Annotated in this window: 59 protein-coding genes, 3 tRNA genes and 1 pseudogene (1 of these 63 cut by a window edge); 20 read left to right on the top strand and 43 right to left on the bottom strand. The window is 43.9% G+C overall.

The window, feature by feature from the left end; translation table 11 throughout:
- The 4 genes from prmC to OSCI_RS19110 all read right to left on the bottom strand — a co-directional run.
- Positions 1-599, bottom strand: the 5' portion of a protein-coding gene (prmC, locus tag OSCI_RS19130) for a peptide chain release factor N(5)-glutamine methyltransferase (protein WP_007356744.1). The gene continues 337 nt to the left of window position 1, outside the view; the window shows 599 of its 936 coding nt (coding positions 1-599); the start codon lies at positions 597-599; its stop codon lies off the left edge, out of view.
- Between the two features lie 97 nt (positions 600-696).
- Positions 697-1,521, bottom strand: coding sequence for a Tic22 family protein (locus OSCI_RS19125; RefSeq protein ID WP_007356743.1), 825 nt, complete (start codon positions 1,519-1,521; stop codon positions 697-699).
- A gap of 637 nt (positions 1,522-2,158) precedes the next feature.
- Positions 2,159-2,232: transfer RNA gene (locus OSCI_RS19115), tRNA-Pro, on the bottom strand.
- Positions 2,233-2,464: 232 nt separating this feature from the next.
- The gene (locus OSCI_RS19110; RefSeq protein ID WP_007356742.1) at positions 2,465-3,016 is read right to left on the bottom strand and encodes a GNAT family N-acetyltransferase; all 552 of its coding nucleotides are present in this window, start codon (positions 3,014-3,016) and stop codon (positions 2,465-2,467) included.
- 72 nt (positions 3,017-3,088) lie between these two features.
- Between OSCI_RS19110 and OSCI_RS19105 the strand changes: the two genes are divergently transcribed.
- Complete coding sequence (locus OSCI_RS19105) at positions 3,089-3,814, top strand: hypothetical protein (RefSeq protein WP_007356741.1); 726 nt, start codon at positions 3,089-3,091, stop codon at positions 3,812-3,814.
- A gap of 67 nt (positions 3,815-3,881) precedes the next feature.
- Positions 3,882-4,535 (top strand): Uma2 family endonuclease, encoded by a 654-nt coding sequence (locus OSCI_RS19100; RefSeq protein ID WP_007356740.1) that lies wholly within the window; start codon positions 3,882-3,884, stop codon positions 4,533-4,535.
- An 88-nt stretch (positions 4,536-4,623) separates the two neighbouring features.
- Here the strand turns inward: OSCI_RS19100 and OSCI_RS19095 are convergent, their stop codons facing one another.
- From OSCI_RS19095 to OSCI_RS19085, 3 genes are all read right to left on the bottom strand, one after another.
- Positions 4,624-5,334, bottom strand: coding sequence for an MORN repeat-containing protein (locus OSCI_RS19095; RefSeq protein ID WP_019487355.1), 711 nt, complete (start codon positions 5,332-5,334; stop codon positions 4,624-4,626).
- Between the two features lie 112 nt (positions 5,335-5,446).
- The gene (locus OSCI_RS19090) at positions 5,447-6,187 is read right to left on the bottom strand and encodes an MORN repeat-containing protein (RefSeq protein WP_007356738.1); all 741 of its coding nucleotides are present in this window, start codon (positions 6,185-6,187) and stop codon (positions 5,447-5,449) included.
- Between the two features lie 104 nt (positions 6,188-6,291).
- Positions 6,292-7,497: a hypothetical protein gene (locus tag OSCI_RS19085; RefSeq protein ID WP_007356736.1), complete on the bottom strand. Its 1,206-nt coding sequence runs from the start codon at positions 7,495-7,497 to the stop codon at positions 6,292-6,294.
- Positions 7,498-7,825: 328 nt separating this feature from the next.
- On the opposite strand from OSCI_RS19085, the gene gpmI reads away from it, so the two are divergent.
- The 3 genes from gpmI (at position 7,826) to OSCI_RS19070 (ending at position 10,836) form a co-directional block, all read left to right on the top strand.
- Positions 7,826-9,424, top strand: a complete 1,599-nt coding sequence (gpmI, locus tag OSCI_RS19080; RefSeq protein ID WP_007356734.1) for a 2,3-bisphosphoglycerate-independent phosphoglycerate mutase — start codon at positions 7,826-7,828, stop codon at positions 9,422-9,424.
- A gap of 179 nt (positions 9,425-9,603) precedes the next feature.
- Positions 9,604-9,840, top strand: coding sequence for a preprotein translocase subunit SecG (gene secG / locus OSCI_RS19075; protein WP_007356733.1), 237 nt, complete (start codon positions 9,604-9,606; stop codon positions 9,838-9,840).
- Positions 9,841-10,110: 270 nt separating this feature from the next.
- A complete protein-coding gene (locus OSCI_RS19070; protein WP_007356732.1) occupies positions 10,111-10,836 on the top strand; it encodes a matrixin family metalloprotease in 726 nt (241 codons plus the stop codon).
- A gap of 225 nt (positions 10,837-11,061) precedes the next feature.
- Here OSCI_RS19070 and OSCI_RS19065 read toward each other — a convergent pair whose 3' ends face one another.
- The 9 genes from OSCI_RS19065 to OSCI_RS19030 form a co-directional block, all read right to left on the bottom strand.
- A complete protein-coding gene (locus OSCI_RS19065; protein ID WP_007356731.1) occupies positions 11,062-11,643 on the bottom strand; it encodes a hypothetical protein in 582 nt (193 codons plus the stop codon).
- Positions 11,644-11,715: 72 nt separating this feature from the next.
- Entirely contained in the window at positions 11,716-12,078 is a 363-nt protein-coding gene (locus tag OSCI_RS19060; protein ID WP_007356730.1) for a YtxH domain-containing protein, read from the bottom strand.
- Between the two features lie 178 nt (positions 12,079-12,256).
- Complete coding sequence (locus tag OSCI_RS19055; protein WP_007356729.1) at positions 12,257-12,562, bottom strand: hypothetical protein; 306 nt, start codon at positions 12,560-12,562, stop codon at positions 12,257-12,259.
- A gap of 33 nt (positions 12,563-12,595) precedes the next feature.
- Positions 12,596-12,940, bottom strand: coding sequence for a hypothetical protein (locus OSCI_RS19050; RefSeq protein WP_019487354.1), 345 nt, complete (start codon positions 12,938-12,940; stop codon positions 12,596-12,598).
- Positions 12,941-13,160: 220 nt separating this feature from the next.
- Positions 13,161-13,352 (bottom strand): hypothetical protein, encoded by a 192-nt coding sequence (locus OSCI_RS19045; protein ID WP_007356727.1) that lies wholly within the window; start codon positions 13,350-13,352, stop codon positions 13,161-13,163.
- Positions 13,353-13,377: 25 nt separating this feature from the next.
- The gene (locus OSCI_RS31625; protein ID WP_234708777.1) at positions 13,378-13,548 is read right to left on the bottom strand and encodes an addiction module antitoxin; all 171 of its coding nucleotides are present in this window, start codon (positions 13,546-13,548) and stop codon (positions 13,378-13,380) included.
- A gap of 192 nt (positions 13,549-13,740) precedes the next feature.
- Positions 13,741-14,088 carry a hypothetical protein gene (locus OSCI_RS19035; protein WP_007356725.1) on the bottom strand — a complete coding sequence of 116 codons (348 nt, stop codon included), beginning with the start codon at positions 14,086-14,088 and terminating at the stop codon, positions 13,741-13,743.
- 16 nt (positions 14,089-14,104) lie between these two features.
- Positions 14,105-14,263 carry a hypothetical protein gene (locus tag OSCI_RS30845; protein WP_007356724.1) on the bottom strand — a complete coding sequence of 53 codons (159 nt, stop codon included), beginning with the start codon at positions 14,261-14,263 and terminating at the stop codon, positions 14,105-14,107.
- Between the two features lie 152 nt (positions 14,264-14,415).
- Positions 14,416-14,988 (bottom strand): hypothetical protein, encoded by a 573-nt coding sequence (locus tag OSCI_RS19030; RefSeq protein ID WP_019487353.1) that lies wholly within the window; start codon positions 14,986-14,988, stop codon positions 14,416-14,418.
- 190 nt (positions 14,989-15,178) lie between these two features.
- On the opposite strand from OSCI_RS19030, the gene OSCI_RS19025 reads away from it, so the two are divergent.
- Positions 15,179-15,652: a hypothetical protein gene (locus tag OSCI_RS19025; RefSeq protein ID WP_007356722.1), complete on the top strand. Its 474-nt coding sequence runs from the start codon at positions 15,179-15,181 to the stop codon at positions 15,650-15,652.
- 272 nt (positions 15,653-15,924) lie between these two features.
- Here the strand turns inward: OSCI_RS19025 and OSCI_RS19020 are convergent, their stop codons facing one another.
- The 7 genes from OSCI_RS19020 to OSCI_RS18990 form a co-directional block, all read right to left on the bottom strand.
- Entirely contained in the window at positions 15,925-16,146 is a 222-nt protein-coding gene (locus OSCI_RS19020) for a hypothetical protein (protein WP_007356721.1), read from the bottom strand.
- Positions 16,146-16,601, bottom strand: coding sequence for a Panacea domain-containing protein (locus tag OSCI_RS19015; RefSeq protein ID WP_007356720.1), 456 nt, complete (start codon positions 16,599-16,601; stop codon positions 16,146-16,148). Before OSCI_RS19015 ends, OSCI_RS19020 begins: the two co-directional genes overlap by 1 nt.
- A gap of 22 nt (positions 16,602-16,623) precedes the next feature.
- Positions 16,624-16,878: a DUF4926 domain-containing protein gene (locus OSCI_RS19010; RefSeq protein WP_007356719.1), complete on the bottom strand. Its 255-nt coding sequence runs from the start codon at positions 16,876-16,878 to the stop codon at positions 16,624-16,626.
- Between the two features lie 130 nt (positions 16,879-17,008).
- The gene (gene bchB, locus OSCI_RS19005) at positions 17,009-18,535 is read right to left on the bottom strand and encodes a ferredoxin:protochlorophyllide reductase (ATP-dependent) subunit B (RefSeq protein ID WP_007356718.1); all 1,527 of its coding nucleotides are present in this window, start codon (positions 18,533-18,535) and stop codon (positions 17,009-17,011) included.
- A gap of 416 nt (positions 18,536-18,951) precedes the next feature.
- Complete coding sequence (locus tag OSCI_RS19000) at positions 18,952-20,619, bottom strand: hypothetical protein (protein ID WP_007356717.1); 1,668 nt, start codon at positions 20,617-20,619, stop codon at positions 18,952-18,954.
- Positions 20,620-20,727: 108 nt separating this feature from the next.
- A complete protein-coding gene (rph, locus tag OSCI_RS18995; RefSeq protein ID WP_007356716.1) occupies positions 20,728-21,459 on the bottom strand; it encodes a ribonuclease PH in 732 nt (243 codons plus the stop codon).
- A gap of 416 nt (positions 21,460-21,875) precedes the next feature.
- On the bottom strand, positions 21,876-22,433 hold the full coding sequence (locus OSCI_RS18990) for an adenylate kinase (RefSeq protein ID WP_007356715.1): 558 nt from the start codon (positions 22,431-22,433) through the stop codon (positions 21,876-21,878).
- A gap of 237 nt (positions 22,434-22,670) precedes the next feature.
- Between OSCI_RS18990 and OSCI_RS18985 the strand changes: the two genes are divergently transcribed.
- The gene (locus tag OSCI_RS18985) at positions 22,671-23,207 is read left to right on the top strand and encodes a P-loop NTPase family protein (protein ID WP_007356714.1); all 537 of its coding nucleotides are present in this window, start codon (positions 22,671-22,673) and stop codon (positions 23,205-23,207) included.
- 355 nt (positions 23,208-23,562) lie between these two features.
- Here the strand turns inward: OSCI_RS18985 and OSCI_RS18980 are convergent, their stop codons facing one another.
- From OSCI_RS18980 to OSCI_RS18955, 6 genes are all read right to left on the bottom strand, one after another.
- Positions 23,563-25,587: an NACHT domain-containing protein gene (locus OSCI_RS18980; protein WP_007356712.1), complete on the bottom strand. Its 2,025-nt coding sequence runs from the start codon at positions 25,585-25,587 to the stop codon at positions 23,563-23,565.
- Positions 25,588-25,951: 364 nt separating this feature from the next.
- On the bottom strand, positions 25,952-26,179 hold the full coding sequence (locus OSCI_RS18975; RefSeq protein WP_007356711.1) for a hypothetical protein: 228 nt from the start codon (positions 26,177-26,179) through the stop codon (positions 25,952-25,954).
- Positions 26,145-26,738 carry a deoxycytidylate deaminase gene (locus OSCI_RS18970; protein WP_007356710.1) on the bottom strand — a complete coding sequence of 198 codons (594 nt, stop codon included), beginning with the start codon at positions 26,736-26,738 and terminating at the stop codon, positions 26,145-26,147. The genes OSCI_RS18975 and OSCI_RS18970 overlap by 35 nt, the downstream gene beginning before the upstream one ends.
- A gap of 38 nt (positions 26,739-26,776) precedes the next feature.
- Positions 26,777-27,211 (bottom strand): dUTP diphosphatase, encoded by a 435-nt coding sequence (gene dut, locus OSCI_RS18965; protein ID WP_026103740.1) that lies wholly within the window; start codon positions 27,209-27,211, stop codon positions 26,777-26,779.
- 117 nt (positions 27,212-27,328) lie between these two features.
- Positions 27,329-28,051 carry an FAD-dependent thymidylate synthase gene (gene thyX / locus OSCI_RS18960; protein ID WP_007356708.1) on the bottom strand — a complete coding sequence of 241 codons (723 nt, stop codon included), beginning with the start codon at positions 28,049-28,051 and terminating at the stop codon, positions 27,329-27,331.
- A gap of 110 nt (positions 28,052-28,161) precedes the next feature.
- Positions 28,162-28,740, bottom strand: coding sequence for a Uma2 family endonuclease (locus OSCI_RS18955; protein WP_007356707.1), 579 nt, complete (start codon positions 28,738-28,740; stop codon positions 28,162-28,164).
- A 72-nt stretch (positions 28,741-28,812) separates the two neighbouring features.
- On the opposite strand from OSCI_RS18955, the gene OSCI_RS18950 reads away from it, so the two are divergent.
- Complete coding sequence (locus tag OSCI_RS18950; protein WP_007356706.1) at positions 28,813-29,379, top strand: HD domain-containing protein; 567 nt, start codon at positions 28,813-28,815, stop codon at positions 29,377-29,379.
- A gap of 31 nt (positions 29,380-29,410) precedes the next feature.
- Complete coding sequence (locus OSCI_RS18945; RefSeq protein WP_007356705.1) at positions 29,411-30,553, top strand: ABC transporter ATP-binding protein; 1,143 nt, start codon at positions 29,411-29,413, stop codon at positions 30,551-30,553.
- Positions 30,554-30,600: 47 nt separating this feature from the next.
- Here the strand turns inward: OSCI_RS18945 and OSCI_RS18940 are convergent, their stop codons facing one another.
- Positions 30,601-32,247 carry a type IV pilin-like G/H family protein gene (locus OSCI_RS18940; RefSeq protein ID WP_007356704.1) on the bottom strand — a complete coding sequence of 549 codons (1,647 nt, stop codon included), beginning with the start codon at positions 32,245-32,247 and terminating at the stop codon, positions 30,601-30,603.
- Between the two features lie 103 nt (positions 32,248-32,350).
- Positions 32,351-33,413 (bottom strand): annotated as a pseudogene (gene mtnA, locus OSCI_RS18935) (S-methyl-5-thioribose-1-phosphate isomerase).
- Positions 33,414-33,948: 535 nt separating this feature from the next.
- On the opposite strand from mtnA, the gene OSCI_RS18930 reads away from it, so the two are divergent.
- Entirely contained in the window at positions 33,949-38,655 is a 4,707-nt protein-coding gene (locus tag OSCI_RS18930; RefSeq protein ID WP_007356701.1) for a DUF4347 domain-containing protein, read from the top strand.
- Positions 38,656-38,910: 255 nt separating this feature from the next.
- On the opposite strand, the gene OSCI_RS18925 is transcribed toward OSCI_RS18930, so the two are convergent.
- From OSCI_RS18925 to OSCI_RS18895, 7 genes are all read right to left on the bottom strand, one after another.
- The gene (locus OSCI_RS18925) at positions 38,911-39,213 is read right to left on the bottom strand and encodes a hypothetical protein (protein WP_007356700.1); all 303 of its coding nucleotides are present in this window, start codon (positions 39,211-39,213) and stop codon (positions 38,911-38,913) included.
- Complete coding sequence (locus OSCI_RS18920) at positions 39,210-39,527, bottom strand: hypothetical protein (RefSeq protein WP_007356699.1); 318 nt, start codon at positions 39,525-39,527, stop codon at positions 39,210-39,212. Before OSCI_RS18920 ends, OSCI_RS18925 begins: the two co-directional genes overlap by 4 nt.
- Positions 39,528-39,607: 80 nt before the next feature.
- Positions 39,608-39,976: a hypothetical protein gene (locus tag OSCI_RS18915; RefSeq protein ID WP_007356698.1), complete on the bottom strand. Its 369-nt coding sequence runs from the start codon at positions 39,974-39,976 to the stop codon at positions 39,608-39,610.
- A complete protein-coding gene (locus OSCI_RS18910) occupies positions 39,973-40,290 on the bottom strand; it encodes a hypothetical protein (RefSeq protein WP_007356697.1) in 318 nt (105 codons plus the stop codon). The genes OSCI_RS18915 and OSCI_RS18910 overlap by 4 nt, the downstream gene beginning before the upstream one ends.
- 91 nt (positions 40,291-40,381) lie before the next feature.
- Positions 40,382-42,289 carry a 1-deoxy-D-xylulose-5-phosphate synthase gene (dxs, locus tag OSCI_RS18905; RefSeq protein WP_007356696.1) on the bottom strand — a complete coding sequence of 636 codons (1,908 nt, stop codon included), beginning with the start codon at positions 42,287-42,289 and terminating at the stop codon, positions 40,382-40,384.
- Between the two features lie 483 nt (positions 42,290-42,772).
- Positions 42,773-43,684 carry a glycosyltransferase family 2 protein gene (locus tag OSCI_RS18900; RefSeq protein ID WP_007356694.1) on the bottom strand — a complete coding sequence of 304 codons (912 nt, stop codon included), beginning with the start codon at positions 43,682-43,684 and terminating at the stop codon, positions 42,773-42,775.
- An 82-nt stretch (positions 43,685-43,766) separates the two neighbouring features.
- Positions 43,767-44,597, bottom strand: a complete 831-nt coding sequence (locus tag OSCI_RS18895) for an HpsJ family protein (protein WP_007356693.1) — start codon at positions 44,595-44,597, stop codon at positions 43,767-43,769.
- A 493-nt stretch (positions 44,598-45,090) separates the two neighbouring features.
- Between OSCI_RS18895 and OSCI_RS18885 the strand changes: the two genes are divergently transcribed.
- On the top strand, positions 45,091-45,597 hold the full coding sequence (locus tag OSCI_RS18885; RefSeq protein ID WP_007356692.1) for an adenylyltransferase/cytidyltransferase family protein: 507 nt from the start codon (positions 45,091-45,093) through the stop codon (positions 45,595-45,597).
- A gap of 144 nt (positions 45,598-45,741) precedes the next feature.
- Here the strand turns inward: OSCI_RS18885 and OSCI_RS18880 are convergent, their stop codons facing one another.
- Positions 45,742-45,945: a hypothetical protein gene (locus OSCI_RS18880; protein ID WP_026103629.1), complete on the bottom strand. Its 204-nt coding sequence runs from the start codon at positions 45,943-45,945 to the stop codon at positions 45,742-45,744.
- A gap of 49 nt (positions 45,946-45,994) precedes the next feature.
- On the opposite strand from OSCI_RS18880, the gene OSCI_RS30175 reads away from it, so the two are divergent.
- A complete protein-coding gene (locus tag OSCI_RS30175) occupies positions 45,995-46,195 on the top strand; it encodes a hypothetical protein (protein WP_148288822.1) in 201 nt (66 codons plus the stop codon).
- 127 nt (positions 46,196-46,322) lie between these two features.
- On the opposite strand, the gene OSCI_RS18875 is transcribed toward OSCI_RS30175, so the two are convergent.
- Positions 46,323-46,403, bottom strand: a tRNA-Leu gene (locus OSCI_RS18875).
- Between the two features lie 257 nt (positions 46,404-46,660).
- Between OSCI_RS18875 and accC the strand changes: the two genes are divergently transcribed.
- A complete protein-coding gene (accC, locus tag OSCI_RS18870) occupies positions 46,661-48,016 on the top strand; it encodes an acetyl-CoA carboxylase biotin carboxylase subunit (RefSeq protein ID WP_007356689.1) in 1,356 nt (451 codons plus the stop codon).
- Between the two features lie 46 nt (positions 48,017-48,062).
- On the opposite strand, the gene OSCI_RS18865 is transcribed toward accC, so the two are convergent.
- Positions 48,063-48,344, bottom strand: a complete 282-nt coding sequence (locus tag OSCI_RS18865; protein WP_026103630.1) for a YggT family protein — start codon at positions 48,342-48,344, stop codon at positions 48,063-48,065.
- A gap of 206 nt (positions 48,345-48,550) precedes the next feature.
- Between OSCI_RS18865 and psbX the strand changes: the two genes are divergently transcribed.
- From psbX to OSCI_RS18840, 5 genes are all read left to right on the top strand, one after another.
- Complete coding sequence (gene psbX / locus OSCI_RS18860) at positions 48,551-48,670, top strand: photosystem II reaction center X protein (protein WP_026103631.1); 120 nt, start codon at positions 48,551-48,553, stop codon at positions 48,668-48,670.
- Positions 48,671-48,972: 302 nt separating this feature from the next.
- Entirely contained in the window at positions 48,973-49,761 is a 789-nt protein-coding gene (locus tag OSCI_RS18855; protein ID WP_007356686.1) for a Ycf66 family protein, read from the top strand.
- Between the two features lie 349 nt (positions 49,762-50,110).
- Positions 50,111-51,235 carry a redoxin domain-containing protein gene (locus OSCI_RS18850; RefSeq protein WP_007356684.1) on the top strand — a complete coding sequence of 375 codons (1,125 nt, stop codon included), beginning with the start codon at positions 50,111-50,113 and terminating at the stop codon, positions 51,233-51,235.
- A gap of 387 nt (positions 51,236-51,622) precedes the next feature.
- Positions 51,623-53,089, top strand: coding sequence for a trypsin-like peptidase domain-containing protein (locus OSCI_RS18845; RefSeq protein WP_007356683.1), 1,467 nt, complete (start codon positions 51,623-51,625; stop codon positions 53,087-53,089).
- Positions 53,090-53,138: 49 nt separating this feature from the next.
- A complete protein-coding gene (locus OSCI_RS18840) occupies positions 53,139-53,813 on the top strand; it encodes a PPC domain-containing protein (RefSeq protein ID WP_007356682.1) in 675 nt (224 codons plus the stop codon).
- Between the two features lie 279 nt (positions 53,814-54,092).
- On the opposite strand, the gene OSCI_RS18835 is transcribed toward OSCI_RS18840, so the two are convergent.
- Together OSCI_RS18835 and OSCI_RS18830 are read right to left on the bottom strand one after the other, a co-directional pair.
- Complete coding sequence (locus tag OSCI_RS18835) at positions 54,093-54,281, bottom strand: chlorophyll a/b-binding protein (RefSeq protein ID WP_007356681.1); 189 nt, start codon at positions 54,279-54,281, stop codon at positions 54,093-54,095.
- Positions 54,282-54,340: 59 nt separating this feature from the next.
- The gene (locus OSCI_RS18830) at positions 54,341-55,348 is read right to left on the bottom strand and encodes a succinate dehydrogenase/fumarate reductase iron-sulfur subunit (RefSeq protein WP_007356679.1); all 1,008 of its coding nucleotides are present in this window, start codon (positions 55,346-55,348) and stop codon (positions 54,341-54,343) included.
- Between the two features lie 430 nt (positions 55,349-55,778).
- On the opposite strand from OSCI_RS18830, the gene radC reads away from it, so the two are divergent.
- Together radC and OSCI_RS18820 are read left to right on the top strand one after the other, a co-directional pair.
- Positions 55,779-56,510 (top strand): RadC family protein, encoded by a 732-nt coding sequence (gene radC / locus OSCI_RS18825; RefSeq protein WP_007356678.1) that lies wholly within the window; start codon positions 55,779-55,781, stop codon positions 56,508-56,510.
- A gap of 63 nt (positions 56,511-56,573) precedes the next feature.
- Positions 56,574-56,645, top strand: a tRNA-Val gene (locus tag OSCI_RS18820).
- Positions 56,646-56,674 lie beyond the last annotated feature (29 nt).

Genomic DNA, 56,674 nt, shown 5'->3' with positions numbered 1-56,674 from the left:
ATTGCGCTTTCTAAAGGTTCCCACCACGAACCTTGATAAAATTGAATGCGATCGCTTAAACCCAAATTATCTGCATTTTGCCTAGCAACAGCGATCGCATCCGAGCTATAATCCACAGCATGAATCAAAGTATTTGTCAAGCTTTCTGCTAAACCCAGCGCGATCGCACCGCTACCAGTTCCCAAATCTACCCAATGGGATTTTGCATTTAAACTTTCTATCTGCGATCGATGTTTAGCTGCTTCCACCGCTAAATCAATTATCAATTCTGTCTCTGGACGCGGAATCAATACCGCAGGCGTTACTTTTAGAGAAAAATGCCGCCAATAGGCAGTTCCAGTTAAATATTGTACAGGCATCTGTTCGCTGACTCGGCGGTGCCATAAATCCTTAAGGTCAGTAAAAGGTAACTTCAGAGTAACTTCGGGCGAATTTTTGAAGGATTCTAGGCGGAGACTTAAGCGATCGATCCCTGCTAACTCTTGCAGCCACCACTCAAGTTCGGTTAGAGAAATGTTAGATGCGATCGCCTCAGCTTTCGCCTGATTTAACCACTCCCAAAGTTCTAACCCTGATACAACCATATAATAATCCGTCATTTAATAAAATGATAAAATCGCCGCCAAAGATGGCGGCGTTACAGATATTTTTGCGTAAGTCCTGACCAATTAACAGTTAACAGTTAACAGTTAACTATTAGCGACGAGGTTGACTTGGGACTGGAGCAGAAGGTCTTGCTCCTGGTTGTGCTGGTTGCAGTTGGTTTCCACCTGATGGTTGCAGAGTTCGCACGTATTCCAGCGACTCTCTCGGTGGTACTAAAATAATTTGGCTCAAAAATGGATCGTTGTCAGTCCGCATTGCTTCCAAAACAGCTTCTAAATTCACAACCTCGATCTTGAGCGAGGAAGCAATATTTGGTTGTTGTTGCTTAAAGCGCTCCAACATCCCCTGTAATTCCTCTTTATTGAAAAACAAAGGAATAACTTGCTCTTGACCCCGTTGAATTGTCAAATATCCATTTTCTGGGCCGCCTCTAGCTAAGAAAAGAGGGACACCGCTAAATTCATTTACCTGTTGGCCGCCTTGGCGCAATAGGGTTTTAGCAGACTCCACTTGGGTAGTGGTAGGAACATAGGCAAATTGTACTTCCTCTGCCTTACCCTTGTTAGCTTGGCTTAACTGGTAAATTTCCCCCAGAGATACTGGTACTACCTTCACTGATGCTGCTAATTGAGGATTTCTAGTTTTTAGGCGATCGACAAAAGCTTGAGCATCCCGTTGACTGATAAAAACTCCAGCTACAGAGGTATTGCTGCCGCTTTGACCTTCTTTGGGAACGGAAGCGATCAGGGGCGCACCTTGCGCGTCAGTAATCGTAAATACTGGCACTGGGCGTAACTTTTCCAAAACCTGGGGATCGGGCAGTGCCAGTGCCGACATATTGCGTGTGAGGGCAGGGGCGAGCAAAGTGCTTCCTAAAATCCCCAACACTGCGCCCAAACGAACTAATGATTTCATAAAACCTCACGGGACTTTGGAAACCAAGGGTTAGAAACCCTTATAGAAAAATGGACTCGGCATTTTTAAATGCGGCCAAGATTGGCGCTAGAATATACCTTGCCAAAAGAAATAGAGTTAAACAAAGACTCTTGCCTTTATCTATGATAAGTAGTCGCAGACTGATACTTTTAATTCAGACTTTCCTAGACAATCTAAGAAAAGCTAAATATAGCAATCCTATTGCAAGGATTGGTGGTATCCCACAAAGCTATAACCTTGCGGCAATAGCGCTTTTTAATGTCTTAGACACCCGCAAACATTGAGGACTACTCCAGAATAGGCACGCCTGTATTTGCTGGTAGCTTAAAAAGCTTTCACGGTTGGCAACTTTCGTAGTTGCGAGTTATTTTGTCCTTTTAGCCGAACCATTGGTTTCTGACTACACCCAGATTATACCAAAACGACTGGAATGCAAGGAAAGCCTTGAAAAATAGGTTTCAAAAGCCGAGTCATTGTTCACACATTTTCGCGCATTTTTTGGGAAAGTCGCGAAAATGTAGTCCTAGCATTTGCTCTTTTGGTTTGTTTCCGGTAATTTCCGGTCACAATCTAAAAGGCTGAGACTGACTCATTATGTAGTTATACGGCTTCTAAATCGGGATGACAGGATTTGAACCTGCGACATCCTGCTCCCAAAGCAGGCGCGCTACCAAGCTGCGCTACATCCCGTTGTTGTCATTTTTTATTCTATGGCCATTAGCTCATAGAATGATGCAATTGTCAAGCTTTTTTTGATTTTAGCTTAACTACGCACCTTGAGAAACAAAACTTTTGATTGAGTTGTTCCCAAACACCAACATTTTTTTGATGGCATTGCCAATATATCATACTTTGGTGGTTTTGGGCAAATTCAATTTTGGCTTAATTTCGCAAAAAAATGACATCTTGGCAGCTTTGAGGGCTAGTCTGGATACCAAAACATTCCTTTGATCCCCTCTGGATCGGACAGGAACCCCAAGTTTCGGTAGAAATCTACCACATGAGGGTCAGCAAATAGGGTAATGTTGCTGATATCTTCGCTGCGGAGTTTTTTAATGATGTACTGCATCAGCGCCTTACCTAAGCCCGATCCCTGGAATTCTGGATGAACCACTACATCCCAGAGTGTGGCATTAAAAGCATGGTCTGATGTGGCTCTGGCAAAACCGATCAACCGCCGCTGGGCTCCTCGCATTTCCCACATGGAAACGACTAGGAAACTGTGTTGAATGGCTTTTTTGACTTTACGCAGGGGGCGGCGAGACCACCCAACTGCATTACAGAGTTCTTCGAGCTCGTAGAGGTCTATGTCGCGATCGGTACTAAACAAGATGCGACTATTGCCAGTAGTGGGTTTGCGAAAGGGCGGGGATAGCAAATCGCTTGCCCCAAAAGCAAAATCTTCCTCAAATTCCGCTGTCTGGGGCGTAGAGGCAGAGTCAGAACCGCTAAATAAGTTTTTCCAAAAACCCATGCAGGCGTGGTTAAGGTAGTAGAAGTTGAATGACCTTAATAGCTAGTATATCTCCCGTACCTCCCCTCAATTATGGCTCCGGGTTTAAAACCATCTACATTGGAACTGCTCAAGCGCTTTAATCGGGCGTTTCCCCAATTTTATGAGCAATTTGTCAGCAGTGAGATTCAATTACAAAACCTGAAGCTAGCCTACCAGTTATACAAAACGAGGCAAGCTGTGATTGAAATTAGACCGGAGGGTAGTAAAAGTGCTCTGCATTTTGCTTACCGTAACCAGTCTTTCCTGCTGAGCGATATTTTTGGCGTGCTGGCGGCCTACGGGCTGACGATTCACAGCCTCAGTCTCTATGGACAAATTTACCCACCGATGTTGGTGTTTATCAAGTTGGTGGTGTCACGCGGGGGTAAGGTTCTGACGGATAAAACCGCAGAAAATGTCTGTAGGGCCGTTCGGGAGGCCCTAGCGGGGCATTTTGAAGTGGAAGAAATGCTCGCTGTGGAATTTAATCTGGATGCGGGTTTGGAGGATGTGGCGACTGAGTTCTATGTCGATCCTGTTTTCCATTTACCTGCTTTGCTGATTGAGGCGGATAACCAGCCTGGACTTTTCTATAAGGTAATGTATGCCATTTGGCAAGAGGATTTGTTGGTGGTGAATGCTAATTTGCTGGTTTGGCGGGGGCGTACTCGCTTGATTTTGTATTTGTTGGGGCCGAATGAGAGTTTGATTCCTGAGTATCTGGGGCAGAAAATTGCTGAGGGGGTGAGGCAGAGGTTGCTGGGCGAGCGTTTTTAAGTATAGCAACCGCCTTGGCGGTTAGGGAGTGTTAAAATCAATAAAAACTTAACTAATTTTACCTCAGATGGTAACAACTACCTTGACTCCTCCGCTACGAAGTAATGAGGAAAAATTAATTACTTTGACAGGCATTAAATGGCTAACATTTAAAGCGATAATGTCTGATGTCGGCGATGGTAGAGCCTGGAGAATTGCTTATGCCGAAGGAGTTTTAGAAATCAGAATGCCATTGCCTAAACATGAAAGACCTAAAGTTATGCTCGAACTCTTTATTGGAGCTTTAGCAGATGAGTTAGAAATTGAAGCTATGAGTCTCGGTGCGTTGACTCTTGAACGGGAGGATTTAGCTCGTGCTATTGAACCAGATACTTGTTTTTACATTCAAAATGAATCTTTAGTTAGAGATAAAGATGAAATTGATTTACCCGCAGATCCTGCACCGGATTTAGTAGTAGAATCAGACTACACGAGTTCTTCTTTGAATAAGTTCTCGATTTATGCTTCTCTGGGGGTTCCTGAAATCTGGAGATATCGAAATCAAAGTCTTCAAGTATATCAATTGGTTGATGGAAGCTATGAAGAGAGGGAGAATAGTCTGGCTTTTCCGTTTTTGCCGATCGCAGAAATTCCGGGTTTGATAGAACAAAGTAAAACTATCGGACAAAGGGCGGCGGTGCGTTTGTTTCGGGAAAGGGTTAGGGAAGTTTTGGCGGAGTGAGTCAGTCCTACGGCAAGCAACGCTATGCCGATTAAAAATTAAAAATTAGAACTTAATCTAATTTTCAATTTTCAATTTTTAATTGTTTTTACTGTTCAATGCGTTGACCATCGCGGAAAATTCCCGGAAAGCGCTTGCCGTTGGCATCTACGATCGTCCCTTTGCCGTGAGGTAATCCTTTCCGCAACTCTCCTTCATAGCGGATGCCGTTGGCAAAGGTACAAATTCCTCTAGCATCGAGTTCGTCACTATAAAACTGACCTTGGCAGCGGGTGCCGTCCGGGCGGGTGAATGTCCCATTACCTAAAGGGTGTCCGCCCACAAATTCTCCCTGAAAGCGATCGCCATTGGCGAAGATAAATTGCCCGCGACCACTCGGCGTACCGATTCTTCGTTCTATATCGAAAGGGCCGATGTAGCGATCGCCATTCGTGAAAATTGCCGTACCAAATCTGATTTTGCCATCTTGGAATACTCCCTCAATTCGAGCATCATTCAAGAAAATGAAAACTCCTCTGCCATTTGGTAGACCCTTGCGAAACTGACCTTCATAGCGATTGCGATCGTCATATACATATACTCCCGTACCATTGGGCAAACCGTTAAGGAAATTTCCGATATAGCTGTCGCCATTGTTGTAGTCACATTTCACTCTGCCTGTGGGGATATTGGGTATGCAGCGACCTGAAGTAGCTTCTGCTTGGGCCAGTGATGGCAACGGCTGTATAAGATAGCTAGTAGTTCCAATAACTGATGCAACTAATAACCCGATTCCTAGTTTTTGAGATTGGAAAATCATTGGTAGAGTGTCTCCTATCCACTTGTAGCTATAATTGTCTTGTATCCTTTTTCTGCTGTCTTGTATCATTAAAATTCTTCCTTTTTACCCCATAAAACTTTCCAATTCTCGCTCATTCCGCTAGCTTGCCTTGGCGGAAAACGCCCGGAAAGCGCCTCCCCTTAGTATCGATGATTGTGCCAAAGCCATGAGGTACACCTCCGCGCAATTCACCTTCATAACGGGCACCGCTGGGGAAAGTGCAGTTAGCTTTAGCATCAAGAGCTTGATTTAAGAACTGTCCAGTGCAGCGCGTGCCATCTGTCCGCGTTAATACCCCTCTACCAAAAGGGGAACCCGCAAAGAATTGTCCTACGTAGCGATCGCCGTTAGCATAAATAAATTCTCCTTGCCCACCAGGTTGACTGCTAATAACGTTAGTTTCTACATTCCTAACTACCTGAAAATTTCCGATGTAGCGATCGCCATTAGGAAATATCACCGTCCCCTGTTTCATCGTGCCATTTTGAAACACTCCGTCATAGCGAGCGTCGTCTTTAAATATAAATAATCCTCGACCATGAGGTACGCCATTACGGAACATTCCGTCATAGCGATCGCCATTGGCATAAACATAGATTCCTCTACCCTGCGGCTGGCCATTGACAAAATCCCCTTCATAGTTATCGCCCCCCTCGTAATTGCATTTCACTTTCCCGGTAGGGGGACTACCTTCGCAGTAGGGCGGACGTTTTCCATCTCCTTTTGGCTCTTGGGCTAATAATGAAAGCGAGTCGATCGGATTAGCGAGGCATCCCATACAAGCAGCAGCAAATATTATAGTTCGAGCCAACTGTCGAATTGAACCAAGCATGGAAACATTTCCTCCGATTGTACTTCTTAATACACTTAAAAAATCGCGTTCAATAGAGATAGTTAGATAGCGATCAACTTTAGCTTGTTGATTTTCTAATCTCTTTACCGCTGCGTTAAACGATTGCTAGTTCCTGGTTTTCTAACAATTGTATTATTCAAATTGGGATCGGACTTAACTGGTTTTTCTCCTACTACTTTGGCAATTTCAACACCGCTTTGTTCCAAAAATACGACCGGATCTTGTCCTGGCTTAATATCAACCCGCTTGACTAAGACCTGCCCATTACCAAGCCTCTGCCCTACTTTGACATATCGGCTGGTTGCCTCGGTCGGAACTTTTACAATCACTTGTATTTCGTTACCAACTTTTACTACACCACTAACTTCTATCCCGCTAGCGATGCCTGTATCAGGCGGTGGAGGAATCGCCGGTCCTGGTCGTTGGCGCGGGGGATTGGGATCTACCCATTGCGGGGGGCGTTTATCTACTGGCAATTCCGGCAAATCTGGTACTCCTAAAGGTTTGGCAGCTACTGGTATAGGAGGAAGAGGCCCACCTGTTCCTAAACCGGGAGCTCGACGAATACCTAATGGTGGAGGATTTAGCTCCGGTAGTTGTGGAACAGTTGAAGTTCCAGCGCTGCTGCCTTTCGGCAGGGAAGAAAGTCCTCGTGAACTGCTGCCTAATAATGGAGAGGGAGCTTGTCTTGGAACCGTCGGTAGCGAGATAAGCTCCCTTCCAAGAGCTTTCTCTTGAGGTTTGTTTGAAGACAGTGGTAGAACCGGAGGTATGGCTTTAGGTAGAACTGGAGGGGGACCGATTAAGACTGGCAGCGTGGGGAGTGAGGCAACTTGACGATCTGGTAGTTTGGGGAGGGAACTACCCGTTGAGGCTCCATTAACTCCTTGAGTAGGTACAGGAAGATTTTGAACTGTTTGAGGAGGAAGTACGGAAAAAGGGTCTGTTTGTAAAGGAGCTTGTGAAATTGAAGGGCTGGGAAGCTGTGACCGGTTGTTGTTACCAGCGCCAGATAGAGCTTGTCTGGCTCGTTCGTCTGGATTTGTGGACTGTATCAAGCCTATAGCGGCTGTTGTCCCAGTTGACTTTGGTGTTACCAGAGGCGAGGCAAAAGTCGGGCTAGGGGTAGCGCTGGGCGAACCCGTTGCCCCAGCAACTGGAGAGGGCGAAGCACCGCTAGGAGCGGGGCTGGGGGTCGGGCTGGCTTGATTGTTGCCAGAGTCGGAGCCACATCCGCCTGTCCAAAGGGCTAGCAAACTTATAGCTACAAGAAATGAAAATTTACGCATAGTCAGTCACCCAAATGCCTGTTCTTAAGATAGCTAAATTTAATCGCATTCGCATTCTAATTGATACTCTGGCGCTAACTGCAACCCATATTAAAGTAAGATTACGATAAAATTTGCTTTTATTAAGGGTTAGCGAATCCAGTTCAATAAAAAAATTGTGGTTCCTACGGCTGGCTACGCCTGCCTATCGAACTCTTGTTTGTCAGGAAAATATGGGCTATTTGCAGGTTAGTAATCCTAAAGACGATTGCGAGGGCGGCAAAGTTGCTCAAGTTGGCCTGAATGGTATGATGTCTGAGGAATGACGATCGCGAAAGGGTAACTCGGCATGGGACAAACGTCTGTATCTCCTGTTGCGCTAATAATTTTAGACGGTTGGGGCTATCGTGAAGAGACTGACGGAAATGCGATCGCCGCCGCTAAGACTCCAGTAATGGATAGTTTGTGGGCCGCTTATCCGAGAACTCTGATCCGCACGGCGGGCAGGGCTGTGGGGTTGCCGGAAGGTCAAATGGGTAACTCTGAGGTGGGCCATTTGAATATTGGCGCTGGCCGGGTAGTTCCTCAAGAGTTGGTGCGGATTTCGGATGCAGTTGAAGACGGCAGTTTGCTTAGCAATCCGGCTTTGGTGAAGGTTTGCTCGGATGTGCGCGATCGCAACTCTAAGTTACACCTCATCGGTCTTTGTTCGGAGGGCGGTGTTCACTCCCATCTCGACCATATTTTCGGGTTGATAGATTTGGCAAAGGCTCAAGGTATTTCCGATCTCTGCATTCATGCGATCGCAGATGGCCGCGATACTAATCCGAAAGAGGGAATTGAAGCTCTAGGAAAGATTGAAAGTTATATCAATCAAGTCGGTGTAGGCCGGATTGTGACGGTCAGCGGTCGCTACTATGGGATGGATCGCGATAAGCGCTGGGATCGAGTTAAGCTGGCTTACGATGTGATGGTAGGGGTTGGGCCTGGTGATGGGCGTTCGGCTGTGGAGTTATTGAGGACTTCCTATTCTGAAGGGGTGACGGATGAGTTTGTGATTCCCACTCGAATCGCGCCGGGGGCAGTAGAATCTGGAGATGGGATAATTTTCTTCAATTTCCGCCCAGACAGGGCTAGAGAACTCACACAGGCTTTGGTAGATCCTAATTTTACAGGGTTTGAAAGACAGCAAATTCAACCCCTAACTTTGGCGACGTTCACGCAGTATGACCCTAAGTTGCCGGTGTTGGTAGCTTTTGAACCGCAGAATTTGAATAATATTTTAGGCGGTGCGATCGCGGCTCGTGGTTTGAAGCAGTTTCGGGCGGCGGAAACTGAAAAGTATGCTCACGTAACTTATTTTTTTAATGGGGGTTTAGAGGAGCCTTTTGAAGGGGAGGATCGGGAGTTGGTACAAAGTCCGATGGTACCAACTTATGACCTCGCACCGGAAATGTCTGCCTATGAGCTAACTGATGTGGCGATCGCAGCGATCGAAAAGCAGATTTATTCGCTAATGGTGATTAACTATGCTAACCCGGACATGGTAGGTCATACGGGAATTATGGAAGCAACTGTGACTGCGATCGAAACTGTAGATAAATGTTTGGGCCGCCTGTTGGAAAGTATCAATAAAGCTGGCGGTACAGCGATTATTATTGCCGATCATGGTAACGCTGAGTTGATGTGGGATGAAAACGGCAATCCCTGGACAGCTCACACAACTAACCCAGTACCCTTTATCCTTGTAGAAGGGGAAAAGTTAAAAATTCCCGCACACGCAACTGATGTTCCTCTGAGGGCTGACGGCTGTTTAGCTGACATTGCGCCGACAATTCTGGAGATTTTGAAATTACCTCAACCCCCAGAAATGACAGGTAAATCGATGGTTGAAGCCGCCGATTTTGAAGTCCGAGCCAATCGTACTCCCGTGCGAGTACGGTTGTAGGAATCTTAACAGTTAACAGTTAACAGTTATAGCAACCGCTTTGTCAGTTAGGAAAATCGCTCATAGCCCAAACCATTGACTCTCTTTCCCTCTTCCCCTAGCCCCTAGCCCCTAGCCCCTAGCCCCTAACCGCCCTGGCGGTTGCCATAACAGTCATCAATTACCAATTACCAATTACCATGACTATTGTTCAAGTTTTACAAATTATCTGGTCTTTATCTGCTGTCGGAATTATCGTTTTTGTGCTGTTGCATAGTCCTAAAGGCGATGGCATTGGAGGAATTGGGGGACAAGCTCAATTGTTTACCAGTACCAAGAGCGCAGAAACAGCTATCAACCGGATTACCTGGGGTTTATCTATTGTTTTTCTGGGTTTAACACTGATTTTGAGTGCTGGTTGGTTAGCTCCAAAGTAGGTATCCTCTTTATTATTCGGGGTTGATGGTTCGGCGATTGAAATCGCTACTACACGAACGAAGTCCGCCTTCGCGGACTAGGAGATAAAGGGAGTATTTAAGCTAGATTTAGTATCTTCTTTTTCTTAATAGTCCGCGAAGGCGGACTTTGTTTGTATAGCCGCGATTTCAATCGCCCGTCTTTTTCTTAATAGTCCGCGAAGGCGGACTTTGTTCGTGTAGCCGCGATTTAAATCGCCCGTCTACTTAATTAGTTATGCTAGTTTGTTTATGTTGACTTATTTAAAACATCAGTTTTTGACCGTTTCAGTTGTAGCTTTTTGTACTTTTATTATAATAATTATTAGTCAGCTTCAAAGTGATGCTGCTAGCCTGAATACTCTAAACGATCGGCTCCCTTCACCACAAATTCATCCTTTACCTGCAACGCTAACTAATTGGAAAGATTCAACAGATAGCAGCGATTATTTTAACGAAGTTAAGACCTTAGAATTTGGTTATTTGGTGTGGTCGCAGTTTCCAATTAAGGTATATGTAGAGCAGGTTACTGATAACAATAGCTCTCAATCATGGAGTAAAACTGTGTTGAATGCTGTACTAGAATGGGGAGTCTATTTGCCGTTGGAAGTGGTAGATAAATTAGAAAAAGCTGATATTAGGATTTTACACGAGTCTCCACCTCTACGACAGGGACAATTACGGGCGCGCTCGGGTGAAACTCGCTATGAGTTATATGTTAGTAAACAGGGGGAGAGAGGTATTTTATCTCATCGTTGTACTATCTGGTTAAATCCGAGTCAAACAGGGAAATATATCGCTGCTGTGGCGCGTCATGAGTTCGGTCATGGGTTGGGAATTTGGGGCCATAGTCCTGTCGATACTGATGTCATGTATTTTGCTCAGGTGAGAACCCCCCCGCCAATTTCTGTGAGAGATATTAATACTTTGAAGCGGGTTTATGAGCAGCCAACTCGTCTGGGATGGCCGGAGATATAGCAACCGCTTTCAGGGGCTAAGGGCTAGGGGCTAGGGACTAGGGGAAGAAGGGGAAGAAAGGGAAGAATGGGAAGAAGGGGAAGAAAGGGAAGAATGGAATAGAATCTGAATTCAGAACTTCCTAACCCCATTGGCGGTTGCTATAATTAAAAATTACAAATTAAAAATTACAAACAATTACAAATTAAACAATTACAAATTTAAGAACAGAGTATATAATCCCTATTACTCCAATTCTTCAGGACTAGGTTCTAGGTGAGAAGCCTTGTTGGGGCGCGGGCGGGGGGATTCGCCCTGAATTTCACGGCTGTTGTAGGTATTTAAGGCTTCCCGGCTGGAGGTATATTCTTCTAAGTAGTTGTCATCTAGAGTGGAATTGCCAAGAGAGAGGGGATTTCTTTGGCTGGGGGAGAGGCGTTCTAATCGGCGATCGCTAGTTGCTGGCTTGCGAGTTAATGTTTTCCAAGCAACTTGGATACCAGTCAAGACATTGCGAGTGGTAATTTGTACTTTTTGGGCTTGCTTTTTGGCACTGCCAATGCTTTGATCGACTTGCTTGACAACTTCTCCTGCACTTTGAACGCCTTCGCTAACATCCTCTGTGAGTTCGCTGATTTCGATCCCAGTTAAGCGGATGGCTTCTAGGGTGGGGGGAAATTCGCGAGAGAGGGTGTCGGCTAATTTTTCCACGCTGCGGGCGGCTCGCCCTAGTGCTTGTACGGCGGGTAGGAGAGCTATTAAGACAGCAGTAAGGCTGACTGCAACTAAGAAAATGGACAGTGCTAGCCAAAACACGGGGTCAGTCACGGGAACTCACCTACAGCAAAAGGATAGGAGGGAATGTTGGGGTGGAGATGGCGACAGCGGAGAATTCGGCTGTTAGAGGAAGCGTTTGGCCGGATCGCGGGGGGGAAGGCGAGATTCGCGGTTGTTGTCAGCTTCTACTTGGGATAGGGTTTGGCGATCGCCACGAGAGGCTTCGATACCGGCGGCGATCGCTTCTTTGAGTCTTGCTAAGGTTTCTTCCCAGTTTCGCAGTGCGGATTCTGAGAGGCGATCGGCTTGGATTTGGACGCTGGTGGATAAATCTTCTGCTAACTCCGGGAGTGCATCGGCAGATTTTTTCAATAGTTGGCGTGTTTGTTTGCCCGATCGCGGAGCGATGAGTAAACCGATGGCGGTACCAATGGCGGAGCCGACTACCAGCCCACCTACAAATAATCCAGGACGTTTATTTGACATTTCTATAATTCTTACTCATATATCAATTTTAGGGGGGAAAGCCAATTCGCAACGACTTGTGAGAGGAAAAATATGCCCTGGGTGCTATTTCTTAAGATATGGTGAGATTGCCCAGTGGCTTTGTTGGCGGGGGCTTAGGCGAAAATCTTAGCGCGATTTACTTACTTTTTAACGAAGTTTACCTGAAACGGACAGAGCGTCGCCGCCAAAGTCTACCTCCCAAAGTCAGTAATCCCAAAATTTGCTGGAGTTGTTGGATTTGTGCTTCTAGTTGTCGGTACTGCTTTCGGAGTTGGCGAGAACTTTTCTCGCCTTTGGCTAGAAAATCGGGTGTTCGGGTGAGGAAGTTATAGGTGTTCTTCTCCATTATGGTGACTGTCCTTTCGACGCGATCGAGCACTTGTTTCATTTGCCATGCTTTCCAAGCGATGTAAAAGCAGAGGAGGGATATTAGTAGGTTGATAACTAAAACGGCCGTTAGCATTGCTCTCCTGTGGTAACTCACCTCTTTTTCAGTTTATACCAATACTTCTAATTCGCTGGGATGGGATAGGAGTTTACCGAGGCGATCGCTAAAGTAAAGCACTTCATAATGTGGTGATAATTCTTGGCGTAATTGCTTCCACAAACTGATGCCTTCTGCTTCAAAAGCTTCTGATTTTTCTGGAGTTAAATCAGGAGAGTTACCTGGATCGTCCCAGTTTAATCTAGCATCATAAGCTTGAGCCCAGTTATACAAGCGATTAATTGTTTCTGGATGTAGAGCAAATTGAGCAGGATCGATATCGCCTACTTCATCAGGTTCATTCCACCACAAGGGATCGCAACCATAATCTGCCATTAGTCTAATTTTTTTTGACATAAATGTTTAACCTCACCAGTAATTATCTAACTTTAGTTCTTGGATTTGCACCGACAATATATCCGTTACTTCCGACTGTGACTGATAGATATTTAGTTTCACCTTTAAAAGTAAATTGATAAATAGGTCTAGGTCTAGCGTTAGTAGTTCCTTGCTGACCGACTATTGTTCCTTCTGTTAATGCTAATATTACTGCATCTATAATATCATGGCGCTCAATTCAGATATTAGCAAACTGCTCGGCTTTTTCCAAAATATGCTCTAACCCTCGTTGCTTATCTCCGGTTTCCAAAAAAACAATTTTGCCATCTGCTTGTCTAGCAATCCGAATAATATGCTCTGGGGTATGTTTGATACCAGCTTCCTGAAGTTCGGCAATTAAAGCGGACTTTTCTGATTCATTGGTTGTCATTAACTGTCATGCTTCGTAGTGATATCTAGCTTTCTGCTGTGTCAACTCCTAACTCCTGACGCAGTTCATTTACGTTTTGAGGTTTAAAAGTTCTAGTTTTGGTTTGTTGAAGTTCCGTTAACAAGCGAACAGCGTTAGCTGGCGATCGCAGTAAGTGTACTGTTTCCATCAAGCTGTCTAACTCGTCAGCAGCAATTAAGGCGACATTTTCACCATCGGGTCGTTGAATGATGACTACATCGCGATCGCTACTACTTTCTCACAGAGTTGAGTTAGTTTAGCACTCGCCTCACTCAAGGTTATTTGAGTCTCCATTGGTTTAATTCTCTGTTAGATTTCGTTTGATTATAGCATGACTGAAGGAATGGGGCGATCGCTCTTTTTTGGTTTATACCAATACCTCTAATTCACTAGGATGTGAAAAGAGTTTACCGAGGCGATCGCTAAAGTAAAGCACTTCATAATGAGGGGATAATTCTTGGCGTAATTGCTTCCACAAACTGATGCCTTCTGCTTCAAAAGTATCCTCAGCTTCTTTACTAGGGAAACCTGGTGAGTTAGCAGGATCATTCCTATTCAGAGTTGCATCATTGGCATCTGCCCATTTTTCTAAACGGCTAATAGTTTCTGGACTTAGCGGCAATGTTCCGGGGTCAATATTACCCACTCTACCATCGCCTGACCACCACAATGGGTCGCAAGCATAATCTGCCATTAGTTTAATCTTAATTGCCATAGCTAGTCTCCTCAAATTATGGTGAAGATGGATTTGCACCGACTATATAGCCATTAAAGATAATTCTACCGTCTAGTCTTTTGGCAATTCGCACAATTTTCTCAGGAGTGTGCTTAATGCCAGCTTCTTCAAGTTCTGCAATTAAGGCTGAGTTATCTGATTCATTATTTGGCATTTATGTCAAGAAATTACCTGAGAGGTTTAGATATTATTTTACCGTGTTTGAGGAGTGCGATCGCTCCTCACCCTGTCAGGCAAATACTTCTAATTCGCTGGGATGGGTGAAGAGTTGGTGAAAGCGATCGCTCTTGTTCACTATTTTTACGGCTATTTTCCATTCTGAATTACCCGATGCACTTCTGCTAACGGCAGTTCTAAAGATTCTGCAATTTGTTCGACTGTCAAACCCAGTTTTACCAATTTTGGAACTGCTTCTAACTTAGCTTTGCGTTCGGCTTCTTCTAAAAGTTTTTGATAATTTGGATATTCTTTGACATCATTATCACTTTTATGGTCTGATTCCGATCGTTCTGACGAAAGTGATTCAGATTCTTGTGCGGGATTGGTACAAAAATTAATATGCCCAATTTGTACAGGACTTCCCATACTTGAGAAGTTTGCTACTCCCCATCTTTCTACCGTAGCGCGAAAGTTTGATTTGTTAAGGTCTTCTCCCAGTACACTTGAGAGTAACTGCCATAGCTCATAGCTAGCATCTCTCACATGACCCTGACTACAGTGATATTCTTCCGCAATTTGTGCGTATTTCCGATTATTCAAGACTCCCTTGAGGATTGCTACTTGCAGGGTATCGAGGTGTTTGCCAGTCTTGGCAAACACTAGCTCATCAATAGAGTTTAATACATCTTGGTTATCCATCAATATATCTGAATACAACATTATTTTAGTATAACCCGTTTTTTTCCGACTTTATCCGCTTTTTTCCGACTTGTCAAAGCAGCGATCAGTTGACATTATAAGTAGTATCAAGTTAGTTAAATTACTTACCAAATTATCGATGGGTGTATTTGGAGCGTCAGCCATAATACAGAATTGATATAGCCAACAGCTATTACTTCACTTTGTCAATATGAACAAGTTAATTACATTAGTTTTCCTCTCGTCTGTTCTCCTCCTTGCTACAACTGAAAGCACTTTCTATAAAGGTGTTAACGCTCAGTCATTCCAACGTAATCGCCCAGATTTAAACGGTCTGCTAATTAGAAATCCGGGTAATAGTAGGATTTTCTGGGTTGATCGTGGTCAGCTCCGCCATATCGCAGGTCTGAGTATATATCAAAGATTGTTTGTACCCAAACATCGAGATTATTTAGAAACCGATGTCATTGAACCCGGACCATCTATAACAAATGATAACAGACTTGTCCGTTGTGGAGAAAACGGACATCCTTTGAAAAACCGTATATACCTTTTAGACCAGGGTACAAAAAGGCACGTCACATCTCCAACTGTTATGGATAAGAATAACTTTAACTGGAAAGGGGTTAGCACTATTGATTGTCCGGTTCTAGCTACGATAAAAGACGGAGAGCCTATCCGGTAGAGTAGTCAAAAAGAAGCAAGGGTTACAGACTTCATAACTGGTTATAGTCCCAATCATTCTGGACAAACGCTATGGTTTCGATCGAACCACACAATATAGTAAATCGAACCTACGCGAAAACCAAAAATCCGCTTTCTTTCATCAACTCGCATTTCTGAAAGTTTCACATCCTCGCTGACACTTTCAGGTAGTTTTGGATGATTAGTAATTAGCTTGTATCCGCAACCTACAGAACCACCGCGTTGTTTCGAGCCTTGGCTTTTTATTTGTGCCTATGTATATCTCTCAATTTTTTTAAGTCCATGAATCAAATCATCAATTTCTGATGATTGCCAATCTGATAAAAGCCAACGGTTTTCATCAGTATGCTCAAACCTAAAGCTGGGGTGTTGTTCGTCTGCATTCTGGGAACCTGTTGGATGAGTTAAAGCCGATTCAGGGATTCGGCGTGAGGAACTTGCGGTTGAAGACTTTTTAATCCGAGATTTTCCCACTACGCCTCCAAAAAAGAGGCGTAATAAGTTTTCATATCCTCATGGGAAATAACTTTTGATGATTTTTGGGCAGGCTCTAAACCTTTACGAGCATTAATCCAAGGTTCTTCTGAGTGGGTCAAATCCTCAAGTCGTTTAGCACTCAATTCGCCATAAGCATTCCAAACTTCTTCGAGAACTTCTATTTCATCGTCCTCAAATTCGGGCAATTCTTCTTCCGGTTCGGGAATAGCTCCATATCGATAATCTTTATAGGTGTCCCAAACTTCATATATCGCAGGCCCATGAACCCAAGCTTGAATATCTTCATAAAAAAGTGGTTGATCTCGCAATACCAAACTCCAAGCTTGTGCGTAATAAACAAGCTTTTGAAGTTTCAGAGGCGAGATTGTATCCCCAGCATCTCGATCGACGCGGTACAAGAAATAACGAGCGACATCTAAAGCGCTTTTCATAGTTACTTACTTCTTTTTTTAACTAAGCAGCAATATGATTTGGTATCTGTTGAGTGTCACCCCAGATTTCGGGTAAAGCTGTCACCCAGGAAATCGGAACAGAAATTACATCTAATGTTTCCCCATTTTTAAATATTTCCAGAGTGTATCCTGCATCGGGCTGATTTTTGGTAGGATTTAGGTGGTCTAGGATAACGCCTTTGTCTCCCTTTGTGACGGGGGTATTAGGAACGTCTTGATTAAGTTCTACCCATTGAAATAATGCTAAAGTTGTCATTGTTTAATCCTCCTGTGATTTGTCGGGATAGAGAGTTATAAATTTAACTAAGTGAAATTAAAGTATGAGTTTGCTTTTAGCTGGCAATTAGTTTAGTAAGGTGGGCATACACCCACCCTACTATTATAATTTACGCACCAACCGCTTCCTTCGCCGCGTACAACACCTCAGCATTAATTAGAGCAATACCGCGATCGCGTGCAAACTTCTCAGTATTCCGCTTCACCTTACCCCGCACAAAACCAGGGATTTTATTCAACTCAGCTTGTCCATCCTTCGTCCAATTCATATCAGAATCAGCCGAAATTCCTTTAGTAATAACTTCCTTAGTATCGTGGCCACCGAAGATTTCTAACAGATGATCTTCCATGCCCAAAGTAAAGGAATTATACACCAAATCCACACACTGATTAGTTCCCTCATAACCCAAAAATGGCTTATAACCAATCGGGAAATTTTGAATGTGAATCGGTGCAGCAATTACCCCGCAAGGAATATCTAACCGCTTACCAACGTGCCGTTCCATTTGCGTACCGAAAATAGCAGAAGGTTCCACACGCGCGATCGCATCTCCAATAGCGCCGTGATCTTCGGAGATAATCACCTCATCGCAATACTCGCTTACCTGTTCCCGGAACCAGTCAGCATCATATTTGCAATAAGTACCCGCCCAAACCACATGAATACCCATTTCACGAGCCAGAATCTTAGTCATCGCCGCCGCGTGGGTATTATCACCAAACACCACAGCCTTTTTGCCAGTCAAATTCTGGCAGTCGATCGAGCGAGAAAACCAAGCAGCTTGAGAGACAAAACGAGTTTGTTGGTCGATGAAGTCTTCGTAATTAACATCACCACCTTGAGCATTAAGCACTTGCTGAATCTTGCGGATACAACGAGCAGTTTCTACCACACCCATCGGCGTGATATCTACATAAGGCGTTCCAAACTCTTTCTCCAAATACATCGCCGTCGTTAGCCCTAATTCGCGATAAGGAACTAGGTTAAACCAAGCACGAGGCAAATTTTTCAAATTGTGAACCGAAGCGCCTTCCGGGATGACTTCATTAACTTCTATGCCCAAATCTGCCATCAACCGCTTCAGCTCGGTACAGTCATGTTGGTTATGGAAACCCAGGGTAGAAATGCCGATAATGTTAACAGAGGGTTTCTCCGTTTTTCCTTCTGGCAAGTTCCCTTTTTTCCGAGCTTTGTTGATATAAAACTCTACAATTTGATGCAGAGTGCGATCGCCAGCTTGCAGTTCGTTAACTCGATAGTGGTTGACATCCGCCAGCATCACGTCGCCTTTGGCATCCAACTGAGCGCGTTGTACAAAATTTTCGAGGTCTTCTTGCAAAATGCTGGAAGTGCAAGTCGGGGTAAGAACGATTAAATCAGGGTGCTCTTCTTGATCTTTGCGGGTAATGTTGTCCACAACTCGCTCTTGGGAGCCCCGCGCCAGAACGTGGCGATCGACAATACTGGTCGTTACGGGTGTAAAGTCCCGCTCCCGCTCTAACATGGAGCGCATGACGTTGAAATAGTCATCACCGAGCGGCGCGTGCATGATGGCGTGGACATTCTTGAAGGAACTAGCAATGCGGAGAGTGCCGATGTGAGCGGGGCCTGCATACATCCAATAAGCCAATTTCATACAGTGTTCTCCCTTGTGATAATTCAAAATTGCCCATTATTGGGCGATGATTGCTGATTTGTGAACTCGTTTCTGATTTTCACTGTTTAATTATCCCCCTAAAAGTAAGCCCCGTAGAGATAATTATTCTGCGGGGCTTAACTTTTAAAAAAAATTAATTACATATTTCGTAAAGATTTTCATATACACGATTCAATAACAATGTCAATAAAAAACTGTTAAGATTCTTATCGATCTATTTAGAAAAAATAGTTGTATTTATAGCAACCCCCAAGACAGTTAGGACACTTGCTTATAGCTGAAACATTGATTCTATTCCCCCTTCTTCCCCTTCTTCCCTAGCCCCTAGCCCCTAGCCCCTAGCCCCTAGCCCCTCTTCTTCCCTAGCCCCTAGCCCCTAGCCCCTAGCCCCTCTTCTATTGGCACTTTTTAACAATTGTTAAGGCTACTCCTTGTCTTTCTACTTTATGCACAACTGGACATTCTGGGAATTCTTTTGGGAATCCCCACCGCCCCCAAGGTAAATAGTAAAATGGCTTAGAAATTCCTTTTTTTTCCGCCTCTTCCGACTTAATCACAGTGAGATTGGGATCGGCAAAGATATTAGCTGAGTACAAAAATCCTCCTACTAAAACAGTATCTTTGGGGTCGGCATTTTTGTTGATCCACTCCATACCTTCCCGCATCCCCAATCCCCAATAATCAATTTCGTAACGATTAGGGGCTGCTGCTAATCCCCCCGATAAGCGATTGAAATAGATATATTGATAGGGATGTAGCTGAATCATCTCAATGATAATTGCTGTAAAAACTATTACGATAAATGTTAAGCCTGCTATTTGTACAGGTTTCTTGATTGCGACTGCTTGGTAAAGCCAAATCAAAGCAGCAGTAGCTATGCTGGCAATTCCTGGCAGTACAAACATAAAGTGCCTCATATCGTCATAGCCAGATGCCTGTTTAATTATTGCAATAATTGGAAGCCCAAATATTTGTAGTAAAATTAACAGAGAACAGGATTGCTGAAGAGATGAGAATTGTTTATATTTCGTTGCTAGCAACCCTAAACCTACTAAAAAAAAGATTTGAAAAATAACTGGAATTGTCATTAACAACCACTGAGAGGTGAAGTACCAAGGAATATCTTGGATCGGATATTCGATACCATTAAATAAAGTTTTTATAGGCAGCGGATGTTTGGAAAGATAGCCAATTGTTTCCAAAAACCAGCCAAGGGGGTTAGACCAAGATGCTGGTTGTAAGATAGTAACAGTTGCCGCCCAAGAAAGAAACATTAAGATATAGCAAATTGCATATTTATAAAGGTTTTTTACATTGCTAACACCTTGTCCCAAGGTAATTCCTACGTGAGCAATAAAAATAAAAAACATCATCAAAAATCCGCCAATTCTAACGCTGGTAAGCATTCCAGCTAAAATTCCATACAAAATTGAAAAGAAATGAGTTTGATTAAATTCAAGTTTTAATTCAGGCTGATTTTTGTGATAGTGATTGAGTAAATGAGCGCCTGCATAGGTAGAAAGAGTAAATAAAGATGCAAAGGGAATATCTTTAGGATTAAAGAAACTATGTCCCCAAAATCTCGGAAAAAGTGCTAGGACTATAGGAGCAAACCAAGCGTATTCCCAACCACAAAGTATGCCAACAATCCCGGCGACTGAAAGATAGGTAATTAAAGAAACTAAAAAAGTTAAAGGGTGTTTAATCTGAATCCGATCGTAGAGTGCTTTGGCTTTCCCGCGATCGTTATTAGCATCGCCTTCATAATTGGTTGGACTATAGGATAAACCTTTGTGAAGATATTGATTAATTTGAAATATTGCTTCGGCAGTAAAATTAAATAAGGTTCCAAAGTATTTTAGATCGCTGGGAATAGGCTGACCTTTGGTAATCAGTTCATAGTTTCTCCGCACCATTGCGATCTCTGTGGCTTCATCAATGGAGAATCCATACTGACCAACTGTTGAAAAGCCAATGAGGGCGATTGTCACAATTACCATACCTATCTTGAACCCAGAATGTTTCAAGGCAGCTTGACATTTAGATAAAAATGTGGTTGTCATGATTATTTGCTACAATCTAGATGGTTCGATTGTAGCAGCCATCGCTAGAGGTCGGCAAGTAAAAATTACAATTTCTAAAGTAAAATCCAAAAGAAGTTAATCTGAGATTTAGAGAGTGGCTGAAGTTCTAAGAGCTTGACGTTGAAATTCTAATAATTCTTTAATTCCTTTTTCTGCTACATCCAAGATTTGATTTAACTGCGTGCGGCTAAAGCTTCCTTCTTCGGCTGTGCCTTGCATTTCAATAATGCTCAAATTTTCTTTCATTACCACATTAAAATCTACTTCAGCCGCGACATCTTCTGGGTAATTCAGGTCTAAAAATGGCTCTCCTTCCAAAAGTCCAACTGATACGGCGGCCACTTGGGAAACTATGGGAGATTGTTCTAATTCTCCGTTTTTTACCAGCTTATCTAAAGCATCAGCTAAAGCTACAAATCCCCCAGTAATTGATGTTGTGCGAGTGCCGGCATCGGCTTGCAAAACATCGGCATCGACAATAATTGTACGCTCTCCTAACAAATTCATATCTAAACAAGAACGCAAACTGCGACCTATTAAGCGCTGAATTTCTTGGGTGCGTCCAGATAGTTTCATTAGTTCTCTTTCTTGTCGTTGAGGTGTTGCTCCTGGTAACATTCGATATTCAGCAGTTAACCAACCTTGTCCTGTAAATTGTAAAAATTTAGGTACTCCTGGCTGAATGGAAACAGTACAAAGTACCTGCGTGTCGCCGCTTCTAGCTAGAACTGAACCAGTGGCAAATTTGGTAAATTCTCGCTGGAAACTAATGGGACGGAGTTGGTTCGGTTGTCGGCCGTCGGGACGTTGCCAAGACATAATAAATTTGTTAATTGTTAGTTGTTAGTGGTTAGTTGTTGGTGGTTAGTTGTTGGTGGTTAGTTGTTGGTGGTTAGTGGTTAGTGGTTAGTTGTTATAGTAACCTTCTTGGCAGTTAGGACACTCGCTCATTGCTGGAACTCGCTGATTCTATTCCTTTCTTCCCTAGCCCCTAGTCCCTAGCCCCTAGCCCCTAGCTATAGTTGCAGGATGAAATTAAACAAAAACTTACTTAGTTGTATCTCGTTATGTGGTGGGCAAAGCCGGAAAGGTTCTTTGGTTATTAGTTGTAGGTTGTTTGTGGCTTTGCCCACCCTACCTTTAATCAACAATTGACTATTAGCAATTAGCAATTAGCAATTAGCCATTAGCAATTAGCAATTAGCCATTAGCAATTAACTATTAGCAATTAGCCATTAGCCATTAGCCATTAGCTTTTTTAAGATTTCTTGATGTATTTGGTCTGGGGGTTGGTTGCCGCTGACAGTTAAGAGTTTTTGGCGGTGTTCGTAATATTCTAGGATGGGAATGGTGCGATCGCGAAATAATTCGATCCGACGCTGCACTATTTCTGGTTGGTCATCAGCACGCGATCGCCCCAGAGAACGACTCATCAATACAGCATCAGGCACATTCAAATATATCGCCCAATCCACTTTTTGCCCAAACTCATCTACTAAAAAATCTAACTCCTCAGCTTGAAAAGCAGTGCGCGGATAGCCATCCAACAGCCAACCCTTAGTGACATCAGGAAGTAGAAGTCGCTGGCGGATGAACTCGATCATAGTCTCATCACGAACTAAATCCCCTTTTTCAACATAGGGTTCCGCGAGGCGACCTAAATTGGTTTGAGATGCGATCGCCTCTCGCAGGATGTCCCCCGTCGAAATGCAAGGAATACTCAAATAGCTGCACAATAGTTCAGTTTGAGTTCCCTTCCCAGCCCCCGGCCCTCCTAAAATCACTAATCTCACGGTTTCCTGCTCCTCATGCCCTGATATTAAAAATTTATCTTTCGGAAGTGTACCTTTGATGCTGTCTCCCTGCCAAAAAGCTGAGATCGAGACAGCCACTAGGTTAAGACGATCGCATATATCTAGTGTGTAAAGAGCTTTGCAATCCGACAACTACACTATATATTGTTAAGTAGCGTCGCTCTGCCTCAAACTCGGAGCCGCGTTAAAGACCCACTGCTAATTCGAGATTGCCTTATGGTTGCCCAGCTTGAAACCCCTACTCTCAATTTGCCTTGCAGCTTACCCCACACAGTCGAAGGACTCGTGCAAGTCTTCAGTTGCCATCACCGTAGCTTTTTTACCAGTGTAATGGCTCAAGCGCTCAGAATTGCGGGACAGGGGACAGGAGTGCTAGTGGTGCAGTTTCTCAAGGGGGGAATTAATCAGGGACACGAGCATCCCGTGCGGTTAGGGCAAAATTTAGATTGGGTGCGCTGCAACTTGCCCCGCTGCATTGACACGCCGCAGTTGGATGAAGCAGAGACTAACTCTTTGCGAGATTTGTGGCTGTGGACTCAGGATGCTGTCATTGAAGGACGTTACAATCTGGTAATTCTAGATGAATTGAGTTTGGCGGTTAATTTTGGCTTGATTTCAGAAGCAGAAGTTTTGACCCTGCTAGAAAAGCGCCCCCGTCAAATCGATCTCATTTTGACAGGGCCAGAGATGCCACAGGCACTTTTAGATGCGGCAGATCAAGTAACAGAAATTAGGAAAAGTCACAGACCTTAACTCGGAAAATCCTAGAGTTGGTGAGGTTAGTTTACCTCCTTTATGTATTTTGTAGTGCAGGCATCTTGCCTGCAATTTTGTAGAATAGCAGGCAAGATGCCTGCACTACTCTATTAATGATGCTACTGAATTTGTATCATGCAGGTGCTTCATTGCGTGCGATCGGATGGCGATCTAATGTTTCAGGCTGAGTGCGATCGGCAAAACCTCTAGCAGTTAGATAATTGAGGCGATCGCCTAAAAATCACGACTCACAGTAATAGCGATCGCGCTACCATATCATCAGTCCGCCAGATTTTATCATAGAACTCAATATCGAAATCGTAAATGTGAAAAAAGACCAAGAAATCACACTCTATAATAATAAAGCAGAGGTATTAATCCTTAAAGAAAAATTATTAAGACTGGGGTATAAAGGTTCGATCTTGCAAAATGGCAATTGATTAATGAAAGAAAAGCTTATTACCCCATTAATGCCATAAAGTTCTACAAAACGTTTTACATCTCGATGTATTTCAGCTCTTGAGCTAGATTCTGTTTCTATTTCAATTTTCTCTTCCAATTTATTTTCAATTGCTTTGTCTGGTTCATTTTCAATTATCTTCCCTAATTTATTTTCTATTCCCATTTCAATAGAGTATATTTGTGATCTAATTATCAATCTAGTTTTATCCCTTCTTATAAAATATTCTCTTGAAGAATTAAATAAATCAGGGAGTAATAGCTCAAGAACTTGCTTAATATAGGAATTACTAAAACCTAAATTTTGTAATTTCAAAAAAAGTTCGTCATTTACTCCACTGATTTTCATTGAAACTTCATCAATATCACGATAAGAAAATGGATATATCTCAATTAAGCGGATTAAAATCATAGCGTCGTTGGAAAACTCATTTAATTTAATAAGAAAATCTTTTTGGGCATTAATTAACTCTTCTAAATCATTATCATTAGGTACTTTATCAATAGCATTTTGTTTATTTCTCTCTAAAGTAATTCTATCTTCGTAATCAATAGAAACTTCTATTTTTAGCAAAAACTCTAAAACTCTGTCAATACTAAAATTATCGCTTTTAGTTGCAATTATTTCGATCAAAAAACGTTTCATTTGGTCGGTAAGAATAACACCACTACAATCAAAATCTCCCTGAAGTAGCCTTTTAACATAAAGGTACTCCATGATTGAGCGATGAGCAAATTTATAATTTCCCTGTGCATCCCGATTTAAAAGTGATCTTCCACTAAGTTGCCACTGTATTAAATTACTATTCCATTCATTAGCTAAGCCCTCTAACTCTTCATAAGGAATTCTCTCCATTCCTCTTTTTTCCCGATTAACATAAAGATTTACAGCAAGCCGTTCTGAGTATTCTCCTAACTCACTTTTGCTTACCCAAGAAGACTCTCGCTCTAACCAAGCATCTACCATTAGTTGATATAGCTGGTAAGATTGAGTTATTTTGTATCCTGACTCAATAACATCAGGAATATGAGCTAAAAGCATCGGTCTCACACTTAGTGACTTAATCCGATAAGCTAACTCTTTAGCTTTTTTCCGTTCGCTAGAAAGCCAAAAGGGAAAACGCTTTTGAAGATAAAGGTCTATATCATTATCATCAAAAGGAGAAAGATAAAGTTTCCAAAATTCATAAACACCTTTTTCTCCAGCTTTTCGAGGGCCTAGCCGAGCAATGCCTGTTTCAACAGGCATTTCTTCATCATTTGGAAAAAATTGTGTTCTGCAAGTAATAATCACTCGCTTGTAATCTCGACAAGCATCCATAAGATATCTGATGCGTGTACGATGATCTTCAATCGCTTTCGTATCTTCATCTAAGGCATCAAGAAAAATAACAGTCTCATTTTTATTTTCATATTCGCTAATTTGTGTATCAGCATCTTTCAAGCCGAGAGGTACTAAAAATAAATTTTGAGATTTGTTCTGACTTCGACGTAAATTATAAGCATAATAATTTAAAACAAATGATGTTTTGCCAGTTCCAGAGTCAGCTAGTATGAGTAAGTGTCTTTTAGAAGAGTCATGATCTAAAAAATAATCTATTTTGTCAAATAAACTTTCTCTTGTCGCCATTAATGCTTGTCGTACTTCTTCTTCTTGGGCTGGATCTATATTTGAACACTTAGGGCTGATGTAATATTTAGTTGATTGTTGTATTGTTTCTTTATCATATGCACCTCGACTTAATTTTTCCGTAAGAATTTTGCAATCTTTAAACTCTTTAAAGGTTGAATATAACTTAGTTAATGGGATTATAGATTTAATAATGAATGGCAAAAATCTAAAGAAAAGCAATAGAAGGATAGTATTGATCCAGTTTTCTGGAAATGGAAAAAGATGTTTAAAATCATCAATGTTCATAAGAAAATAAATGTATATACAATAGAAGTTAAATATGTGGATAAAAATGAATATTTATGGCTCTACCGAACTTGAGAGGCATTATAAGTTTACAATGCTTACAGGCTAAATGATTTAGTGTGATCGCCGATCTTGTTTATTTGCTTAAGGAACGCAACCCAACTATGGAAAATAATAACCTCATTGTGGGTTACTGCGTGCCGACTCAAGTTTGATCGCTCATCTTGTAGGGACGTGATAACTGTGTTTTTGGTACATGATAACTGTGTTTTTGGTTAATTGTCAAGTTAGTGCGATCACTTTTTCTGATGAAGTGCGATCGCCTCCTTCAATCTCATCCCCACAACAAGCGATCGCAGATTGATTAAACTTGACCGATCGCTTTCACCGCAGCCAGATACCGCTCCTTCACATTTTTGTAGTCCAACTCCTCCGCAATTCCTTCCTGGCCACCGCGTTCAATCATATCCGCATGACGCTGTAGTGTGGTTCGGTCTGGTATTCGGTGAGTAAAGGGCGCGATCGCGGCGAGCGCCTCGCCTACTTTTGCAAGAGGTCTATTTAGTAACAAAATTTGAAAATGAACTGACATCTGTTAAAGGCTTTGTCTGTACAGAAGTCGGATTTAGCAAATAAACAGCAGCCATTTTTGCCGTAGCTTCCGATAGCTGAACTTGTTTGATAGTCACAATACCTTCACTCACGAAAGAATCTCTGACTTTAGCCTTATCTCCAGTATTGAAAACAGCCTCGTAAAAGACTTCCCTAATTCCTGCTGAAATGATTAATTTCAAACAATAAATACAAGGCTCTAGGGTGACATAAATGCTACCACCAGCCGTACTAATGCCGTGTCTGGCAGCTTGCGCGATCGCATTTGCCTCAGCATGAATAGCACGGGATGGCAATGCTTGACTAGCATCGCAACTACTCAACCCCGGATAGCAGAATCCTTGAGCAGTGCAGTGAACTGAACCCGACGGGGAACCATTATATCCTGTAGCTACAACTTGGCGATCTTTAACTATTACTGCGCCTACGGGAAAAGCGAGGCAAGTTGAGCGCGTGGCCGCGAGTTTTGCCAACATTAGAAAATATTCATCCCAAGTTGGTCTGTGAGGAGGTTCGTAATTATCAGGTGTATTGTACATTCAAAGTGTAGAATTAGAGCTTTACCAGTTAGAGCAATTTATTGCAAGATTCCTGTCGATCCAAATCCATTATCCCCCCTAGAGCTGGAACTTAACATCTCAACTTCTTCAATTTCAACATGAATTACTGGCGCTATTACCATTTGAGCAATTTTCATCCCTCTTGTTACCTTAAAATTAGTTTGACCGTGATTGATTAAAATCACTCCAATTTCACCTCTATAGCCTTCATCTATCGTCCCAGGAGTGTTGAGTACGGTAATTTGATGTTTCAGAGCCAAACCACTTCTAGGACGAATTTGAGCCTCTGTTTTGTGAGGTAATTCTATGGATATTCCTGTAGGGATTAATTTGCTTTCTCCGGGAGCAATTTCTAATTCATCTATAGAGAATAAATCCAGTCCCGCATCATACTCATGGGCATATTTAGGAATTATGGCTAATTCATTCAGTTTCAGGATTTTTAACTTCATTGATTTTGCATTTTTATCGATCGCGTAACGCCGCCCTCTCAGCGGTAAAATCATCGTCCAGAGGGCAGCGTTTAGAACATTTTACCATCACCAGCTATAAATAAAAACCGTCAAAGATCACGGTGCTAGCCTTGCTTTTCCTAAACGAGTAGCTGTATACCACTCAGCGATAGCAGGAGCCCAATTCTCGAAATGAGGCCACATCATTTCGCAGAGTTTTTGGATTTCAAGTTGAGCATTTTTCTTGTTTCTGAGGTCACAAAAATGCAGGAAAGACCTTAAGTTGAAGCTAACTATAAAATGCTGGCGATAATCAAAGGGTAATTTCCCTCTGGCGTGTTCCTCCGACATCCCTCCGTCAAAGTCAATTTTGTAGCGTTTAACTGCTTCTAAACACCACTGTAAATCTTGTTCTCTTTGTTCGGGAGAGTAGTAGTATTTTTTTCCTTCGCGGTCAGTATAATAATCTACGGGACGTAGGTAGAAAACGTCTTCTATGTCTTTTTTGCCGATGGCTACATCCAGAAATTGATTGCCCGTATATCGTAGGGATTGTACATCAAAGGATACTCCAACACGATGAGTCCTAGCTTGCTGCATTACACTATGAGGAAAGTAACCACAATTAAACACAATTTGTGGATGTTCTAATGGGCCATAATGCCCCCTTTCTCCTGCTAAGAGTCGCTTGACAATAATTTCGCCACATTGTGCCTCTGATGGCCAGGAATCGCGCTCATCAAATACAAAATTCTCAGTATAGTCTTGATGGAGTGCAGCATAAATTACTTGCTGAGGATTGGGCGTTTGAGAAATAACTTCTACTCTGAATCTATCCATTATATGTTGTTTTTTACTGGTCAATAGCGAGGGCGGTAGTTAAACGAACCTCAATCGTTATATATCATTCCATAATCTGAGAACTTTAGCAACTATTTTAATAACTAAATTTATGCTAATAATTCATTGACTGCCACGCTAAATCCTAAAAGCACATTTTGAGTGCTGACAATTTCCCCCGAATTAAATAATATCCACCGCTGCCGATCGTTAACTAAAATTAACTTCGCTTCAGGAAATAATAGCCACACTTCCTGACAACCTGATTCTAAATATTCCTGAGCTTTGGCAAATAATTCTTCACCGCTATCTTCAGGAGAAGCTACTTCAGCAATTAGGGGGAAACTTTGAGGGAATACTGTAAAATTACCTGTTGGTAGAAGTTCAGGAGTGATATAAGCAACGTCAGGCCGGCGACTTTGTTTTTGAGTGCGACAAAGTGTTTCTGTGATAACTTCTCCCCCTTGTCCGCTGGAAAGCTTGTAACTTCTCCACCAATAGTCAAGTTGAGATTGAGCTAGACCGTGCTTGAATGTCATTCCTGTTTTCTCCACTAATTGACCGTCAACCCATTCCATCCTGTCGGGAGGGTGTGCGATAAACTCTTCTAAGGATAAAACTTTTTGCGGCTCTTCTACTTGCAATTCTTCCGATTTATCTGCTAAAATTGGATTAATGGCAATTACCATTTTGTTACCTCGTTTCGAGAAACAACTGACCATTACTATTAAAACATAAACTTGAGCAAATAAACACAAAAAATGCTATCAAGTAGATTTACAGAAGCTCTCATTTATGCTACCGAACTCCATGCTAATCAAATCCGCAAAGGCTCTGGAGTTCCTTACATTGCTCATTTGTTAGGTGTTGCTAGTATTGCCTTAGAATATGGTGCGAATGAGGATGAAGCGATCGCGGCCCTCCTCCACGATGCGATCGAAGACCAAGGCGGCGACGCTACCCGCCAAGAGATTCGCCGCCGCTTTGGGGACGCTGTAACGGCGATTGTAGATGGGTGTACCGACTCAGACGCGACCCCGAAACCCCCTTGGCGATCGCGCAAGGAAGCCTACATCGCCCACATCCCCACAGCAACGCGATCGGTAAGATTAGTTTCAGCCGCAGATAAGCTGTACAATGCTAGGTCAATTGTCAATGATTACCGCCAAATTGGAGATTTAATTTGGGAACGCTTTAAAGGTGGAAAAGAGGGAAGTCTCTGGTATTATCGCTCTTTAGTAGAAGCATTTCGCAAACCTGAATCAACACCCCTAGTTGAAGAATTAGACCGCGTAGTTTTAGAGTTAGAAGAATTGACTAACAACTAACAACCAACAACTAACCACTAACAACCAATAAATGGCAAATCTGCGATTAGAAAATATTACTAGACGATTTAATAATGTCACCGCTATTGAAGACATTACCTTTAAAGTCCCCGATGGCGAATTTTGGGTTTTAGTCGGGCCTTCCGGTTGCGGCAAATCTACAATTATGCGGACAATTGCAGGTTTAGAAACCGCTACCTCTGGCAATCTCTACATTCAAGATACTTTAGTTAACAATGTCCCCGCCCGACAAAGAGATGTCGCAATGGTGTTTCAAAATTACGCCCTTTACCCGCACATGACAGTAGCAGAAAATCTGGCATTTGGGTTAAAAATGCGTAATTTTGAAGCCACAAAAATTAGAGAGAGAGTTGAAAATGTAGCCCGTTCTCTTTCTATCGATCACCTCCTTAATCGCAAACCCAAACAGTTATCAGGAGGACAACAACAGCGGGTAGCATTAGGAAGAGCGATCGCACGAGAACCGAAAATATTTCTATTAGATGAACCTTTATCTAACCTCGATGCCCAGTTGCGAGACGATACCAGGGCAGAACTAAAACAATTACATCAACGACTAGGAATTACTACAGTTTACGTTACTCACGATCAAGTAGAAGCGATGACATTAGCTGATAAAATTGTAGTATTAAATCAGGGTAAGATCCAACAAATTGGCGAACCTCAAAATATTTATGCTAAACCTGCTAACCGGATGGTTGCTACATTTTTAGGCAATCCTTCAATGAATATTTTACCAGCAACTTATACTAATAGCACTTTTCAAATAGGAAGTCAATCTTTAGCCTGCCCGCCATCAATTCGAGAGAGATTGCAACCCCGTGATGGGCAAGGTTTTGATTTAGGGATTCGCCCCGAATACATAGAAATATTTAGCAATCGCAGTAAACAGGAAGACGACTTAAATAGCGATCTTTGGGCATTAGAGAAATTGCCGTTAGAAGTTGAAGTCAAAGTAGTTGAACCTCTGGGGCGAGAAACGTTAATTCGCGCTGGTTTGCCAATGTTAGAGGGAGAAAATTTTCCCACTTCTATACAGATACAAGTACCTGCAAATGTGCGTTTGCATCCAGGCGATCGCATTTCTGTGCAACTAGATTTTAATTATCTCTTTGTCTTCGATCCTACCACTGGTAATGCGTTATATCCATAGTAGCTTAATTCTGAGTTTAAAGTCGCTCATCTTCCACATTCGTGTATTTATATGCTGACCTTTGTCGTATCAGCACCACAGGCTAAAACGCCATTATTATTAATTGGATTAGCAGGTTGAATCGTACCCGGAAGATTAGCAACACATAAAATTCTATGAGTAGCAGACATTTCTTTGTCACCAGTTCCTAGTAAAAATACACCTCCCACGTAACTTTTAAATCCCGATTCCCGTGAAATTCCATAATGAAATACAGCATTGTTAGTGAGGTGAATTGAGTAGTTATAATTGGGAGTTTCAGCCTTAATGCCAACCCCTAGTTTTTCAAGAGAATCTGTAAAACTATCGTGCCTTACATAGTATAATTGCTGAGCGATGTTCATTGAAAAAATATACTGCTTAGCATCAGTATTTAATGCTAGCGGTGGATTGCTTACTTCCATAGTATCAGCACCGCAGGCTAAAACACCATTATTGTTAATTGGATTGGCGGGTTGAGTCATACCTGGAAGATTAGCTACACATAAAATTCTCTTAAAAAAAATCTCATGCTCAATATTTGGTAGTAAAAATAAACCTCCTACATAACTTTTAAGGTCAGATTGCCGGGAAATTCCATAATGAAATACCGTGTTGTTACTTAGCTGAATTGAGTAGTTGTATTGAGGATTTTCAGGACTAATACCAAGTCCTAGTTTTTCCACTGTATCCGTAAAACTCTCGTTTTCTGCATAGTAAGCTTGCTGAGCAAGGTTCATTGACGAAACAAACTTTTGAGCACTAGGTAAATTATTGTTTACTTCTGTCGTATTAGCACCACAGGCTAAAACGCCATTATTATTAGTAGGATTGGCGGGTTGAACCGTGCCTGGAAGATTAGCTACACATACAATTGTCTTAGTAGAAATATCGGTGTTAACATCTCTTACTAAAAATACACCCCCTACATAACTATATAGGTCTGATTCCCGTGAAATTCCATAACTAAATACAGCTTCGTTGCTGAGGCTAATTGAGTAGTTGTAATTAGGATTTTGAGCCCTAATACCAATTCCTAGTTTTGCAAGGGAAGCTGTAAAAATACCATTTTCTGCATAGTAAGCTTGCTGAGCGCGGTTCATTGATGAAACAGACTGTCTAGCGTTTGAGCGCAGCGGTGAATTGCTTACTTCTGTAGTATTAACACCGCAGAGTAAAACGCCATTGTCATTAATTGGATTAGCAGGTTTAGTCGTATCTGCAACATTAGCTTGGCATAAAATTGTTTGGATTTCATCACCTACCAAAAAGACTCCGCCTACAAAACTTTTTAGGTTTGGTTCTCGCGCTGTGGCATAATTAAATACGGCTTGGTTCCCCTTGCTTATTGAGTAGTTATAATTGGCAGTTTGAGTTGGGATGCTACTCCCCAAGTTGGGAATAGTATCCGTAAAATCACCATTCTCTGCATAATAACCTTGCTGAGCTATATTCATAGCCCAAATATATTGTATTCCTTGTGATTCCTTGGCGTTAATCGCTTCTTTTTCTAATTGGGAATGACTGGTTGTAGTGAAAAAAACTGTCATCAGAGCCATTAAAATAGCTTTGATTTGCCGATTGCAGTAGCTATAAGCATTTCTGAGTCTTATAGAAATCCGATTGAACAAGTGGTTGAGTGCCATACTATGTAAACTAATTTGTAAGGTGGGCATTGCCGGCGATGAATATCGGCTAATAATTAAAGATTATGTGCGGCAATGCCCACCCTACATTTAAACTGTACCATTATAACAGTTAACAGTTAACAGTTAACAATTAAACTAATTGCTTAGCCTGAAACTGTTTTAACTCCCCAGGAGGAACTGCGCCATACTCTGTAATAATTGCTGTAATTAATTCAGCAGGCGTAACATCAAAAGCCGGATTATAAAACTCTACTCCTACCGGACAAATCCGCGTATTACCCACTTGATAAAGCTCAACAGGATCGCGTTCCTCAATCGGAATCAGATCGCCATTTGATAATGCGAAATCAATTGTAGATAGCGGCGCAGCTACAAAAAATGGGATGTTATGAGCCTTGGCAACAATTGCTAAACTATAAGTGCCAATCTTATTAGCAGCATCGCCATTAGCTGTAATTCTGTCAGCACCGACAACTACAGCATGAATTAAACCTTGTTTCATGCAATGAGCGGCCATATTATCACTAATTAAAGTGACCGGAATCCCTTCTTGCACGCATTCCCAAGTTGTTAATTTTGCACCTTGAAGGCGGGGGCGAGTTTCATCAGCAAAAACTCTTGCTAATCTTCCATCTCGCCATGCGGAACGCACTACACCCAAAGCTGTACCATAACCAGCAGTTGCTAAACCACCAGCATTGCAGTGAGTCAAAAGAGTTTAGTTTTTCCGGTGTTTTTGGCAATACTTCTAAACCTTTATCGCCGATATCTTTGCAAGTTTGCAAATCTTCTGCATGAATGGTTTTCGCCATTTCTAACAATGCTTGTTGCACTTGTTCCACAGAACCGCTAGTTTGACGGGCAGTTTTTAGCATTCGCGATATTGCCCAAAACAAATTAACAGCAGTAGGACGAGTTGCAGCTAATAACTCACCGATTGCTTCGAGTTTAGTTAAAAATTGATCGCGGTCAGTAGTTTCAATTTCTCTTGCGCCTAAATAAATGCCGTAGGCCGCCGCAATACCAATTGCCGGAGCACCTCGGACAATCATGGTCTTAATCGCCTCGGCCATATCTTCACAGCAGCTAATTTCGACAACTGTATACTCGCTGGGAAGTCGGTTTTGGTCAATGAGATATACGCGGTCTTCTTTCCAGATGACAGGTGAAACTTGAGTGCTTTGGGAGGTCATAGACGTGAAGGGAACTTAAAAATATCACAGACAAACCTAATCATGCCATATTAGCACTACTTCCCCAATGTTGCCAGGGATAGATCCAGGGTAGCATCCCAATTTTGTAGGGGCGAAGCATAACCGCTGATAAGTTATTGGTTAGAGGCAGAGATTTACTGCCGGAATGCTTGCCTTACAGATATTTTTACTAGAATTGGGAACGAATTTGTTCTAGTTGTTGTCCTTGGACTTTAAGTCAGGCGATGACTCAAGTATTTCGTTTTGCCGCTCATATATTTAGCTCAGCCATTACTGTCAAGTTAATGGTTATTTTTCAATACTAATTTGTATTGTTGGCAAGGCGATCGCTATTTGATTAGGACTTCGCACAGAAACCGTGATTCTCAGAAAAATCATTGGTTTCGCGCTAGAAATTTACGAATAAGCCAGGTTTCTGATCTCGGCGTGCATAAGTCCTCTTCATCTGGCTGTATTTGTATTTACTGGGAAAAGTCATAATCGATCCCATTTGCATCTATCAGGAAAACTCATCATGAACAATACACAAATAGTTTTTATTGACTCTACCGTTGAAGATTACCAAAGTCTTGCACAGAGTGCGGAACCAGGAAAAGAAGTATTTATACTGGACGCGACGGAAGATGGAGTCGAGCAAATTACACAGTTACTTGCTAGCTGCACTAATATTTCTGCCATTCACATCGTTTCTCACGGCGGCCCTGGAAGTTTGCAACTGGGGGCAATTCAGCTAAATTCTCACAATTTAGACGTATACGCTAGTCAGTTTCAACAGTGGAAAAATGCTTTAACTACCAACGCTGACATCCTTCTTTATGGTTGCAACGTAGCGGCCCAAATAGAAGGGAAAAATTTTATCTCTCGCCTCAATCAACTTACGGGTGCAGATATCGCCGCCTCCAAAAGTCTTACAGGGAGTGCTGCATTAGGTGGTGATTGGGATTTAGAAGTAACAATTGGTTCGATTGAGACACCTTTGGCATTCAGCCAAGATGCGATCGCAGCTTACACCTCTGTACTGACAACTATTAATGTAAATAGCACAGCAGATACTATTGCTGTTGACGGTACGATCACTCTGCGCGAAGCAATTACTTCTCTCAATACCAATACACCCGTAAATGCCGATCTGGCCGCTATTGTTTTTAACAATACTAACGACACTATTGACCTGACTGGCATTACTGGCATAATTACCCTCGCTGCAACGCTACCAACCATTAATGAAAGCGTTACTCTGAACGGCCCTGGGGTAGGTAACTTGACAGTTGGTAATAGCGCAGTACAGATACTTAGCACTGCTAACGGCCCTGTTAGTATTTCTAACCTCACGTTTGCTAATGGAACTGGCGGCATTAATAACGGCTTCGGTGTCACCCTGAACCTCACCAACGTTAACTTCTCCAGTAATACCGCTGGGACAGGAGGTGCTCTCTTCAACAATGGCGGCACGGTGACAATAACGAGTTCCACCTTTGAGGCCAATACCGCTAATGGTTCGGGCGGCGGCGCGATCAGAAACGGTGGCGGTATTTTAACCATTGTTAACAGCAGTTTCATCGAAAATACAGCTACGGCAGCTAGCCAAGGCGGTGGTGCTATCTTGATCGATAGCGGTGCAGTAAACATTACTGGCAGCACGTTTAGGGGCAACGCTTCCCAAAACACCGACGGTGGTGGCGCGATTTTCCACAGAGGCGGCGGCGAACTATTAAGCATTACCGACAGCACTTTTACTAACAACATTTCGGCGGCTGATGGCGGTGCGATCAGAAACGATGCCACTCAGCCATTGAGTGTCACTAACAGCACGTTCAATGGCAATCAAGCCGCACAAAACGGCGGCGGTATTGTCAACAGCGGCCCGGCAACCATTACCAACAGCACGTTTTCTGCGAACACGGCAGCCCAGTTCGGTGCGATCAGAAATGGTGGCACGCTGGATCTAAGAAGCAGCACTCTTACTCTCAATAGTGCAACTAACCAAGGCGGGGGAATCTTCAACACTGCTACGGCAAATGTCCGTAACACGATTATTGCTGGGAATACGGCTCCGTTAAACCCCGATGTAGACGGCACATTTTTTACCAGTGAGGGCAATAATTTAATTGGAGACGGTACTGGTAGTAACTTCACGAATGGCACGAATAACGACCAAGTAGGTACTGCTGGCACTCCCATCAATCCAAATCTGGCAGCGCTGGCAAGTAACGGCGGCCTTACACAAACGCACGCACTGAATGCAGGCAGTCCCGCGATCGATGCGGGTAACGCGATCGCACCTACTACCGATCAGCGTAACTTAACAAGACCTTCTGGCAGCGCTGCTGACATTGGTGCTTTTGAACTACAGCAAACCGTCAGCATTACGGCCCCAACGAGTACAGCTATTGAAGGTGGAAGTACAGGTACTTTTCGCATTAGTCGCACTGGTAGCACGTTAGGTAATTTAACAGTTAATCTCGCCATTGATGGCAGTAGCACCGCTGTTGCTGCTGACTACAATCTTAGCAGTACCTTTCCTGTCACTATTCCCAACGGACAAGCTTTTGTTGATGTTACTCTCACCCCGGTTGATGATACTATTCCTGAGATTGGAGAGACGCTGCGACTGAATTTAGGTACTGGCAATTACACCATAGATACTACTAATAGTAATGCTACGGTGACAATTACAGACAACGATGCAATTTCCTATGCGATCGCGCTGACAAATCCCGCTACAGGTGTTCTAACTGAAGGCAACTCTGGCAGTCAAACTGTGACCTACACTGTCACCCGCAGCGGCGGTGTTGGGGTAGCGAGTACAGTAGATTATGCGATCGCAGGCACGGCTACTAACGGCGCAGACTACAACAATATCAATATCAATGGAAATGGCGCTAATACGGCAACAGGAACGATCGCCTTTGCCGCTGGCGAGACAAGCAAAACCATTACTGTTGATGTTTTGGGAGAAACATTAGGTGAAGCTGATGAGACAATTATTGCCACTTTGTCTAATCCGAATTTGACAGCAGCGCCGGAAAGTTCTACAGTCACCACAAGCACTGCCACCGCGACTATTACCAATGATGATAGTCCTAGCATTTCTATCAATGATGTAGTTGTCACTGAGGGAAATTCTGGTACTGTTAATGCTGCTTTTACTGCTACTCTTTCAGCCGTTTCTAATTTACCTGTTACTGTTAATTACGCCACATCAGACGCTACTGCTACCACTACTGACAGCGATTATACAGCAGCCACAGGAAGCGTAACTTTTGCCGCAGGAGAAACCACAAAAACCATTAATATTGCTGTCAACGGCGATACTAAGTTTGAACCTGACGAAACATTTAATGTCAATCTCAGCACTCCTACCAATGCGACTATTAGCAAAGCGATTGGCATTGGCACTATTACTAATGATGATACTCAATCTACCGAACCTAGTATCAGCATTAACGATATCACGGTTACAGAAGGCAACAGCGGCGCTACGAATGCTGTATTTACTGTTAGCTTAAATAATGCTAGTTCCCAAGCAGTCAGCGTTAATTACGCTACGTCTGACGGCACTGCTACTATTGGTGACAGCGATTATACAGCGGCCACAGGAAGCGTCACTTTTGCCGCAGGAGAAACCACAAAAACCATTACTATTGCTGTCAATGGCGATACTAATTTTGAAGCTGACGAAACATTTAATGTTAATCTCAGCACTCCTACTAATGCGACTATAGCAAAAGCGACTGGCATTGGCGCGATCGCAAATGACGACTTGCAGACACCAACGCCAACTCCAACCCCGACTCCAACAGGAACTCCCACACCAACTCCAACACCAACGCCAACTCCAACCCCAACAGGAACTCCAACCCCAACAGGAACTCCAACTCCAACAGGAACTCCAACCCCAACTCCAACAGGAACTCCCACACCAACTCCAACAGGAACTCCCACACCAACTCCAACAGGAACTCCCACACCAACTCCAACAGGAACTCCTACACCAACTCCGACAGGAACTCCTACACCAACTCCGACAAATACTCCAACCCCAACTCCGACAAATACTCCAACCCCAACTCCGACAAATACTCCAACTCCAACTCCAGAACCTCAAGACCCTGATTGCATTTGCAAACAGATAACCTTCCCTAGCTTAAGTGATATTCCCGGCCCAAATGCAGTCGAGAATATACTCAATGGCAGCGATCGCAACGACGACATCATCGGCGATAATGCCAATAACAGCATTAATGGATTAGATGGTAGCGATCGCCTCCTTGGTCAAGCAGGAAACGACAATATTTATGGCGGATTTCCTAACATTATCCCCATTGGCCCCGACGTAGACCCCGATTTATTGCTGGGAAATGAAGGCAATGACTACCTCAACGGTAATGCAGGCAACGATGCCATCTTCGCAGGTAAAGATAACGATATCGCGATCGGTGGCAAAGATGACGACCTGATTTTTGGCGACAAAGGTAACGATACCTTACTTGGCAATGAAGGTAATGACACCCTTTATGGCGGCACTCTTGACCCCTCTAACCTCGATTCAACAGGACAAGATTTACTTTTTGGCGGTACTGGCAATGACTACCTCAACGGGGAAGAAGGTGAAGATACTCTTTCAGGCGGTGATGGAAATGATACAGTACAGAGCGGCAAAGGCAATGACATCGCCGTAGGGGATTTAGGAGACGATTTACTTTTCGGCGATGAAGGAAATGACACTCTTTGCGGTGGTGATGGCAATGATACCATCTACGGGGATACAGGCAGTCCCCTTGCCGTCGGTACTGCGGGCGGGCAAGACCAAATGTGCGGCGGTTTGGGCGATGACTTCCTTTATGGCAATGAAGGCCAAGATACACTCAACGGCTATGTTGGTAATGATACTCTTTACGGCGGTAAAGATGATGATTATCTGATTGGTGGTGCTAATAATGACTTGTTGAAAGGCGATGAGGGCAATGATTCTCTGTTGGGAGGTAGCGGAAATGATATTTTCGCTTTAGTGATTGGAGAAGGAAGCGATACTATTTTGGACTTTCAAACAGGTCAAGATTTGATCGGATTAAGTAATGGTTTAAGTTTCTTCGATCTGAGTATTACTCAGGGCAATAATGCTGCCTTAATTCGGTTGGCGAGTACCAATGAACTGCTTGCCTCTGTGAACGGAATTTCGGCAAGTTTAATTAATGCCACAAATTTTGCCATTATCTAGAGTCTGTCTGCAAGCTATTTAGGACTTACGCACTCACTACTATTTTCTGTCATTGGCGTTGGATATCATTTCGATGCTTTTGACTGCTTATCCTACGCATTCAAGCAATCTTAAAGGGTGATTTTTTAGTTATTCTGTGCGTAAGTCCTACACTTATATAGTTGAAAAAAACTTTAGTTCGCTCCCACTTCAACTTGCTCCCAATGTTAATATACCTAATGCCATATCAACTATCAAACGCCGAGTTTTCAGCCATTACCTACCAAGTAAAATTTCCGGAACTCCATCACCAACATGAACGGGAATATCAAACTCTTGTCCATCTATTCGTACCTTTCCTGCATAAAGCTTGAAATTGAATTCTCCCTTAGCTGTCCGCATCATTTGCTGCTTAACGTAAATCCAATCAAGGCCTTCTAAATCCTGATTTTCTATCGCTAACCAGCCTGAAAAACCTGTATCTAGCATGGCATCAACTGGTAACTCTAAGCTATTAGCAGCTATTAACTCAATTTCAAAAAAAAGTTCATCCTCATCACCAAACTTTCCCTCTATCATATTGTGCCGTAAGCTCCTGTCTTGTTAATCCGAAAAACGTGCAGTTTAGTGTTGGGATGTTTCTCTTTCGCGATCTTTGTCACTACTTCTTCTTCCTTCGCAATGAAATAATCGCCACTATCAGGCTCAACAGCCATATACCAGTTATAGTGTGTTTTAATCAACTCAGGTTGAAGGCGATCGAAAACTACTTTGCAACGCTGGTAAATGTCTTCTGTTTCAGCTCGCCACTCGGCTTTCTTTTCTTGTGACCACTGGATTTCAGGAAATAATCGGCCTCGCCGGACAGTACGATTTGTTTTCGTCTCAGTCATAGTTGATTCTCCTCGATCTCAGGTGGTACTATACTTTGTAATTTAACATATCTTTCTGAACTAAATTTCGCGATCGCATTTCAACTTGCTCCCAAGGTTAACACACCTGAAGGAATATCGACTACTAACCGCCGAGTTTTCAGCCATTGCCTACCAAGTAAAATTTCCGGAACTCCATCACCAACATGAACGGGAATATCAAACTCTTGTCCATCTATTCGTACCTTTCCTACATAAATATCGAAATCAAACTCTCCCTGTGCTGTTCGCATAGTGTCCTGACGCAAATAAGACCAATTAAGCCCCTGCAAATCCTGGTTGTTAATAGCTAACCAGCCCGAAAATCCCGTATCCAGCCATACATCAACGGGTAGTGCTAGACCATCAACAGCAATTAAATCTATTTCAAAAAATAGCTCATCCTCATCACCAAACCAGCCCTCTATCATATCGTTCCACAAACTCCTGTCTCATTAATCCGAAAAACGTGAATTTTAGCATGGGAATGTTTCTCATGCGCCATCTTTGTCACGACTTCTTCATCGTCTGCAATGAAATAATCGCCACTATCGGGTTCAACTGCCATATACCAGTTATAGTGTGTTTTAATCAACTCAGGTTGAAGGCGATCGAAAACTACTTTGCAACGCTGGCGAATTTCTTTTCTTTGAGCTCGCCACTCAGCTTTCTTTTCTTCTGACCACTGGATTTCAGGAAATAATCTGCCGCGCCTTACAGTCCGAGTTGTTTTTGTTTCAGTCATGGTTAATTTTCTCTCTTATTCAAATTGTCGTAACGCCGCCCTCTGGGCATTTAAATCACCGCCCAGAGGGCGGCGTTACAATTATAGCTAACTAGACGCTAACTGTTGATAACTTCGAGCTGAAACTTGCCCGCACGCGCTCTGCAATTTGAGCTGGATTCAGACCCAATTCTGTAAAAGATTGTTCGGGAGTAGCGTGATCTACTAACACATCAGGTACACCAATTCGGATCACCTTGGCTGCAATATCTCGATCTAATAAAGATTCCGCTACTGCTGAACCAAAGCCGCCCATTACACAGCCTTCTTCCAAAGTTATAACCCGCCCAATCTTGTGAGCTAGAGGTAATATTAATTCCTCATCCAAAGGCTTAGCAAAACGCGCATTTACGACTGTTGCTTCAATACCATGTTCGCTCAAAATCTCAGCCGCCTGCATTGCTGGTTGTACCATCGATCCATAACCAAGCATGAGTACGTCGTCGCCTTGGCGCAGAATTTCACCTTTACCAATGGGCAATTCTTCCCATCCTTCTTCCATCAGGGGAACGCCGTAACCATTGCCACGAGGATAACGCATCGCAATCGGGCCGGAAGTATGATTAATACCAGTAACAATCATCCGCTGCAATTCGGCTTCGTCTTTTGGTGCCATTAATACCATATTTGGCAAACACCGCAAGTAAGAAATATCGTACATTCCCTGATGAGTTGGGCCGTCGGCACCGACGATTCCTGCCCGGTCTAAACAGAAGAAAACTGGTAACTTTTGGATGCAAACATCGTGAACTATTTGGTCATAGGCTCTTTGCAAAAAGGTAGAATAAATGGCGACAACGGGTCTAATTCCTTCGCAGGCTAATCCAGCGGCACAAGTAACGGCGTGTTGTTCGGCGATGCCAACGTCGATGTATTGTTTAGGCAGTTTTTCCTGAAATTTATCCAGGCCAGTTCCCGTTGCCATTGCCGCAGTAATAGCAACAATTTTGGGGTTATCTTCTGCTAGTTTGATCAGGGCGTGGGCAAAGACTTTTGAGTAGGCGGGAGGCTTGGGTCTGTTGGAGGGTATGGCTTTGCCAGTGGCTAAGTTAAAGGGGTTTTGGGCATGATAGCCTACTTGGTCTTTTTCTGCGATCGCATATCCTTTGCCCTTCACTGTCACGACATGAACCAATACGGGCCCTTGTATTGTATGTGCTTGTTTGAAAGTCGCAATCAATTCTTCCAAATTGTGGCCGTCCACTGGCCCCATATAAGTAAAGCCCAATTCTTCAATGACAGCGCCAACTTTCGGTACTGCTAACCGTTTCATCCCTTCTTTTAGCCGTTCCATTTCTGGGGTGAAAGTCTCGCCAACGAAGGGAATGTGCTTGAATTGTTCCTCTAGATTATCCTTGAGAAACTGAACTGGTGCGCTGAGGCGCATTTTGTTGAGATACCGGGGGATTGCGCCGACATTGGGCGAAATTGACATTTCGTTGTCGTTGAGAACGACTAATAAGTTAGTTTTCGGCAAGTGGCCGGCGTGGTTGATGGCTTCTAGGGCCATACCACCAGTTAATGCGCCGTCACCAATTACGGCTACAACTTTAAAGTTTTCGCCTTTCATGTCCCGCGCGAGGGCCATACCTAAACCGGCGGAGATGCTGGTGGAAGCGTGACCGGCACCGAAATGGTCGAATTTACTTTCGCAGCGTTTGAGGTAGCCGGCAACGCCGTCTTTTTGGCGTAGAGTATGAAAGCGATCGTAGCGACCGGTTAGCAATTTGTGAGGGTAGGCTTGGTGGCCGACATCCCAGAGGACTTTATCGCGATCGAGGTCTAGAGTCTGGTAAAGTGCGATCGTTAGTTCGACGACTCCTAATCCGGGACCGAGGTGGCCGCCGCTAGTCGCTACTGTTTCTAAATGTTTTTCTCGAATTTGCCGCGCAATCTGCTGCAATTGGTTAATGGATAGACCGTGCAGTTGATTCGGATGAGTCAGTTCGCTCAGGTGCATAAACTTTAGTTACCCTGGATAGTTATTACTTCAAGCAATTTTAACTGACTTGGCTTGCCCCTTCTGGTTCTGGTTGGTCTGGGGTACAAAAGTTAACCAATTTTATACTAACAATATATTAAATTTGTGCTAAGTGTTAAAATTTATTCTCACATGGTTGATGACAATTTGGCTCAACTTTACCCAGAAACCGGGTTTTTGAGATCGTATAGCAACCGCCACAACGATTAGGACATTATCGATCGCCCAAACCATGTCTACTATTGAATTTTCCTCCTGCCTCCTGCCTCCTGCAATATGTGGGTAACAACGAAGTATTTTCGTCAAAAAACCCGGTTTCTTTATGAATGTTCTTGTTGATAGTTCCGTTTGGTCGCTGGCTTTGCGGCGCAACACAAAAAATGATGCGATCGCGCTAAGGAAAAAAGAGCGATCGCCTAATAAAATGGAGGCTAGGTACTAAAGAAAACATTTGCCGATGGATTAAAAAACCGATGGATTTGATTGCGGTTCTTTCCTCTGCAATTCTAACTTAGTTTCTTCGCCAGAAAGCTGTTTACCACTAGCATCTAACTTTGGCAAAGGCATATTTCTCATTTCCCAAACTTTAATTGATATTAGATATTCATAGAAAGCTTGTAGCGTACACCAAGCAAATCCCGGTTGACCATCCAGAAACCCACCCAGCAAAAAATACATATAGAAAAAGCGCACTAACGGTCTTAAAGGCAAACGCAAAGAGATGTCCTTTAAAGCTCTACGCCTGTTTACTTCAGTGGCCCCAAAAAACAAATCCCACCAATTGACTTTACCCGCTTCTAATTGGCGTAAAATTTCTGCGGCTTCGTCAGTAGAATAGCGATTGTGTTTCTCAATCCAGCGGGAAATACCTTTGCTACAGGTATAGTGCGGATAGGTTTCTTTTAAAAAGCTAGTAGGGCCGTCGCAAATTTCTCGTTCGGCGTGACCGTAATCCCCAAACCGGACTTTATCTTTGCGAAATAGGCGCATTTGATGGCGAGGATATTGCGTGCTGCGGCGAATCCACCGCTCCATAAATATTACCCGCTCTGCGACATAATAACCGATGTAGTTCTGATTTTTTATAGCTTCAGAACATTCATTAAAAAGTTCTGAGGTCATCCGTTCATCTGCTTCGAGAATGTAAACCCATTCGTATTTAGTGGGTACTTCTTCTAGCATCCAAGTCCGCTGCTTCCCGTGAGTTTCAAAGGCGTGTTGCACGATTTGCACGGGATAGCGGCGGACTATTTCAATGGTGCGATCGGTGCTGAAAGAGTCAATTACAATGATGTCATCCGACAGAATCGCCGATTCAATGCAAGCGGCGATGTCAATTTCTTCGTTGTAAGTCAGAATATAAATTGAGAACATTCCAAGCTTTCAGTGAGGGCAATGCTAGGCTGGTGACGAGTTTTCAGGATGCCCTAATTTTCGTGCTGCCATCCGGGTTACTTTAAGCTTTGCGACGACCGGCTCGCAAAATCCCCATACTTCTTAATCCAGTCCAGCCAATAGTAATGTAGCCGATCGCTAAGAGTAAACTGTTAATACCAGTTTGTAGGCTGGAGTTACGCGATCGCGTTCTGATCTCTTTTTCTTTTTGCTGTTTGCGGGTGGTAATCTCTTTAATCGCCTGGGTTGGCAGAGATTGGGCTTGCTGGTCGAGAAATGTTTCCAGGGCTTTGGGGTTACTTTTAGCCTCTTGAAGTAATTTTTTTAACTCTGGTGGGGTTTGTGGGTTCTGGAGTACCTCCTGCAATTTTTGTTCGTCGCCAAGTACGCTGGTGATTTGGCTGCGGCGTTGGCTTTTGAGTTGTTCGATCTGAGTTTTGAATTGATCGCTGCTAAGCTGGGCATTAAGTTGATTTTCGGCGGCGGTGGCTTCGCGATCGATCTGAGCAAGACTTTCTGTGACTTCTAGGCGAGTATTGTTGAGGTGGACGGGAACTACCAGCAGGTAGAATAGCCCGACTAAGCTGGAAAACAAGATTGCCCAAAATCTGAGGTCGAGGCCAATGTTGCGGGGTTCATGGACAATTCCCGAACTGCTGTCAACCCAAAAACCTGTAAATAGAAGGGCAATACCTGTCATGGGCAGAATTCCTCGGTCAACTACTTGAGTTGTTAAGGCAATTTGCCAGCCTCTAGTGAGAAAATCAGAGGATTCGTTGGGAATCGACAGGATTAAGCAGTCGAATACGGCGGACAAAATCAATATAATACCGACTACTTTTAAAGTCCGAGCGGCCATAGAGGAAATTTGACGGCTATTAGTTGCTTTCATTTAGATTCTGCTTAATGAGTTAGGTTATTTTCCACCAAAATAGATTATGTTTGCTACGGGCTTACATCCCCTTTGGGATACATCGGACTTACGCAATCTAACCTATCCCTCCTCTACCAGGGGAGGGGAAATTTCTTTGTTTGTTTGTTTCTCCCCCTTCCCTTTTAAGGAAGGGGGCTGGGGGTTAGGTCTTTGGTCTTTATCAAAAATGAGATACTCCCACGCGCGATCGTTGACCCTGCACCGACGGTTTAAAGAAGGAGGGGCTAAAGTATCCCCTGTCTTATAGTAATTGATTAGGAGAGTGAGCTGGACAAGAGAATCGAGGTGGGAAGTCTGGGGGTTGGCCGTTATCAAAAGTTGCGATCGCTGATTCGATCTCGTTGGATGCCCGAAGTTTAAATTTATGGGAAGGAATAATCTAAAATTTAAAATCAATTGCCCTAAATTTAGTTTTGGCACTGCCAATTGGAAATCTAATGTCTAGAATTGCATGATTTCAGGTGTTTATACTTTGACGGAACTTGAGGATGCGATCGCTGCTGACCCCCTGCTGTGGCGACCTTTGGTGTTTACTAATGGCTGCTTTGATATTATCCACGCGGGTCATGTCCGATATTTGCAGGCGGCGAAAGCTTTGGGGCGATCGCTCGTAGTAGGTTTAAATAGCGATGCTAGCGTCCAAGCTATCAAACCGCAACAGCTTGGTTCTCCTTCCCGCCCCATTGTACCGGAAAGGCAGCGGGCAGAAGTATTGGCGGCATTAAAACCAGTAGCAGCAGTGGTAATTTTTGCCGATCCTACGGCTAATAAATTGATAGAGAGGCTGAAGCCAAATATTTATGTTAAAGGCGGTGACTACCTAATTGAAACTTTGCCGGAAGCCCCAGTCGCACAAGCTATCGGCTGTGAGATTTGTTTGATCGAAGTCGAGATTCCTAGTTCTACAACTGCCCTAATTAACCGTATTTTGGGGAAGAGCTGTACAGATAAAAGTTAACTTTTATCAATAAAATTGCGATCTAGCAACCGCCACAACGGTTAAGACACTACCTCATGGCCCAAACTATTGACTCTCTTACCCTCTTCCCCTTCTTCCCCTTCTTCTTCCCCTAGCCCCTAGCCCCTAGCCCCTAGCCCCTTCTTAATCCACCACTCTCAACACCCCTCGGCGCAAACCATCAAAAACTCGGTCAATTTGTTCATGTTCCTCCATAGTCAAAGCCTCTTTAGACATCATCGCCGCCATAAACCTTCGCTGATCGGCACGAGTAATCTTGCGATTGATAAAGATGCGCTTTACCATTTCCTCAACACTGGCGCTGTTTAAATTCTCTTGAGATTGCATCCCTGTCATAACTCTCCACGGATTGACAAATCCCCATCACTTCAAAATTATGGGTATTTCCAGCAGCTTTTCTAATTCAAATCTTAATTTCTTAGATGCAATCCCGACTAGCTGCTCACTTTATCAACATATCAGAATTCTCAACCGCGCGATCGCCTTACCCTCCCAAAAAAAACGAGACTGGGAAACGCGATCGCCCCAGCCTCGTCCGGCAGGTCTTAGTTTTCAACTGTTCGTCCTTAGCAATTAGGAAATTACTAATTACTTAAGTTGTATAACAACCCCCAAGGAGTTTAAGACACTCTGAATTCCTAAACCCCTTGATTCTATTCCCTTCTTCCCCTAGCCCCTAGCCCCTAGCCCCTAGCCCCTAAATATGCGGATGGCGAGACTCGAACTCGCAAGGACAAGCCACACGCCCCTCAAACGTGCGCGTATACCAATTCCGCCACATCCGCTCTTTGAGTTTTGAGTTTTAAGTTTGGAGATTGCTTCGTACCTCGCAACACTGCGCGGTTTTGAGTTGAAGATTTTTCTTCAGACCCACCACTTGCAACCTCTACTTTTTCACTCTACTACTGCCGATTTACAATCTTAACACCAAAACCCGATAATTGTGCAACAAATTTCTTTAAACTAGATTTTGGGTAATATTCATTACCAGAATATACCGAAAAGGCTTATTCTACAGATCGCAGAGTCACAAGTACCAAAGATGGGGTTTTCCAAACTCTTAATTGCCAATCGCGGAGAAATCGCCCTCCGTATCATCCGCACCTGCGAAGAGATGGGGATTCCAACCGTCGCGGTACACTCCACCATAGATCGCCACGCCCTCCACGTCCAATTAGCGGATGAAGCCGTTTGCATCGGTGAACCCACCAGTAGCAAAAGCTATCTAAACATCCCTAACATCATCGCCGCTGCCCTCACCCGCCACGCCACAGCCATTCACCCCGGCTACGGTTTCCTAGCGGAAAATGCCAAATTTGCCGAAATTTGTGCAGATCACCAGATTACCTTCGTAGGCCCTTCCCCAGAAGCCATGCGATCGATGGGGGACAAATCCACAGCCAAAGAAACCATGCAGCGCGTCGGCGTACCCACAGTACCGGGTAGCGGCGGATTATTAAAAGACGAAACTGAAGCGATCGCGATCGCCCGTGAAATTGGCTATCCCGTAATGATCAAAGCCACAGCCGGCGGCGGTGGGCGCGGCATGAGGCTAGTTCGAGAAGAATGCGAACTGCCCAAACTTCTAGCCGCCGCCCAAGGTGAAGCTGATGCCGCCTTTGGCAACCCAGGCATTTACCTAGAAAAATTCATCGAATGCCCTCGCCATATCGAAATTCAAATCCTAGCTGACTCTCACGGTAACGTTATCCATCTCGGCGAGAGAGACTGTTCCATCCAACGGCGACATCAAAAACTCCTTGAAGAAGCCCCCAGCCCCGCCCTTACTCCCAAATTGCGAGAAAAAATGGGTCACGCCGCTGTTAAAGCTGCCAAATCCATCAACTACACTGGCGCGGGTACTGTCGAATTTCTACTTGACAAATCCGGCAAATTCTACTTCATGGAAATGAACACCCGCATCCAAGTAGAACATCCCGTTACCGAAATGATTACCGGCCTTGACCTAATCGCCGAACAAATTCGCATCGCCCAAGGTGAAAAATTGCAACTGAATCAACATCAAGTTGTAATGAACGGTCACGCCATAGAATGTCGCATTAATGCCGAAGACCCCGACCATAACTTCCGCCCCCATCCCGGCAGGATCAGCGGCTATTTGCCTCCTGGGGGCCCCGGCGTGCGAATGGATTCTCACGTCTACACAGATTACGAGATCCCGCCTTATTATGATTCTTTGATTGGCAAATTGATCGTCTGGGGACGCGATCGCCCCACAGCCATCCGCAGAATGAAACGCGCCCTCCGAGAATGCGCCATCACCGGCGTACCCACAACCATCGGCTTCCATCAAAAAATCCTAGAAACCCCAGCCTTCCTTGCCGGCGAAGTCTACACAAATTTCGTTGAGGAGTGGATGCGTCAAAACAAACGTTAATAGTTAACAGTTAACAGTTAACCGTTAACAGTTAACCGTTGACTAATTACATCATCGTCAGCAATCCTTGTTGACCCAATAGCATCTCCCGCAGGAGACTAACAATACCTACCCAAATAATCGGCGTGATGTCCACCCCCCCAATTGGAGGCACGATCTTCCTCATCGGGATTAACAAGGGCTCTGTCGGCCAAGCAATTAAGCTAAAGGGTAGTCTATTCAAGTTCACCTGCGGATACCAAGTCAGGACAATGCGGAAAATAAAGAGCAAGGTCATTACCACCAGCACAAAGCCCAGTATCCAACTCGCAATCGTAATAGAACTCATGTCAGCCATTAATATCTTAAGTATTGTAAAGTAACTTTCTCATAATTTTAACCCTTTTGCCGACTAATTCCGAGCCAGAATGGGGCGCGATGAAGAAAGTCGGCTTCGCGATCGCAGCAACCCACACAAATAGCTGCTTCTCAAGAAGACCAGGGATGTATAAAATTAATAAAAATCAAATTCTTGTAATAGAGGGCTTTGGATCTATGACTCCTTCACTAGCTAACTTTTTCTACAGTCTGCTTTGGGGTGCTGGGCTTGTATTAATTCCCGCAACAGTCGCACTGATCTTTATCAGCCAGAAAGATAAGATCAAACGCACCTAATCAGGTTAAGAATGGGTTAACTGTTAACTGTTAACGGTTAACTGTTACCGGTTGACAGAAAAACAGCGAACGGTCAATGGTCAACAGTTAATGCTCTTCCTTTTTCCTGGTACTTATAAGCTAGGACTTACACTCATAGACCTCGATCGCCTACTTTTTTACCAAATCTGCGATGCTCTACCGAAGTATTTTCGTAAAAAACCCGGTTTCTGGGCCCATGAGTGTAAGTCCGATCGGCTTAATCTCAGTAGAGATTTTATGTCTAAATCGTTAACATTAGGACTGACATAGGAGAAAGGCTAATGGTTAATTTTGGATTGAACTGGAGCAGTCTGCTGGGAATCGTCCTAGCAGTGGCCGGCGCAGGCCTGTACTTTCTGCGATCTTGGAAACCCAAACTAGCGCGAGATCACGATATTTTCTTTGCCGCTGTAGGCTTGCTGTGCGGCGGTATCCTGCTATTTCAAGGATGGCGACTAGACCCCATTCTGGCTTTCGGTCAGTTCCTTCTTTCTGGTACCGCCATCTTCTTTGCAGTAGAAAGCGTTAATTTGCGCGGCGCTGCAACGGCTGGCGCAAAAAGCCGCAACCAGATAGTAGATGAAGAGCGACCGGTCAGCAATGCCTACGCTTATGATAGTTATGACGCTGAGCTAGAACGACTTGAACCAGAAGAAGATTATCCTCCCCGTCCCCGAATTAGAGCAAGTCAAGATCCACGTTCCACGCGGGACAGCTATGATGAAGAACCGCGCCGCCGCCCATCAAGTCGTAGCAGTACACCCAGACCAGACTTAGGAGAAAAATCCCGCAAGCGGCCCGTGCGTCCCGGAACCTCCCCAACAGAGAAACCCGACGACTGGGAAGGAAGCGATCGCGAAGACAAGCCTACTCGCACGCGCAATAGCCGTCCCTCTGGGTCAGAGAGCCGTAACCCCGAAACTACAAGACCAAAAAGAAGCCGTCCTCCTGAAGAATCGAGGTCTCGCCGGAGTAGAGGTAGCGAAGACCCAACACCAGCAGACTATGTTGAGTATCGACCAGTAGATTACCCCGACGATAACACAGGCAATTCGACCAATTTTGAATAATCAGCAAAGGAGAAACTGGTAATTGAGAATTGGGAATTGGTAATTTGTCAAGGGGGAAAAAGAATCAATTTATTAGGAGTGAGGGGGAGAAAGATAAAAATTTCCCCCTCACCTTTTAGATTAAGGGCAGAGGTTTCTTCCGTATTCGGATAAAAACGGGAAGGCTTCCCTCTTAACCAGTACTTACGCAAAAAACCCGTAACGCCGCCATCTTGGCGGTCAAGTCACCGCCAAGATGGCGGCGTTACGTAAGTAATGCGTAAGTCTTATTAACTAAAATACAAAAACTGGGAACAAGAAATAAACAAAAAACAACAATTATCAATGAAAGATTAATATACAACTGACTATGCGATTACTTGAAATTGGCGATCCTGCTCCTTGGTTCTCTCTTCCTTCTACAGTCAACCCCTTGTTTCATTTCTCTACTGTTGGAGGTCGGCGGATCGTGCTGTTTTTCTGTGGCAGCACTGCCTTTGAGCCAATCCAAATTATGCTTAAATCCTTCCAAAATCTCCGAGCAGAATTTGAGCAATTACAAGTCCTATTTTTTGCTGTCAGCATCGATCCTGCTGATAAAGATCGAAATTTCCCTGCGGAAATCGCCCCTTCATTCATATTTTTCTGGGACTTCGATAAAACCGTAAGTAATAAGTACGGTGTTTGTCAAACAGTTGAGCAAGGAGAAACTATAGGTCTTCAATATGCTCCCTGTACCTTCGTTCTTAACGAAAATCTTCAGGTATTAAACATTTTTCCTATGGGAGATCCCGCTCAACACGCCGAGCAAGTCTTGCGTTTTTTCAAAGCTTTGCCCCCTGTTGAACAAGCCCGCCCCGCAAGCAGACACGCCCCAGTCCTAGTTATTCCTAATGTTTTGGACAAAGCTTTTTGCCGTAGTTTGATTGAGTTTTATCAAGCCGAAGGCGGTAGTCCTTCTGGTTTTATGAGGCAAATAGAGGGGAAAACAGTAGGTTTGTTAGACGATAGCTTCAAGAAGCGACAAGACGTATTTATTCAGGAGCCTAAATTACAACAAAAGTTGAGTGATTTGATCGTTCGTCGTGTCTGCCCGGAGGTAGAAAAGGCATTTCAGTTTAAAATAACTAGGTTTGAACGCTATCTTGTGGGTTGTTACGATGCCGATAGTGGCGGCTACTTCCGGTCCCACCGCGATAACACCAGTAAAGCTACACTGCACCGACGCTTTGCGATGACTCTTAACCTAAATGTAGGAGAATATATGGGTGGATATCTACGGTTTCCAGAGTACGGGCCTAACGGCTATCGAGGGGAGATTGGAACTGCGATCGTCTTTTCTTGCTCGGTGTTGCACGAGGCGACACCAGTAACTAGGGGTCAACGTTTTGCTCTTTTGTCCTTTTTCTATAATGACGAGGATGCTAAAGTGCGCGAAGCCAATTTTAAGTATCTTGCTAACGAACCAGCGTTGAGAATTCGGGAACCAGTTTGAGAATGGTCTATAAATAAAGAAGCGAGTCTTTGATTGTGAGTGTTGCAACCCGATCGGGACTTAGGCACTTTGACTACAGAAACCGGGTTTTTTACTGAATCTGCGGGCGGTAACGAAGTATATTCGGAAAAAACTGTTTGGACTTCGGTGGAAGTGCGGTTTCTGGGCCCATGAGTGTAAGTCCTACTGATATTAAATCGGGACTTAAACCCAGCGATTAATCTGGCCGGAGCCCCATTAGAGAAAGTAAGGCTAGTTCAGCCTGAAGTTATTCCTGTGGACTGGAAGGGGCCGACTTCCCAGGATGAAGCAGGAAGTGAACATCAGCTTACGATCGGTAGGTTTGAGTAAGTTTCATAGAATGGCATTGAGCGGATAAAAAATAAGATGAATTTCAAAATTTTGGGCTTGGCATTATCGGGAATCTTAACAGTTGGATCGGCACTGGGAGCAAGTGTGGCTGCCACGCCATCACTTCAGGGGGTGCAGGGCTTAACGCAAGTTAAGCTGAGGCATTTAGAGGGTGCGATCGCTCAACAAGATGTTGACGAAACCACAAATATCCGCGTCTACGAACGAGCTAGTCCCGCTGTCGTTACCATCGATACGGACAAAGCTAACGGTAGCGGTACGATCGTTACTCCAGATGGGATGGTGTTGACTAACGCTCACGTTGTCTCCGAAGGCGGAACTGTGACGGTAATTCTGGCAGACGGTAGCAAAGTTACAGCCGATGTGATTGGCTTTGGGGAAGACGGTTTAGACCTAGCTGTGGTGAAAATACGCGATCGCACTAATTTACCGACAATTCCTCTGGCGGCTGCTGGTTCGATAAAAGTTGGTCAGCGGGCCTATGCGATCGGCAATCCCTTTGGTCAATTTCAGGGTACTTTTACTGTCGGGATCGTCAGCCGCATGGACAAAGATCGAGGCTTGATTCAAACCGATGCTGCCATCAATCCAGGTAATTCTGGGGGGCCTTTACTAAATAGCGCTGGAGAATTAATTGGAGTCAACACTTCGATTTTTACTCGCGGTCAAGGTGGAGGTAATATTGGCATTGGTTTTGCCATCTCTGTAGACAAAGTGCCGCCATTCCTAACAGCGGTGCGAGAAGGTCGAGCTTCCCGCGTCTCCCAGAGGCGAGGTTCGATTTTTGGCAGCCAACAACCTCAAAAATTGATGCTAAACGGGCCAATGGTCAATGGCAAGCTTACAGACAAGTCCAGCATCTTGCCAGTGGACAATAGCTTTTTTGACCTCTACTCCTTTGAGGGTAAAGCTGGCCAGGAAGTGACGATTGATATGAAGAGCGAAGATATTGACCCTTATTTGATTTTGTTGGGGCCTCTTCAGCGCGAAATCGCTCAAGATGATGATGGTGGGGGTAATAAAGATGCTCGCATTGTGGTGACGTTACCCGCAGATGGTACTTACACTATACTGGCAAATTCTTATGAAGCACGGCAATCGGGGTCTTATACTTTACAACTTAAGGGTAGTGCGCCGACTCGGGTTGCTCCGCCAGAGTCAAGAAGTATAATTTTGCAGGAAGATGGGGTTTTAGCTGAAGGTGCTCCTGTACTTGAGTCTGACGGGAGTCTTTACCGCGAGTATACTTTTGAAGGCCGTGCCGGACAGTCTGTCAGGATTACGCTCGAAAGTTCTGAGTTTGATCCGTATTTGGCATTGTTTGGCCCGAATAGCAGGTTAGTTGCGGAAAATGACGACATTACTGAGTCAAGTCAAGATGCTGCGATCGCTGTGACTTTACCTGTTGCGGGTACTTATCGAGTGATTGTTAATGCTTATGATTCTACAGGTCGAGGCCGCTACACTCTGACAGTCCGTTAAAAACAGAGAAAGGAAAGGTCTTTTTCTTTATTCCAAATTGAGGTAATTCATGCGTCAAGTTAGATTTTGGGCGATCGCGCCAGTTAGCCTACTAGCTGCTTTTTCTGGCAACCCAGTCATTGCTGCGCCAGTGTCCCAGTCTAGTCAGGTTGTTGGCAACACTAGCTCTTCCTTCGTTTCAGCAGAATTTCCTCAGAGGAAGTCTGTTCTTTTGTCTGCGGCTAATTCTGTTTTAGCTCAGGAGAGTCCTGAACCGTCGCCTTCTCCATCAGTATCGCCATCTCCTAGACCTTTACCACCTTCTCCTAGACCTTTGCCACCCTCGCCGAGCCCTTCCGAATCGCCATCTAGTGTGATCTTGGAAAAAGACGGGGAACTGAGCCCTACTAACTCGTCTGTACTGGAAATTGATGGAAGTCTGTTCGACCAATATAGCTTTGACGGTCGTCAGGGTCAAAATGTGACTATTACTTTAGAAAGTCCTGATTTTGATACCTATTTAGCACTGTTTGATTCCACTGGCAAATTGATTGAAGAAGCTGACGATATGGGAGATAGTTGCAACTATCAAGATGAGACGACCAAGAAAGATTTTATTAGCAAGGGGTTGTGCAATTCTAGGCTAAGTATTACTTTACCCGCCACTGGCAACTATAAAGTAATTGTCAATGGTCGAGATAAAACCGATCGTGGTAAGTACACCTTGACTATCCGTAACAATTAAAAAAGGCAGGGGAAAGTAAAATTCAAATATTGCTTTCCCCTTGATGATAGCTTCCGATCCCAATTCTCCAAAGTTATACAACAGTATAGGCAGAAGGCAGGATGGAAGAGGCAAGAGGTCGATCTTCTGAAGTTAACTCAACAATGCAGATTGTCTCAATAATTTGGACAATTGGGATCGGAAGCTAAAAACATTAGGTTGGGTAAGACGAAGTGAAACCGACCACCTTGGGAATTAAAAATTCTTCATTAATTCGGATGCCAAAGGCATCGATATAAATTACATCCCCAACCAGGTAAAGAAATCCTGGCGGGTGAAGAATTCTAGCAATAACAGCGCTACAAATCCGATCATAGCAAAACGTCCATTAATTTGTTCAGCATAGGGAGTCCAACCAAAGGCAGGTTCGGGTTTATTTGAGGTTTCAGGAGTTGATTTTGGTGGGGAAGTTGGGGTTTCAGATGTCATTTTTGTTTAAAATTTTAGGTGAGGAATTGACTGCTACAACTGCGATGATTGCCAATAGATTAGTCTTCTAAGTTTTGCACAGATTCGATCAGCGATCGCACTGTTTCTCTACCTTCTGATGGTTCAAACGATAGAGGAAATTTACCTCTAGCAATCATGCGTAAACCCAAGGGGCCAAGACTAAGCAAACCTTTGATATCGCGGAAGTAGTTACCTACTACTTGTACACCAAATTTACGCTCATCAATCCAACCGCCTTGCTTGACTAAATCAATTAAGACTTTGCGGTGGCGGATGGAACGGCTGGCTTGTGCGTCTTTGCGATCGAGGATGTCTTGTTTAATTTTACCAATTTGATCCATTGGTGCAACATCCATTGGGCAAACAGAATTACAGTAGTAACAGCGGGTACAACCCCACACCCCAACTGTGCCTTGATTGTATTTTTCTAGTCTGTTTTCTGTATCGCTGTCGCGGTTATCTGCTACCATGCGGTAGGCTTTGGCGAGGGCGTGAGGGCCGACAAATTCGGGATTAACTTCGCGGGCATTACATTCAGAATAACAGGCTCCGCAGAGTATACAATTACCTGTTTGATTGAGTTTTTCTCGTTCTTCAGGTGTTTGGAGAAATTCACGTTCGGGAATTTTTCTAGCTTCGGTACTGACGTAGGGTTCGACGGCTTCTAGGTTATTCCAAAAGCTGGTCATATCTACGACTAAATCTTTAATCACTGGCATATTACCCATTGGGGCAATTGTGATTTCGGGGATTGAGTCGGTGGGGGTTTGGGCTGAGTTTGCCTTGGCAATTTCTTGGAGTCTTTTGACTTCGCTACCGATGTTTTCTTTGCAGGCTAATGCGGATCGACCGTTAATTCGCATGGAACAACTACCGCAAATTGTGTTGCGGCAATTTTTACGGAAGGCTAGGGTTCCGTCTTGTTCCCATTTGATGCGGTTGAGGCAGTCGAGGACGGTGTTTCCTGGTTCTGCGTCGATGGTGTAGGTCTGAAATTCGGGGGCGGAGTTTTGGGTTTGGCGAGTTATTTTAAAGCGGATTTGCATAGTTGAATTTGGGGGAGTTATAGCAGAAGGCAGGAGGCAGGAGGCTCTTATGTAGGAGGAAAATGCAATACTAGAAATGGTTTGGGCGATCGGAAATGTCCTAACCGTTGTGGCGGTTGCTATATATCTATTTTAGGGCTTAATCTTTAGTAATAAGCAATAAGTCCGGGCGAATAAATTCGCGGCTACACAAATAAAATGAAGCCTTGGCGAATATAATTCGCGGCTACACAAACGAAGTGCGCCTTCGCGGACTGTAGAATTTTAACCCGCGTAGGTGGGTTTGGTTTGTGTAGATGCGGTTTTAACCGCCAATTTTCAGTAGAATTTTAACCCGCGTAGGCGGGTTTGGTTTGTGTAGATGCGGTTTCAACCGCCGAGTTTAAAGTAATATGGTTTCATTGTCTAAGTTGCGATCGCAGGTGCATAAATGACATACAGCCTGAGAATTGCTGATTTACCAACGAATGAACGGCCCCGCGAACGATTAATGGCAATTGGGGCTAAAAGTCTCTCAACGGCGGAGTTAATCGCGATTCTCTTGGGTACGGGTCAGGGGCCTGGCAAGCTTTCGGCGGTGGGTCTGGGACAATTTATTTTAAATCAATTAAGCCTACATCAGCGCGATCCGCTGTCTATATTGCGAAATATTAGCGTTCAGGAGTTGACGCAAATTCACGGGATTGGGCCGGCGAAGGCGACAACGATTTTGGCGGCGGTTGAGTTGGGAAAGCGGGTTTTTCAGTCGCGATCGCCTGATTTGGCGATGATTGATAGTCCCCAGGCGGCCGCAGACGCGCTAAGTCAGGATTTGATGTGGAAGCAGCAGGAACATTTCGCGGTGTTGTTGCTGGATGTGAAAAATCGGTTGTTAGGGACGCAGGTGCTCACGATTGGGACGGCGACGGAGACTTTGGCCCATCCACGAGATATTTTTCGGGAAGTGATTCGTCAGGGGGCCACGCGCGCGATCGTTTCTCACAATCACCCATCGGGGAATCTGGAACCGAGCCCAGAAGATATTGCTTTAACTAAGCAATTGTTAGCGGGGGCGCAGTTTTTGGCGATTCCGCTGTTGGATCATTTGATTTTGGGAAATGGGGATTTTCGGAGTTTGCGACAGACTACGAGTTTGTGGGAGGAGTACCCGCAGGGGGATTGAGGGAGGAAAGGTTAATTTGGAGGTTGATTTATTTTGGTTGGTTGTGTTATATTTGTTATTCGCGGGCGATTAGCACAGTGGTAGCGCACTTCCTTCACACGGAAGGGGTCACAGGTTCAAATCCTGTATCGCCCATTTATAGAACCCATTTGACATCTTTTAGA

It is taken from the genome of Kamptonema sp. PCC 6506 (assembly GCF_000180455.1).
In the GTDB taxonomy this organism is placed as follows: domain Bacteria; phylum Cyanobacteriota; class Cyanobacteriia; order Cyanobacteriales; family Microcoleaceae; genus Kamptonema; species Kamptonema formosum.
This window is presented reverse-complemented; position numbering and strand designations above follow the sequence as displayed.

Excerpts from the sequence above, each read along its gene's own strand:
- OSCI_RS19125 (WP_007356743.1), bottom strand. The coding sequence starts at position 1,521 with ATGAAATCATTAGTTCGTTTGGGCGCAGTGTTGGGGATTTTAGGAAGC.
- OSCI_RS19110 (WP_007356742.1), bottom strand. The coding sequence starts at position 3,016 with ATGGGTTTTTGGAAAAACTTATTTAGCGGTTCTGACTCTGCCTCTACG.
- OSCI_RS19105 (WP_007356741.1), top strand. The coding sequence starts at position 3,089 with ATGGCTCCGGGTTTAAAACCATCTACATTGGAACTGCTCAAGCGCTTT.
- OSCI_RS19100 (WP_007356740.1), top strand. The coding sequence starts at position 3,882 with ATGGTAACAACTACCTTGACTCCTCCGCTACGAAGTAATGAGGAAAAA.
- OSCI_RS19095 (WP_019487355.1), bottom strand. The coding sequence starts at position 5,334 with ATGATTTTCCAATCTCAAAAACTAGGAATCGGGTTATTAGTTGCATCA.
- OSCI_RS19090 (WP_007356738.1), bottom strand. The coding sequence starts at position 6,187 with ATGCTTGGTTCAATTCGACAGTTGGCTCGAACTATAATATTTGCTGCT.
- OSCI_RS19085 (WP_007356736.1), bottom strand. The coding sequence starts at position 7,497 with ATGCGTAAATTTTCATTTCTTGTAGCTATAAGTTTGCTAGCCCTTTGG.
- gpmI (WP_007356734.1), top strand. The coding sequence starts at position 7,826 with ATGGGACAAACGTCTGTATCTCCTGTTGCGCTAATAATTTTAGACGGT.
- secG (WP_007356733.1), top strand. The coding sequence starts at position 9,604 with ATGACTATTGTTCAAGTTTTACAAATTATCTGGTCTTTATCTGCTGTC.
- OSCI_RS19070 (WP_007356732.1), top strand. The coding sequence starts at position 10,111 with ATGTTGACTTATTTAAAACATCAGTTTTTGACCGTTTCAGTTGTAGCT.
- OSCI_RS19060 (WP_007356730.1), bottom strand. The coding sequence starts at position 12,078 with ATGTCAAATAAACGTCCTGGATTATTTGTAGGTGGGCTGGTAGTCGGC.
- OSCI_RS19055 (WP_007356729.1), bottom strand. The coding sequence starts at position 12,562 with ATGCTAACGGCCGTTTTAGTTATCAACCTACTAATATCCCTCCTCTGC.
- OSCI_RS19050 (WP_019487354.1), bottom strand. The coding sequence starts at position 12,940 with ATGTCAAAAAAAATTAGACTAATGGCAGATTATGGTTGCGATCCCTTG.
- OSCI_RS19045 (WP_007356727.1), bottom strand. The coding sequence starts at position 13,352 with ATGACAACCAATGAATCAGAAAAGTCCGCTTTAATTGCCGAACTTCAG.
- OSCI_RS19035 (WP_007356725.1), bottom strand. The coding sequence starts at position 14,088 with ATGGCAATTAAGATTAAACTAATGGCAGATTATGCTTGCGACCCATTG.
- OSCI_RS30845 (WP_007356724.1), bottom strand. The coding sequence starts at position 14,263 with ATGCCAAATAATGAATCAGATAACTCAGCCTTAATTGCAGAACTTGAA.
- OSCI_RS19030 (WP_019487353.1), bottom strand. The coding sequence starts at position 14,988 with ATGTTGTATTCAGATATATTGATGGATAACCAAGATGTATTAAACTCT.
- OSCI_RS19025 (WP_007356722.1), top strand. The coding sequence starts at position 15,179 with ATGAACAAGTTAATTACATTAGTTTTCCTCTCGTCTGTTCTCCTCCTT.
- OSCI_RS19015 (WP_007356720.1), bottom strand. The coding sequence starts at position 16,601 with ATGAAAAGCGCTTTAGATGTCGCTCGTTATTTCTTGTACCGCGTCGAT.
- OSCI_RS19010 (WP_007356719.1), bottom strand. The coding sequence starts at position 16,878 with ATGACAACTTTAGCATTATTTCAATGGGTAGAACTTAATCAAGACGTT.
- bchB (WP_007356718.1), bottom strand. The coding sequence starts at position 18,535 with ATGAAATTGGCTTATTGGATGTATGCAGGCCCCGCTCACATCGGCACT.
- OSCI_RS19000 (WP_007356717.1), bottom strand. The coding sequence starts at position 20,619 with ATGACAACCACATTTTTATCTAAATGTCAAGCTGCCTTGAAACATTCT.
- rph (WP_007356716.1), bottom strand. The coding sequence starts at position 21,459 with ATGTCTTGGCAACGTCCCGACGGCCGACAACCGAACCAACTCCGTCCC.
- OSCI_RS18985 (WP_007356714.1), top strand. The coding sequence starts at position 22,671 with ATGGTTGCCCAGCTTGAAACCCCTACTCTCAATTTGCCTTGCAGCTTA.
- OSCI_RS18980 (WP_007356712.1), bottom strand. The coding sequence starts at position 25,587 with ATGAACATTGATGATTTTAAACATCTTTTTCCATTTCCAGAAAACTGG.
- OSCI_RS18975 (WP_007356711.1), bottom strand. The coding sequence starts at position 26,179 with ATGTCAGTTCATTTTCAAATTTTGTTACTAAATAGACCTCTTGCAAAA.
- OSCI_RS18970 (WP_007356710.1), bottom strand. The coding sequence starts at position 26,738 with ATGTACAATACACCTGATAATTACGAACCTCCTCACAGACCAACTTGG.
- dut (WP_026103740.1), bottom strand. The coding sequence starts at position 27,211 with ATGAAGTTAAAAATCCTGAAACTGAATGAATTAGCCATAATTCCTAAA.
- thyX (WP_007356708.1), bottom strand. The coding sequence starts at position 28,051 with ATGGATAGATTCAGAGTAGAAGTTATTTCTCAAACGCCCAATCCTCAG.
- OSCI_RS18955 (WP_007356707.1), bottom strand. The coding sequence starts at position 28,740 with ATGGTAATTGCCATTAATCCAATTTTAGCAGATAAATCGGAAGAATTG.
- OSCI_RS18950 (WP_007356706.1), top strand. The coding sequence starts at position 28,813 with ATGCTATCAAGTAGATTTACAGAAGCTCTCATTTATGCTACCGAACTC.
- OSCI_RS18945 (WP_007356705.1), top strand. The coding sequence starts at position 29,411 with ATGGCAAATCTGCGATTAGAAAATATTACTAGACGATTTAATAATGTC.
- OSCI_RS18940 (WP_007356704.1), bottom strand. The coding sequence starts at position 32,247 with ATGCCCACCTTACAAATTAGTTTACATAGTATGGCACTCAACCACTTG.
- OSCI_RS18930 (WP_007356701.1), top strand. The coding sequence starts at position 33,949 with ATGAACAATACACAAATAGTTTTTATTGACTCTACCGTTGAAGATTAC.
- OSCI_RS18925 (WP_007356700.1), bottom strand. The coding sequence starts at position 39,213 with ATGATAGAGGGAAAGTTTGGTGATGAGGATGAACTTTTTTTTGAAATT.
- OSCI_RS18920 (WP_007356699.1), bottom strand. The coding sequence starts at position 39,527 with ATGACTGAGACGAAAACAAATCGTACTGTCCGGCGAGGCCGATTATTT.
- OSCI_RS18915 (WP_007356698.1), bottom strand. The coding sequence starts at position 39,976 with ATGATAGAGGGCTGGTTTGGTGATGAGGATGAGCTATTTTTTGAAATA.
- OSCI_RS18910 (WP_007356697.1), bottom strand. The coding sequence starts at position 40,290 with ATGACTGAAACAAAAACAACTCGGACTGTAAGGCGCGGCAGATTATTT.
- dxs (WP_007356696.1), bottom strand. The coding sequence starts at position 42,289 with ATGCACCTGAGCGAACTGACTCATCCGAATCAACTGCACGGTCTATCC.
- OSCI_RS18900 (WP_007356694.1), bottom strand. The coding sequence starts at position 43,684 with ATGTTCTCAATTTATATTCTGACTTACAACGAAGAAATTGACATCGCC.
- OSCI_RS18895 (WP_007356693.1), bottom strand. The coding sequence starts at position 44,597 with ATGAAAGCAACTAATAGCCGTCAAATTTCCTCTATGGCCGCTCGGACT.
- OSCI_RS18885 (WP_007356692.1), top strand. The coding sequence starts at position 45,091 with ATGATTTCAGGTGTTTATACTTTGACGGAACTTGAGGATGCGATCGCT.
- OSCI_RS18880 (WP_026103629.1), bottom strand. The coding sequence starts at position 45,945 with ATGCAATCTCAAGAGAATTTAAACAGCGCCAGTGTTGAGGAAATGGTA.
- OSCI_RS30175 (WP_148288822.1), top strand. The coding sequence starts at position 45,995 with ATGGGTATTTCCAGCAGCTTTTCTAATTCAAATCTTAATTTCTTAGAT.
- accC (WP_007356689.1), top strand. The coding sequence starts at position 46,661 with ATGGGGTTTTCCAAACTCTTAATTGCCAATCGCGGAGAAATCGCCCTC.
- OSCI_RS18865 (WP_026103630.1), bottom strand. The coding sequence starts at position 48,344 with ATGAGTTCTATTACGATTGCGAGTTGGATACTGGGCTTTGTGCTGGTG.
- psbX (WP_026103631.1), top strand. The coding sequence starts at position 48,551 with ATGACTCCTTCACTAGCTAACTTTTTCTACAGTCTGCTTTGGGGTGCT.
- OSCI_RS18855 (WP_007356686.1), top strand. The coding sequence starts at position 48,973 with ATGGTTAATTTTGGATTGAACTGGAGCAGTCTGCTGGGAATCGTCCTA.
- OSCI_RS18850 (WP_007356684.1), top strand. The coding sequence starts at position 50,111 with ATGCGATTACTTGAAATTGGCGATCCTGCTCCTTGGTTCTCTCTTCCT.
- OSCI_RS18845 (WP_007356683.1), top strand. The coding sequence starts at position 51,623 with ATGAATTTCAAAATTTTGGGCTTGGCATTATCGGGAATCTTAACAGTT.
- OSCI_RS18840 (WP_007356682.1), top strand. The coding sequence starts at position 53,139 with ATGCGTCAAGTTAGATTTTGGGCGATCGCGCCAGTTAGCCTACTAGCT.
- OSCI_RS18835 (WP_007356681.1), bottom strand. The coding sequence starts at position 54,281 with ATGACATCTGAAACCCCAACTTCCCCACCAAAATCAACTCCTGAAACC.
- OSCI_RS18830 (WP_007356679.1), bottom strand. The coding sequence starts at position 55,348 with ATGCAAATCCGCTTTAAAATAACTCGCCAAACCCAAAACTCCGCCCCC.
- radC (WP_007356678.1), top strand. The coding sequence starts at position 55,779 with ATGACATACAGCCTGAGAATTGCTGATTTACCAACGAATGAACGGCCC.